Origin of the sequence: Flavobacterium sp. MFBS3-15 (genome assembly GCF_026107645.2) — a bacterium.
In the GTDB taxonomy this organism is placed as follows: domain Bacteria; phylum Bacteroidota; class Bacteroidia; order Flavobacteriales; family Flavobacteriaceae; genus Flavobacterium.
Genome location: NZ_JAPCHV010000006.1, coordinates 1 through 57,671 on the forward strand (window position 1 = coordinate 1; position 57,671 = coordinate 57,671).

A 57,671-nucleotide genomic window follows, 5' to 3' on the forward strand; every position below is an offset into this window, starting at 1 on the left:
AGTACCGGTACCGGCTCTACCCTCACATCAAGGAGCACGATCCTGAAGCAGCCGGTCTCCTCTACGGTTACCCGCACAAAGATGGCTTCCACGGCCGAGGCGTTAAAGTACGATTCAGGTGTAAGTATCTGGCTGGCGCCTGTTCCGGCTACGGCCTCGTCATAGTCCTTAAAGAAGGTCACCAAAAGCCCGTCCTGCGTGCCTATGATCTCGTCTATTTTCGTGTTAAGGTCAAATTCCTCCACCTCGTCGCCCGGGTTGTTCAAATCGCAAAGCGTATACGGCGCCGGAGGGGCAGCCTGCGGAAGCGGGTTCACGATCAGCTCCACATCCACCTCGTCATAACAGCCTGTAGCGGTGTTGGTCACCCTGCCGGTGATCACCTGGCTGGCGCTCGGATAACTTGCAGGGGTGGGTATCAATCCGTCCGCGTCGTAGAACGACACGGCAAACTGTGCCGGGTTCAGCGTACCCAGTATCTCAGCCTCAAGGGTCGTAAGGTCAAATACCGCAATGCCGTCCGTATCGTTGCTGCCGTTGTCGCAAAGCGCATAAGCCTCCGGCTCGGTAGCGATAGGGCGCGGGTTGACGATGAGTTGCAGCTCTACAATGTCAGAGCATTCCGTTTGGTCGCTTTGTACCAGTATGTACAGGGTTTGCACGCCATTGGTGGTAAGCGCATATACATTGCTGTATGCGCCTGTGTTCGCTACGGGGTTAGCGCCGCCATAAAACGCATCATTATATGTTTCGTGTGCTGTGGCCGTAACCGTATTGCCCAGTTCCGCCTCAATCTGGTCGAGTACGGGGTCCAGGTTAAATACGGCAGTGTTGTCCTGGCCGCATTCCTCAATAGGGGCTGGCTGCGTGGCTATCGGTGCCGGCAGCACTTCCAGGGTTACGGGGGTAATTACGCGGCAGTTGGTGCCGGTATCCGTCAGCAGCGCGTATATGGTACCGGATGGAGCAAGATATTCTGCAGGCAGCGTATTGCCACCGGTTTGTGCAGTATCAAAATCGGGGTAGAATGCTACTGCATAGTTTTGCACGCCACCGGTAACGCCCTGGGCAATTTCTGTAAGGTCAAATTCGCCCTGTCCCGGTACTTCTTCACAGGCATAAAAAGTTCCCATGTCGGGGTTTACCACCGGAAGCGGGTTTACGGTAAGGGTAACCGGCATGCTGCTCTCACACCCGTTGGCCGAAGTTGCCTTAGCCCAAATCTGCTGTTCCCATTGCGTCGTGTTCTCAAAGTTCGCAGGATTGGCAATGGCAATATTATTGTCAAGGTCTTCCTGGGAGGCATAGTAGGCCACCGTTGTACCGGCCACGCCTCCTGTTACTTCATTGTCGCGTGTGGTCAGGTCAAATATTTCGACACCGTCGGGCGAGTTATTGTCGTCGCAAAGCGCATACGGGCTAACCTGGGCTACGGCAGGGCGCTCAAGCACCACCAGGGTAACGGTAGTAAGTGCATAGCACTCGGAGTTGGCGGGGTCCACAACGCGTACATGTACGGTTTGCGTACCCGCAACGGTGCTGGTATATGCCGCAGGGTTTTCTATAAAAGGCGTCCCTGTTTCTGCCTGTGTTACAAGTTCATGGAAAGTTACGGACAGGTTAGGGTTATTGCCTGTAATTTCGTCAATCAAAGCAGTCAGGTCAAATGTTGCCAGCCCGTCATAGTCATCATCGCAGGTTTCCAGGGGAGCCGCCGGGGCGTTAACGGACGGGGGAGTGGCTGTAATTAGGTCCAGGGTAGTAAAGGCCACACAGCTGGCGCTTCCCGCCGATTGTACACGCACATACACCGTCTGGTTCATTGATACGGCCTGGTAAGGAGAATCAAGTGGCTCCTCCCCAAGGTTGGCATTTTCCAAAGACAGGTAGTAGGTAACCACATAGTTGGGGTTGCCATCAGTTATAACGTCATTGTAGCTTTCAAGGTCAAACAGGGCAGGGCCGCCATCGCCACACCCGTTCATAGGTGCAGGGGTGTTCAGCTCGGGTGATGAGTTTGTGATTATGGTCCCTGTTATGTTTAGTTGTGTAGTGCAGAAAGGAGCATTGGCACTTGTGACAGAAACGATTTCAAAAGGAGTATTTTCGGTAAGCGCTTCAAGGGTAATAGTGCCCGAGCCTGCACCATTTAATGTGGCCTGTGGCTGCGCGGCGCCGTTTACGGTATAATTGACTGTCGCACCGGACGGGCCTGTAAGGGTTATCACCCCGTCTTCACCTATGCAAACGGGTGAGTTGGTCTGGGCGCTAACCGATTGTGGCGCCACAACGTTTACCGTAACCGAATTGTTAAGCACCTGGCTGCAAACCACCACGTTGTCTGCGCTGGTGACGAATGCACCCGAAACGGCGTAAACGGTATTGGCGGTTATGTTCTGCGTAAGGGTAAAAGTACCCGAAGCATTAAGCTGCTGCTGTTGCGAAGCACCTCCATTTACGGTGTAGTTGAAAAAAGCATTAGGTGTGCCGCTAAAGGTTACCGTAACATTGCTGCCGGAGCACACCGATGTTGCCGATGCCGCTACGGTTACCGTGGGTACGGGATATACCCTAAGTGTCAGGTCGACAATAGAAAAACATCCTGTGGCTGTATTGGTCACCTTTGCGAACAGCTGCTGCGGGTTTGATGTATTGGAATAGCTGTCGCCAAGGGGCATGCTGCCGTCAAAAGCATTGGCGTAGGAAGCATAAAAATTCACCGTGTTGCCCGAAAGGTCAGGATTTACCTGGCTTTTTAGCGACTGCAGGTCAAAAACGGCAACGTTTGGCGTAGTGCTGCAGGTGCGTACCTCGCCAAGGTTGTTGGCCGCCGGTGGTTCAGAGAATGCACCGGAACCCGTTGTGGCCGTTCCTGTCCACTCTATCTGGAAGCCGCCGTCGCCCTCAGGACGGTCAATTACTATATAATATGATTGCCCCGGACTTACCGTAAGCCATTTAACATAACCGTTACCGTCAGGCCCGGGGCCCGATTGTGTAACAATGGAGTTTCCATCCATCCCGGTATGGTTGTCCGGTGAACCCGCTGCCCAGGGGTTGGTCGTGTTGCAGCGTATGGGGTTGCCTAATGCCCCGCACTGTACATTGGGGCCGTATACCCAAAAATCATAATCGACCATGATGTCCTGGTTATCAGGGGTAAGCTCAAACCCCAGGGTGCCCCCCTGCACGATGTTGATCTTTAGCCAGATAGAATTGTTCTCGCTGCTTGAGCACCCAAATACTTCCTGGACATTTCCAATACCATCTGCATTTGAGGCAAAATCGCCGTTTCCGCATACCGTGATTGCATTTACACAATCATTGGGCTCGTTCTGGGCCTGTGCCAATTGGGAGAGCAGGCAAAGCAAGCCAAAAATAAATTTCCTTTTCATTCCGCAAAAATATAATAAACAACAAAAAGCAGGAGTCCTATTTTAAGAACTTGCCCATTTTTCTTAAAAAAAAGATAAAATAGTTTGTAACTAACAGTAAATCAGCAGTAAAATCTTCTTGTTTTCGGCAGTGCAATTGCCGAAAATTGCCGTTTCCGGAATTTTACCGGCAATCACGCCGCCAACCTCTAACGCATTTTTTTTTGTAATATTACTTTTATTAAAATAAAAATTTTATAGTAACAAATCCTTTACCCAAAGGTTTTATTGCGGTGTCGTTGTTATTTTTACAGTTGCAAATCCTTTCCAATGAAATATATATTCTTTCAGGCTGCGCTCCTGTCGCTGTCTTTTTTACAGGCACAAACCACCCTGCCACTCTACGAAAAAAACATTCCTTACAGCAAGCCCGCACCCAACACCGAAAAATCGGAAATTCATGATGGCGGCATACTCATCATCAGTAATGTTTTGGTTCCCGTGGGTTCCCGGCATACAAGGGCCTAAAGGCCGTGTCCTAATCGCAGTTTACCGCACTTAACCTTTTTGTCCCACTTTCATCTTCTACATATTCAAAACCGTTATTCAGCAAATCATTAATATCCTTTCTGCCGTTGAAATGCCATAAAAGATGGCCAAACTTACACCTGTCGATAGTACCTCTTTCCAGTTCCCGTTTCATTAAAACTTTCAATTCTTCCCAGTATTGTTTAGGAGCGTGGACGAGTAAGATGTAGGGGTCGAACTCTTCATCAAATTCTTTTTTGGAATACAGCTGTAACCGCTCTTTGGATGGAAATCCATACTTTTTTGTTAATTGAATGATCCTGTTGGTATGCACATCGTCAAAGTGATTGATATATTTTTTGAAAATATATTTTGATAACGTGTCGGATTTAAATTTATTTTGAGCAATAAATGTTCGCATAAGTTCAGAATCCAGGCTTTCAATGCTGTCTGTCTTTCTCTTGTCAAAAGTTTTAAATATGGTATATTCCCTTAGCGCCTGGTCATAGTCGTACATAAATTTAATTTCCTCTATTACAAGGTCGGCATCAGCCTTTAAAAGGCTGTCAATTTGGAAGCTTTGAGATATTGCCAGGCTATAGCAGAAGGTAAAGGCGAGTATAAAAAGTTTTTTCATTCGATTTTAGGATTGTATTTTTACCACTTAAAAAGTAAAAATACGGTATCTGCCCTAATTTTTTCCCAATATTTCGCATTAAGTGGTTTACTGTTTTATTTCTCCGACTCCCGACTTTACTACATTACATCCATAAAACACCTGCATGAAACTACCCTTCCTCATATCCGCAATTTTCATAAGCATTGCAATGAATGCGCAGCAAGTCCTGCCCCTTTACGAAAAAAACATTCCTAACAGCAAGCCCGCGCCCAACACCGAAAAATCGGAAATGCATGACGGCGGCATACTCATCATCAGTAATGTTTCTGTACCAACACTTACGGTATACAAAGCCGAAAAACCCTGCCCTGCCCGCAGCGCGGTGATCATTTGCCCCGGCGGCGGCTATGGCATACTGGCGTCGGGCCATGAGGGTGCCGATGTGGCGCGGATGTTCAACAATTTGGGTGTTACGGCTTTTGTACTCAAATACCGCCTGCCTAACGATGCCACGATGCAGGATAAATCCATAGGCCCGTTGCAGGATGTGCAAAGGGCCCTGCAAATGGTACGCGAACGTGCTGTGGAGTGGAACATCGCCCCGAATAAGGTAGGCATCATGGGGTTCTCCGCGGGAGGGCACCTCGCAGCCACGGCTTCCACACATTTTGGGAAGGCTGTAATCGATAATCCAGGGAATACCTCGCTGCGCCCTGACTTCTCGGTGCTCATCTACCCGGTTATCAGCTTTTCCAACAGCCTTACGCACATGGGCAGCCGCGAAAACCTGATCGGCAAATCCCCCAAGCCGGGACAGGCAGTTGATTATTCCAATGAATTGCAGGTAACGGCCCAAACGCCTCCCGCATTCCTGGTACATTCCGCCGATGACGACCTGGTGCCGGTAGGCAACAGCATTAAATACTATGAGGCATTGCAAAGCCATGGCATATTCAGCGAAATGATACTTTATCCGCATGGGGGGCACGGCTACGGCATGCACAACAAAACCACCAAAGATAACTGGACGGACCGCCTTAAAGAATGGATGGCAGCGTCAGGATGGCTGTAATTTTAGTACCGCATTTTTATCGGTTAGTATGCGAGGGAATGGCATTTGGTCAGTATTTTTATGATTCAAACCAACAACTATGGCTAAACTGATTAAGACACTTTCGGCATTTGCGATTCTACTGCTTGCAACTTCGTTTTCCGGTAAACCGGAGTGGACACCCCTGCTTGACAAAAACCTCTCGCAATGGGGCATGTACCTTAGTTACCGGCATGTGCCAACGTATAATGGCCAGGTGCCCACAGATGCTGACGGAAAAGAAATTGCACCCATTGGCTACGGCAAAAATGAGGCGAATGTCTTTTCGGTTGCCGAAGAGAATGGTGAACCCGTACTCCGGGTAAGCGGCGAGATATACGGCTGTATCTTTACCAAAGCCGAATACGAAAACTACCACCTGAAGGCGAAAGTGAAGTGGGGCAGCAAAAAATGGCACCCGCGCACGGATAAGTTGAAGGATTCGGGGATACTTTATCATTCTGTAGGCGAAGCAGGCAGGGACTACTGGCGTGCCTGGATGCTCTCCCAGGAATTCCAGGTCATGGAGGGGCACATGGGCGATTACTGGAATATTGCCAACTCGGCTGTCGATATCCGTGCGTTCATGCCCGAAGGTACCATGAACCCTGTTGCCGATGCAGGGCAGCCTTTCCTTCCTGTAGGTGCAGGGTCCCAAAATGATGGCTTCTGCATGCGCAGCGAAAACCGCGAAAGCCCGATAGGGGAGTGGACTCAGCTCGAGCTTATCTGCTTTGGCGATAAAAGCCTGCACATCGTGAATGGCCACGTGGTGATGGTGCTGCAAAATTCACGCTATGTGGAAAACGGAAAATCTTTTCCGTTAAGCAAAGGAAAAATCCAGCTCCAGAGTGAAGCCGCCGAAACTTTTTATAAAGATGTGATGATAAAGCAACTTGAGACGATGCCGAAGGAATACCAAAAGTATTTCAATTAAAGCCTGTACGGAACCAACAGCAACGGATGGGTGCCCTTGCCCTACAGGCCGCATAGTGAATATGCCCTTAATAAATATACGACAGCGGGTCGTAACGGAATATCTTAAAGGCAACAACCACAGCAACGGAAAATATTATATGCGCAAAAAACAGCAGCGTAGCATATTCTTTAGAAGGTACGCGGGGGTTGCCGTCAGGCAGGCGGTAGGTGAGCCGCCAGCAGCAAATGCCCACAAAGCCGCTGATGACGCCAAAGCCGATGCCGGACACGAACCCGAATTCCACTTCGGTGTAATGCCAGATGGATTCGTAGGCAATGACAAATGCCAACCCGATGAGATAATGGGCAAACCAGCCTGCAAACTTTTTTACACGCCCTTTAAGGCTGATACCTGCACCGTCGAGTATAAAGTTCAGCATCACCGGTTCCTTAAACAGCTTTTTGAAGCTAATGGACACCAGGTAGCTGAACGTGGTCATGATGTTTGTTGCCGAAAAAGCCGCTATAAGTATTTTGTAAAAATTCATAGTTAAGAATATTTTCGGAGCTGTAGCCTTTTTATTGTTACTGCCGGCTGTTCACCCCGGCAACAATGCTCATGTTGATCATCGAGTACAGCTTGCCGGATAGCGCGTTGTAGCGATGGTTGTCTTCATCATTATCAAAGCCAAGGTCGTTCCACGAACCCATGCCGCCAAATACCCATGCGCTCCCTGCACCGGATAACAGCTGTTGCGAAAGCAGGTCGTAATGTCCCTCGGGAAAAAGGTCTTTGTGGTAGTAACTTTCCCCCGGCACAGGGCTGTCCAGCGCCGCCGTGGCACGTTCAAAAATGGCGGCCCAGTTGCCCAGTTCCCTGCTTTTGGCAAATGCGGCAATGTCTTCAAGGGTTTCGCCCAGTTTCTCTTTGGTAATTTCGCGGTCAATCAGCAGGTCGTGCGTGGCCTGCTTCCCGGAAACCATGCCGTAGCTTACGCTCCATATCCTGTTGTCTTCGGCACCCTTCCGGGTTACCTCCCAGCGGGAAGCCCAGTAATTAGAATACTTATCATACACTGCCTCAATGTACCACGTACCCCCGCCGCCGATGAAACCTGCAAGCTGGTGGTCTTTGGCGAGGCCTTGGTCCTCCGAGCTTTGGTAATACAGCGCCAGCTTGCGGCACCCCGATTGCTTCATGTAGGCAAACCATTCCTCCGGATTATCGGCCACGACTTCCTCTTTAGGCGTTTTGGATAAAAATCCTTTCGTAAAAGTCCTGAAGTCGACCTTATTGCAAAATGTAAATGTCGAGTTGGTATCGCTGAAGCTTTCCCCGATTTCACCTTTTTCAAGGTAGGCGTTCCCATACGATACCAGCGCTATGATCTGTGCGAGTGTTCCTGTCATTTAATTGTTTTTATTTTCCTGTCTCAGTTGCAACCCGCATCAGCAACTCCTTTGTAGCTTTTATACCCTCTTCCTCTCCAAGCCTGTTTCCTTCATACTCAATCCCGATGTGCCCGGTATACCCGGCATCCTTCACGATCTTCAGCATCCTCCTGTAGTCGATGGTCGTTTCGTTGCCGTTGGCATCAAAGTCGTAGGTTTTGGCGCTTACGCCATGGGCAAAGGGCATCAGCTCAAACACGCCCTTGTATTTGTCATATTCGTCAATGCACGGTGCGCCCCAGCGCTCGCCGCCCTGCCGCTTTACGCAAAAGTTCCCGAAATCGGGCAGCGTACCGCAGTTTTCCAGATTGATGGCTTTTATCACATCGGTCAGTTTCCCGGCATCGGAAGACAGCCCGCCGTGGTTCTCCACGATCACATTGATCCTGCTTTTCTTCGCGTATGCTGCCAGCCTGCCCAGTCCGTCAACCGAAGTTTCCTTCCAGATGCTGAAGTCATTTTCCGCACCTGTTCCAAACAGGTTCACGCGTACCGAATGGCAGCCCAGTTCGGCCGCTGCATCCACCCATTTCGAGTGTTTGGCTATGGCCTCGCTGCGTTCGCTTTTGGAAAGTGCGGCAAGTTCCCCTTCGCCATCGATCATGATGAGCACATTCTTCACGCCATTGTCATTGCTGCGTTGCTTCAGTTGCTTAACCAGGTTGTCAAAGCCCATGCTTTGCAGTTCAGGCCTGTAAAGGTCATTCACATATTCCACGGCTTCAAAGCCAAGTTCACGGGCCTTTTTGGCGAAGTCGAGCGCGGCCAGGGTTTTGGTTTCCAGTATGGCCTTGTGCAGCGACCATTGTGCCAGCGATAGCTTAAAGAATGGATGGGTGTGGGGTAGTAGTGTATTTTCCATAAGCCAGGAGGTTAACGGCCCGGCCATGGTAAGCCCGGCCCCGGCGAATCCGGTGTTTTTCAGGAATGATCTGCGGTTCATTGCGGTTGTTTTTTGGAAGCCCTAAAATAAGGATTTAATTGATAACGTCTCTTAGTTTTCACGCGCCTTTATCTTTTCCTCATGGTTCTCCTGCGCTTCGTCCAGCGAGTGCGATTCGTGCAGGTTTTGCGCCTGCTTGCTAAGATCAGCAAGCTTTGCGTAGTATTTACGCACCACCTCCATCTCTTGTTCGGTCATGTCCTCTATGTCAATAAGGCGGTTGCTGGCTTCAGCATTGCATGCCACAAGCTCATTCAGCTTGAGCTGTATGGCAAGGGAATCCTTGTTCTGCGATTTTTGGATGAGGAATACCATCAGGAAGGTAATGATGGTCGTACCGGTATTGATGACCAGCTGCCAGGTTTCGGAGTAGTCGAATACAGGCCCGCATAACGCCCAGACGATAACGATTAAAAATGCGGTGGCAAACATTCCTGTGCTGCCGGAGGCTTTGGTTACTTTAGCGGCAAAAGTTTCAAATAAGTTACGGGATTTTTTAGGCATGATGATAGGTTTAATGGAGATAAATTTAATCATTTTTATATTCCGTAAAAAAGCCTCGCGGTTTGCGAGGCTTAAATCTATTGTTTTAGTATTTTTTCAGATGTTATCATCTTTCCTTCCGGGTCTGTAAAGCGGAGCAGGTAAAAGCCATCCGGCAAATGAGAAACAGCTATGGTGTTGCCAATAACTTCAACTTTTGATTGCTGCCCCAGGCTGTTGCAAAGCAGAACTTCTGATACATTATCAATCCCCCGGAAGAAAAGAAAATCTTTTGCAGGATTGGGATAAACAACCACTTTTGCGCCAATATTCTCATCAATTCCTAAAGGCAAAGTAAAATAGTGTGTAAACACATCGTATATGAGGCTGAAGCTTTCCGGGTAATTATCAGGTTCATTTTCATCATAGGTTTTTACATTGGCCGACATTTTTATGGTCGTTACGTTGTCGGGGATAGTTTCATTATACACTATTTGATCGATACGGTCGCACCCCTGCAGTTGGAAAGCACCCACAACTTCATAAAATAGTGCCGCGTGCAGCGTATCATTTTCGATTGTTACTTCACTATACGCTACAGCAAAGCAGTTGCCGGGTGACCCTGAATTAAAAAATGTTTGGAAGGAAAATATATATTGCCCATCACTTATTTTTTCATAGTCAAAATAAGAAGCATTTATTACATCGGCGGCACTTTGTGAAAAGGCCGGTAGGTAAAATATAAATAGTGCAAATAAGTGGATTAAGTTTTTCATTTATCGAATAATTACTTCCCATCCATGTTGCAATGTGATGTGTAAAAGATTATAACCTGTGAAAATTACTGAAAATTTTAAACAAAATCAGAACAGTGGAAATATAATGTTCATACTGAGTTCTTTTCATAAAAAGAAACCCTCGCTCCGCGAAGTCTCCTGACTTTGCGGAAGCGTTTAAAGGTCTCCGGCCTTTGTGTATGTCGGAGACATACCAACACGGTCACGAAGTCAGGAGACTTCGTGGAGCGGTTCAATACAATAAAAAGCTTTGCGAAACTTTGCGGTTCTTTGTGTGGCTTCGCGTAATAGCCAAATAAAAATAATAAAAATACCGACACAACATAAAACAAAAGCCCTTCACAAAATAGTGCGAAGGGCTTTCAAAATATAAAGATAATCAGATGCCTACCAGAAATAGGCGTACAGCGCCGCAACAAGTGCAACCAGCACCGCTGTGCCTATCATGAACGAGCGGTCTACGCGGAACATCGAGGTGTCCACCTCCAGGCTGTTCACATCGTCGCCCTTGCCGGTTTCCTTCCTGCTGATGTAGAACATGCCCACGATACACAGCACAAACACGATGCCCATCCTGTCGAGGAACGGTATTTCATACAATCCCGTATCCGGGTTCACAACAGCAAAGCCTATCGAATATAATGGCTCGAGGTTTACGAATCCCGGAAGGAACTTCAGGATCACCGAGAACACGAAACCGCCTATCATGCTGTACATGGCCGCGTTCGCCGTGGTCTTTTTCCAGAAGAAGCCTAACAGGAACATCGCGAACACGCCCGGGCTCAGGAAGCCGGAGAACTCCTGTATGAACTTGAACCCGCCTTTTTCAATGCCCAGGAACGGTGCAATGATAATCGCCGTAAGGATAGACAATACCACTGTTATCTTACCGATGGTGACCTGTTTTTTCTCACTCGCGTCCTTGTCTATCTTCTGCTTGTAGATGTCGAGGGTAAATATCGTCGCGATACTGTTGGCCTTACCTGCCAGTGATGCCACAATGGCAGCAGTAAGCGCCGCAAACGCCAATCCTTTAAGCCCCGATGGCAGCAGGTTAAGCAGCACCGGGTACGCACTGTCATGGTGCAGTTTACCGTCCAGCATCATCTCCGTCTGGAAATGGCCCTGCTGGTACAGGACAAATGCAGCGATGCCGGGGATTACCACGATAAGCGGCATCAGCAGCTTTAAGAAGGCGGCGAATAATATACCGCTACGAGCCGTTTTCAGGTCGGCTCCCAGTGCACGCTGCGTGATGTATTGGTTGCAGCCCCAGTAGTATAAATTGGTAATGAGCATACCGCCAATGAGTACCGATATACCCGGAAGCTCGTCGTAGTTGGGGTTGTCTTTGGTAAATATCATGTCGAAGTGGCTGCCTGCCTTTTCGCCCATGAATGCAAAACCGTCGAACACGCCGCTGCCGCCAAACTCGTCGGCCACAAGGTTCAGCGCGAGGTAGGTGGTCACAAGCCCGCCCAGTATCAGGAAGAACACCTGGATCACATCGGTATACCCAATCACCTTCATCCCGCCAAGGGTAATGAATATGGAGAAAATACCGAGGAATACCATGCAGGCCGTAATGTCGAAGCCCGATATGCTGCTGATCGCCAATGCGCCAAGGTAGAGTATCGAGGTGAGGTTGATGACGATGTACAATGCCAGCCAAAACACCGCCATGATCATGGCAACCGTGCCGTTGTACCGCTGCTTGAGAAACTGAGGCATGGTGAATATCCTGTTCTTCAGGTACACCGGGATAAAGAACACCGCCACAATAATGAGCACGATGGCCGCCATCCATTCGTAGGTGGCAATGGCGAGGCCCAGCTTAAAGCCGCTACCGCTCATGGCAACGAATTGCTCGGCACTGATGTTGCTGGCTATGAGCGATGCCCCAATGGCCCACCAGGTGAGGGAGCCTTCCGCCAGGAAATAATCGTTGCTGGTGGTGGCTTCCTTCTTTTTGCGGTAGTATATCCACAGGCCGTAACTCACAATCAGTACGAAGTAGCACAGAAATACAATATAGTCGGGAGTTGATAATGCTTTCATCAGGGTCGGGTTATTTTTGTTTGTAATGTACTTCAGATAATTCCCTCAACACCGCGGCGCTTTTCTCGGGAGAGATGTCACGCTGTGCCTCGGCCATCATTTCGTAGCCCACCATGAATTTCTTTACCGTAGCCGAACGTAGCAACGGCGGGTAAAAATGCATGTGAAAATGCCATTCGGGGTGGTCCTGCCCATCCGTAGGGGTTTGGTGGATGCCCGAGGAGTAGGGGAACGACGTTTCGAACAGGTTGTCGTATTTTACCGTGATGGTTTTCAGTATCGCGGCAAATGCCGTACGCTCATCGGCGGTCATTTGGGTAATGTTGCCAAAATGCCTCTTGCTGATGATGAGCGTTTCATACGGCCATGTCGCCCAAAACGGCACAAGCACTGCAAAATGTTCGTTTTCGGATATGATGCGTTCCCTGCGGTTGAGTTCTTCGGCAAGGTAGTCGGCCAAAAGGCTGGTGCCGTTCTTGTCGTAGTAGGATTTCAGGTTGGCCTGCGTTTTTTCCACATTCGTGGGAAGCGACGACTGCGCCCATATCTGCCCGTGCGGGTGCGGATTGCTGCAGCCCATCACAGCTCCTTTGTTCTCGAATATCTGCACGTGGTTGATGAAGTCCCTGCTGCCCAACTCGATGTACTGCTCCTTCCAGGCATCCACCACTTTTTCTATGGCTTCCAATTCCATTTCAGGAAGCGTGAGGTCATGGCGTGGCGAAAAGCAGATCACTTTGTTGATGCCGCGCTCGGGCTTGAGTTGAAAGAGCGGGCTGCTGTCTGCCTGCGGGGCAACTTCCTCCTGCAATAATGATGGGAAATCGTTATTGAAAACATATACGTCGGTATAGTTGTCATTGCGCGTTCCGTCAGAGCGTTCGTTGCCGGCACACAGGTAGCAGGCAGGGTCGTATTGAGGAAGGGTTGCGCTGTTGGCGCTTTCCTTTTGTCCCTGCCACGGCCTTTTGGCCCGGTGCGGCGATACCAGTATCCACTCGCCTGTAAGCGGGTTGAACCTCCTGTGCGGGTGTTCGTTATTGTCAAATGGCTGCATGTTATTCGGTATAAAGGGTGGTACCTTTTGCTATTTTTATCTTATACGGTTCCAGCGCAATGTGGAATTTTTCCTTGTACTCACGGCTCACACGTTCTATCAGTCCATCCACAGCGTCTTTCTTTACGAGTGTAATGGAACAGCCGCCAAAGCCGCCTCCCATCATGCGCGATCCCAGCACATTGTCATCATTGCGCACGGCATCCACCAAAAAGTCGATTTCCGCACAGCTCACTTCATAGTCGTCGGACAGGCCGTCGTGCGTTTCCAGCATCAATGCCCCTAATGTAGCAAAATCCTGCTTCTCCAATGCATCTACGGCATCTAAAACACGCTGTATTTCTTTAACTACAAAATGGCAGCGCTTAAAATTGACCTCTCCCAGTTCTTCTCTTACCGCCAAAACCATCTCTTCTGTACAATCGCGGAAGGTATTCACCTGCGGGTAATGCTGTTTCAATACAGCCAGCCCTTCTTCCACTTCGCGCCTGCGGTCGTTGTAGCCCGAGGTAAGGTGGGTATGCTTTACGCGGCTGTCGAGCAGGAGCAGGGCATAGTCCTTAAAATCGGCTTTGTGGTAGTTGTGCTCCAGCGTGTTGCAGTCCAGTTTTATTACCTGGTTCTTTTTCCCGAAAACGCTTGCAAACTGGTCCATAATGCCGCAGTTTACGCCTACGAAAGTGTGCTCCGACTTCTGCCCGATCAATGCGATCTCTTCTTTGGAAAGCCCAAAGCCGAACATCTCGTTCAGCGCAAAAGCAAACCCGCATTCAACAGCGGCCGAGGAAGATAACCCGGCCCCCATCGGCACCGTGCTGCTGAATACTATGTTGAAACCCCTCAGGCCGTCCCTGCCCTGCAATTGATGCAGCACGCCGAGGAAGTAATTGACCCACATTTTGTCTACGGGCTTCAGCTCGTCATTCACATTGAATTCATAATGCCCGTCGATGTCCCTGGCTACAATGGCGCACTTCCCGTCTTCATTAGGCGATACCGCAAAGCAAACGTATTTGTTGATGGCGGCCGGCAGTACATAGCCGTCGTTATAGTCCACGTGCTCGCCAATGATGTTGATGCGGCCAGGGGATAATATGATGTGTTGCGGCTTTTCGCCAAAACATTCCTTATAAAAAGCAGTAACCTGCTTTACTAATTTTTTTTTCATTATTTGATTTTGTGTATGGTCGTTGGCAATCCAGGCGCGCTGGCTTTGATAAGCAATGGTCCTTTTGCCTTTTCTGTCCGTAAAACTATGGTGGCAATGCCTTCCTCTGCTGTTATGGTGTTTCCGCCTATGATCTCTGCATCCTGCCCTTCTATTTCGAAGGTTACCGCAAGAGTAGAACCATTAACGAGTGTATTATTAGCATCCACAATTTTAGCATATACAAACACCACATCCGGCTTATCCGTATTAATGCCTTTGCCGGAGCGGTCAACTTCAATTTTTATCGTCTTTGGCGCTCCCGGTGTCGAAACGTTATGCTCCGAAACTTTTTTGCCGTTTATAAAACCTTCGGCCCTGAGCGTACCCGGTGTGAATTTGCCGAGGCTGAAAATAAACGGTGGGTGCTGCAGCCGGTCGGAATACTGGTTGCGGGTCGGCTTTTGTTGTGCTACCAGAACATCGTTGAGGTATAAAGCCACCTCATCGCAGTTGCTGTATACCGTTACATCGGTAGGCGACTGGGCATCCCAATAAGTAGCGATGTGCACCATCGGGCCGGAAACCAATTCAGGGGCCAGCTTTTCTTTCGGCGAACGCTGGCTTTGGTAAAAGTAGTAGGCGAATTTCGGGATGCGGAAAATATCGCTGATGCCCGAGCTCTCAATGTCGGGGCTGTACCCGCGGTTGTAGTCGAACATCAGCCAGTTGGCATGGCCTATCGTGCTTTTATCCTTCCCTTTCAGGTTGGAATTGAACGCTTCCATGAAATTGAATGCCTGCTGCAGCAAGCGCTTTTCTCCCGCGCTGCGCAACTGTCGGCTGGTGCGTTCCTCTTCTTTCAAATTGCTGAAAGCCGTCTGGTTAAAGCCTGCATTTTGCGCGTAGTATTCCCAGTCGCCATACTCTGCAATGAAAATCTTGCGGTTGCCTTTGTTATAATTGTTCCAGTAATCTGGGGCTTTGCCGTGCTGCCGTGCGGGTATGAACAGGTCGTAATTATCGTTGTCCATCCATCCGGCGGTGTAAATGCCTTTGTACGGAAGCTCGGCACGCAGTATCTCGTTGGCCTCCTTCATGTACTTTTCGCTCATTTCACTTTCGTTGAGCGATACCTCCCACACAAAAACACTGGGGTGGTTACGGTCGCGGCGGGCCAGGTCGCGTATTTCCTGCTGTGAGTTTTTCACGAATTCCTCATTGCCGAAAAACTGCCATCCCGAAATGCAGTTCATCACAAGTATACCCAGTTCGTCACACGCATTGAGAAAGGCTTCCGACTGCGGATAGTGCGAGAGGCGCACCATGTCGAACCCTGCATTTTTTATCTTCACGGCATCGCGGTACTGCGCTTCGTCAGAAATTGCATAGCCTGCGTAGGGGTATTCCTGGTGGCGGTTGGTGCCGTTTACGAATGTTTTTTTCCCGTTGAGGTAAAAGCCATCGTCCTTAATTTCTATCTTACGGATGCCTGTTTTGGTGCTATAGCTGTCAATTACTTTGCCTTCAGATACTACATACACTTCAAGCAAGTAGAGCAAAGGGTCACTTACCGACCAGAGGAAGGGTTTATCCAGTGTAATGTTTAGTAAGGCAGTGCCATGCTTGCCCGCTTGCACTGTAGTTTCCGATTGGCTGAATTGGTACTCCCTGTCATTCACATCGGTCAGTTTTGCCTTAATAGTAACCGGCTTGACTACATCATAATCATTCTGCACATGCACTTTTAATGTGCCGGATGCACTTTCGGCAGATACCTCATCAAAGTGGATGAACACCCCGCCATTGGCTGTCATGTCCGCGGCAACTGCATTGGTTATGTACACTTTATTTGTCGTTATCAGGTACACATTGCGATACATTCCGCCATAGTAGTTAAAGTCAAGCGTCTTTATCGGCTTGCCGGGGGGAATCACAGGATTGTCTTCATTATTGACCCTTACCTCAATAGCGTTGCTTCCCGCTTTGGCATGCTCCGAAATGTCAACGGTAAACGGTGTATAGCCGCCTTTGTGGTGCGCCACTTCTTTTCCGTTCAGGAACACCTTTGCCTCGTGCATTACACCCTCAAAATAGAGGAACAGTTTTTGGCCTGCCAATGGCTCTACGCCAAATGTTTTGGTATATACGCAGTCGCCCTGCCATTGATTTATGGGTACCAGCTTTTCTACCCTTGCGGTATGCGGCAGGTTTACCGTAGCCGCCGTTGCAGGGTCGTTGTCGCGAATGAACTGCCAACCGCTGCCGAAGTCCTGCTTTGTACGGGTAACCGTTACTGGCTTGTGGCACGCGGTAAATTGTGCCGCGATGATGATTGCTAAAAGTGTTTTTTTCATTTTTTTTCTTGATGAGCTTCAGACCTCACCCCCAACCCCCTCTCCTTTGGAGAGGGGGGCAGCTGCACTCGTGTATGTTAGTCCTCTCCTCCGACCCCTCTCCAAAGGAGAGGGGAGCGAGATGTGCCGACAGTACGTGTTTACTCATTATAAATAGTTATGTTTATTTATAAATTTGAGTAAGCCAGCTGAGTGAAGCTTCTCCCTCTCCTTTGGAGAGGGTTGGGGTGAGGCCTATTTGTAATTATCCTTATTGTAAAAATCAAATCCGGGCAGTGCCTCATTGTTGTTGGCGGCATCAAAGAAGGTGGCGTTGTCCCAGTGCGAGCCGTCGCCCCACAGCGTTTTGCAGGAAGACGTTACCCAGGCCGGTTCCCAGTAGATGACGCCGCTGCCGCCACCTTTCAGCGTGAGCTTTACCAGGTCGATCATGTATTTCTTCTGGCCTTCGGGCGATGCGGGATATCCGTCTATCAATGCTTTTTTGTCGAGGATGTTGTTGGCCTTGTCCACGTTGTTCATAGTGTAAGGGTACGATGTTTCCACGATAATGACCTTCTTTTTATATGTATTCTTCAGTGTACTGATGGCTTCCGGAAGGCGGTCAAACTTGTACTCCGACCATAATGGGTAGTACGACAACCCGATGTAGTCGTAATCAGTAAGGCCATTTTCGGTTGCGGGTTTAAACCATTTCAGTGCATTTTCCGGTTGGGCAATGTGCAGCATCGATTCGATCTTTTTATTCGTTTTGTTGGCCACGTCGCGTACGGCTTTCAATCCGCGGTTTAGTAGATGGCTGTTGCGCTTCCAGTCGATGGTGTCCTTAATGGTGCCTTTCGGCTGAAGTATCTCGTTATTGGTTTCATTGCCCACCTGTACCATTTCGGGCAGCAGGTTTCCTTTGTCAAGCATCATCAGGGTGTTGTAGGTGTAGTTGTACACGCTGTCGCCCAAGACCTTTACATCGGTTATGTGCGCCCACGCTTTTGGGATGTCCTGCCTGCCGGGATCGGCCCAGGTATCGGAATAATGAAAATCCAGCAGCACCTTCATGTCATTGTCTTTAGCCCGCTTAATGCTCTTTTTTACATCGGCGAAGTTAGAGTAGGGCGATGCCTCGGGTGCGTTCCAAAGGCGTATACGCACGAGATTGCAGCCTTTTTCCTCAAATAGCTTATATGGATCCACCTTTTTGCCGCCGTTCTGGTAATAGGCACCGCAGTCCTCAATTTCGTTGACATACGAGAGGTCGGCACCCAGATAGATTTTTTCTTTGGTGCTGCAGCCTACGGCGAGTACGGAGATGGCGATGATGGAGAGATGTTTTAGAGTCATGCTTAGTAATTTATATTTATATGAATCAATCGTTTTTGTAAAACCACCCCGGCGTTCAGCCACCCCTCCAAAGGAGGGAAACCCAAGACTTCCGCTCCTTTGGAGGGGTGCCCGTTGGGCGGGGTGGTTTACTTCACCAATTAAAACCAAACTTATTTCTTTTTTTCAGACCTCAACCCAACCCCTCTCCAAAGGAGAGGGGCAGCTACACTCAGATGTGCTTACTCAGTTCTGCTTGCATATATAGTTATGTCGGCAAGAGTTCCCCTCTCCTTTGGAGAGGGATTAGGTGTGAGGTCATCTATACTTATTCTTTATAAAATGCCTCCATCGCCGGCAGCGCTTTGCCATCAAAATCCCACAGCGCCTGGTTTTCCCAGGTAGAGCCGTTAGGAGCCTCCGGGCCACGGAAGGCTGTCCATTCCGCACCCCAGTAGCAAAATCCGATGCCGCCATTTTTCCCCACACTGCGAATCGCCATCATGTAGCTTTTCTGCCCTTCGGCCGATGCGGGGTAGGCAGGTATCAGCTGGTCGTCCTGTCCTACTACGTTGTTGGTCCAGTCGCTCCAATCCAGGGTAAACGGATAGGCCGTTTCTGCAATTACTACCTTTTTGTTGTGCGCTGCTCCCAGTTGCTGCATTTTTATCTGCAGGTTGGCAATGCTCTTACCATGCCATATCGGGTAGTAGGAGAGCCCTATGTAGTCGTAATCCACATCGGCAACTTTATTAAAGAACCAGTCGGCACTGTCAGCAATGCCCGCATAATGGATCATGATTTTCGTATCCGGCGCATTCTGGCGGATGGTTGCGCTGATGCCATTGACCAATTGCAGGTAACCGGCCTCATTTGAGGCGACATTTCCCAGCGGGTACATGAAACCGGTGTTGGTTTCATTGCCTATCTGGAAGATGTCGGGATCGATTTCAGCCAGTATATTGGCTGTATACAGCATGGCCTGGTCGGTCAGCTGCTGCAGGTTCAGCCCTGCCCATTCAGCCGGGGTTTCCTGGTGGCCGGGGTCTGCCCAGGTATCGGAATAATGTACGGTAAGCCATACTTTCATGCCTGCAGCCTTTACCCTTTGGGCGAGCGTTTTCACCTCTGCCATACCCGAGTGCCCGTTTGCCGGATTTTTCCACAAGCGTATCCGGATGGTATTCACCCCCGCATTTTTCAGTGTTGCCAAAGCGTCTTCCGTTTGCCCGGCGGCATTTTTATAAGCATAGCCTTCTGCTTCAATTTCGGGAAGGGATGACATGTCGACCCCACGGATGAAACTGTCTTCCTCCGTAATTGGCCCGTCGTCACTGTTGCCGCTGTTGTCATCACTGCCGCAGGAAATCGTCAGTGAGAGCAGGCTTCCGAAAAGGACTATCCAAAATTTTTTCATAACTGTATAATTATAGTTGTTCGAATTTAAAGCTTGTCTTTTGGTGGTATTCATCGCCCTTTTTCAGCAGGGTAGAGGGGAAGTGCGGATGGTTGGGCGCATCAGGATAATGCTGCGCCTCAAAGCAGATGCCGCTCAGCGGGTGGTAGTCAGCGCCCTCTTTGCCCTCAATCTGCCCGAAGCAGTTTCCTCCCACGTATATATGGACCGAAGGCTGGTTGGTGCAAACGGTCATTTTTAGTCCCGTCTTTTCGCTTGTAAGCGATGCAACAGGAACTGTGTTGTCTTGTATAATAAATGTTGTGTCTATGCTGGTTGGACAACTTTTAGGTGATGTAAAATCAAACGGGCAGTTGTCTACCTTTAATATCAACCCAGTAGGGATGCTGTCGGGCTTGGTTTCGAGCACTTTATTAGAGTTTATGAACAATTGTTGTTTTTCAATCGTTTGCGTGTGCCCATCCAAATTAAAATAGCTGTGCTGGGTTAGATTAAGCACGGTGTCTTTAGTCGACGTTGCCCAGTACTGAACCACAAGTCTGTTGTCTTCGGTGATCGTATAGCTTATGTGTACGTTAAGCTCGCCGGGAAAGCCCTCTTCGCCGTCATGAGAAGTATGGCTGAGGGTAATGGCATTTGCAGATACACTCTCCACCTGCCATACCTTCTGACCGAAACCTTCAAAGCCGCCGTGAAGCGTATGCTCACCATGGTTGGACGATGTATGGTATTTTTGGCCATCAATGGTAAATTTCCCCTTCCTTATCCGTCCCGAATACCTCCCAATGATGGCGCCAAAATAGGGCGCGCTCGGCAGTTGATAGGAGTCGATATAGTCTTGTAATGCATCAAAGCCCAATACCACATCCACCTTACCGCCTTTTGCAGGTATGCGGAGCGAGGTTATTGTTGCCCCGTAGCTGATGACCGTTGCTTCCATGCCGCGCTGATTGGCTATCGTATGGCAGGAAACTTCCGTGTCATCAGGCATTATACCAAATAACTTTGCATTTTCGGACACAACAAAATGAGAAATCTGATTTTTTTCCATGATTTTATTATCATATCATTACCAAAAGTAGAAGTTATAATGAAATGAACATACCAGTACCTACCAGTTTTTGTATATTAGCTACCAGTTATAAATACAGATAGGTATGAAGATAATTAACCTCAATCCCCGCAGCAGCCTGCCCAAGTACAAGCAGATCATTCTGTCTGTTGAAACTGCCATTGCCGAAAAAAGGATTAGCCGCGGCGACAGGCTGCCATCAGTAAATAAAGTGGCACTGGAGTTTTCCCTTTCGCGCGACACAGTGCTGCAGGCTTACGATGAGCTAAAGAAACGCGGCATCATCTACTCAAGGTTGGGCAAAGGCTACTATATAAAGAGTGTGGAGTTCAGCTTTGAGCAGCGCATTTTCCTGCTTTTCGATGAGTTCAATACCTTTAAAGAAGACCTGTACAACTCGTTTATGGAAACTATGGCCAATAACGCCCAGATTGACATATTTTTCCATTACTTCAGCATCGAGGTTTTTAAAAAGCTGATTAACGAGAACAATGGCGATTATTCCAGGTATATCATTATGCCTACCACCTTAAAAGGTGCGGCAGCCATAATAAAATCGTTGCCGGTGAACGATGTGTACATCCTGGACCAGGCCAATGCCGAACTTCCCGACTACCCGTCTGTACACCAGAATTTTGTGAAGGACATGTATAACGGGCTAATGTCTGCGAAAGACAGGCTGGCCGCCTATAAGCGGCTTATCCTCATCTTTCCGGCCTTCAAACAGCCCCCCGATATGGCCCGGGGGTTTGCTGATTTTTGCAGGGACCATGCTTTTGACCATGAGATCATACCTGATTTTGAAGAAAGGACTATTGTTGAAGGCGATGTGTTTGTAATCCCTAACGACCGCCACCTGGTTGACGTTATCGAGCAGGCCAACCGCCAGGGGCTTGCAATGGGCAGTGATATTGGCATTATTTCCTACAATGATACGCCGCTGAAAAAAGTAGTTGGCAATGGCATTACGACCATCTCAACCGACTTCAGGGCGATGGGGCGCATATTGGCCGAAATGGTGTTGCAGCAGCAAAAAATACAGGTGGAGAACAAAAGCCGCCTGATTTTAAGGGGGTCGCTGTAGGATTTTTGGGAATAAAAAAGGGAACTTTACAGTTCCCTCAAGGCTATTTTACAGTAATTACATAGTACTTTTTCTTCCCGTGCTGTACCAGGATGTATTTTCCCAGGATGATGTCCTTTTCGGTCAGCAGGTAGCCTTCGTTAACTTTCTCCCTGTTAACCGAAATGGCATTGGCAGTAACCGCTTCCCTTGCCTTTCCGCGCGATGGGAATATGTTGGTAACATCGGCAAGTGCCAAAACGATATCAGTGCCTTCCTGCAATGCTGCGCTTGAAATCTCAGCGCCCATGAATTCCCCGAAGATATCGGTAAAAAATTCCTCGCTTTCGTTCTCCAGGTCTTCACGGATGAAGTTCGAGAATGCAAAGACTGATTTCTTGGCCGCCTCCTCAAAGTCTTCCCTGGAGTGTACGAAGGCCGTAACTTCTTCGGCCAGTTTCTTTTGGAGCACTCTCAGGTGTGGCGCTGCTGAATGTTCGGCAATTAACGCCTCAATGCCTTCTTTAGAAAGGAAAGTGAATATCTTAATATATTTCTCTGCATCGGCATCGCTGGTGTTAAGCCAAAACTGGTAGAACTTATATACCGATGTCTTGTCGGCATCCAGCCATACGTTGCCCCCTTCGGACTTCCCGAATTTTGAGCCGTCAGCTTTAGTAATAAGTGGGCAGGTCATGGCGTAGGCTTTGGCACCCTCGTCGTTCATGCGGCGTACCAGCTCGGTACCCGTAGTGATGTTGCCCCATTGGTCGCTTCCGCCCAGTTGCAGCAGGCAGTTGTATTCTTTATGCAGGTGGTAAAAATCGTAGCCCTGTATCAATTGGTAGGTAAACTCGGTAAACGACATGCCTGAACCGGCCTCGCCCGTAAGGCGCTTTTTTACCGAATCCTTCGCCATCATGTAGTTTACGGTAATGCGTTTGCCCACATCGCGTACAAACCCTATGAACGAGAATTCTTTCATCCAGTCGTAGTTGTTTACAAGCACCGGAGCATTGGCGTCTGCCGAATTGAAATCCAGGAAACGTGACAGCACGCGCTTGATGCCAGCAACATTCTTTTCCAATGCCGCTTCGTCAAGCAGGTTGCGCTCGTCCGACTTGCCCGACGGGTCGCCGATCATGCCGGTAGCCCCTCCCACAAGGGCAATGGGCTTATGCCCGCATTTTTGCAGGTGTACCAAAATGATTATAGGCACGAGGCTGCCGATGTGCAATGAATCGGAAGTGGGGTCAAAGCCGATATAGGCCGTTGTCATTTCCTTGTTCAGTTGCTCTTCGGTTCCCGGCATGATGTCGTGTACCATGCCCCTCCATCTCAGTTCTTCTACAAAATTTTTCATGTCTGCGTTTTAATAAGGTGCAAAAATACAAACCTGTGTGAAAAAACAGGAAGAAATACCTATAAATGCGCTGTAAAAAGTAAATTTGCACTTATGATATTAGTAACCGGCGGTACAGGATTGGTTGGCGCGCATTTGCTCCTGAAACTTACAGGCAATGGCATGCAGGTACGTGCATTGTACCGCAGTACTGCCTCTGTCACAAAAACCAAAAACCTTTTTACCCATTATGGGAAGCAGGAACAGTTTGAGGCCATCGAATGGGTTACCGGTGATGTGCTTGACATCCCCTCGCTTGAAGATGCCTTTCCAGGCATTGACTATGTATACCATTGTGCCGCGTATATTTCTTTCGACCCGCGCGATGAGGAACAAATACGCAAGACCAATATTGAGGGCACAGCCAACATGGTGAACCTTTCACTGGCGTATGGCGTTAAAAAATTCTGCCATGTCAGCTCAATAGCCGCTTTAGGCGATACCAAAGAGGATGGCGACACGATTACCGAGGAAACCGAGTGGAACCCGGAAGTGCGGCACGGCGATTATGCCCTGGCCAAGTATGGCGCCGAAATGGAAGTGTGGCGCGCCTGGCAGGAAGGGCTTAAAGTGGTAATAGTAAATCCGGGGCTTATATTTGGCTATGGGTTTTGGGAGCAGGGCAGCGGCGCTATTTTTCGTGCGGTGGCAAGAGGGCAGTATTTTTACACCCATGGCACCTGCGGTATGATTGCCGTAGAAGATGTGGTAACGATCATGATTGCCCTGATGGCTTCCGATATATCAGGAGAGCGCTATACTTTGGTTGGTGAAAACCTGCCGTACAGGCAATTGCTGAATGCCATCGCTGACGGCATGCATAAAAAACGCCCATCGATCGAAGCTACTAAATTGATGGCATCCATAGGATGGCGGATGGACTGGCTGCTGTCAAAACTGCTGATGCGCAAGCGGATGCTGACGCGTGGCATGGTGCGGTCTTCGTACGCGACGGATAAGTATTCCAATGAAAAGATTTTGGCGCAAACAGGCTATGCGTTTACTCCGCTGCTACCTTACGTGGCCGAACTTTCCCGGAACTATCCGAAGCTTTAACCGTTCTGGTACGCGGCCTGATCTTTGGGCCGGATGAAGTATCCCCGCCGGATGGCTTTACATCTTCTTTTTTAGTGAGGCCGTATTTAACCTTATCCTTAGCAATCTTTGCAGCTACTTTTTTTTGCATGTCTTCGTATTTCTCCATGTCTGAAGCATAGTACTCATGGCTCTGCGCAAAGGTCAGGCTGTCGGTTTTGTATTTTGTAAAGATATAGTGCTTCGCCTCCACTTTATTAGTGTCCAGCGCCTGCGGCATGAAAGAATTGATAGCCTGCAATACCGAGATGTCATACAGCATGTCTACCATTTTATCTTCGGATAAAAGGTTTTTAGGTTTCTCCACAGTCTCTTCGCCGCAGGAAAACAGCAGTAGTGATACCAGTATGAAGGCCAGTTTTTTCATGTTATCTGTCAAACAAAAGCCTTTCGCCGCAGCGCAGGTCTTTTACCTTAAAGTTAGTGTATACAAGGTTACCGTTTACAAAGGTATGGGTTATCCTGGATTTAAAGTTAACCCCTTCAAACGGCGACCATCCGCATTTGTACAAAATGTTCTCCTTTTTTACATTCCAGGGCAAGCCCGGGTTTACGATAACCAGGTCGGCATAATAGCCTTCTTTAATGAAGCCGCGCTTTTCGATGCGGAAAAGCTTTGCGGGATTGTGGGCCATCTTTTCCACGATCTTCTCTACCGAGATTTTTTTCTGGTGGTAGGCCTCAAACATCGCCACAACGGCGTGCTGCACCAGCGGCCCTCCCGAAGGCGAGCTTGTATAAGGGTTTTTCTTTTCTTCCAGTGTATGCGGTGCGTGGTCGGTGGCCACAACGTCTATCCTGTCATCCAGCAGGGCATCCCAAAGCGCCTGGCGGTCTTCGGCGGTCTTCACGGCCGGGTTCCATTTTATCAATGCGCCTTTAGTGTCATAATCGGCATCGCTGAACCATAGGTGATGGATGCATACTTCAGCCGTTATTTTTTTCTCCTCAAGGGGAATCTTATTGGTAAACAGTTCTGTTTCCTTTGCTGTGGAAACATGGAACACATGCAGCCTTGCGCCTGTTTTTTTAGCCAGCTCTATTGCCCTTGACGAGGAGATGTAGCAAGCCCCGGCACTGCGTATAAGAGGGTGGAACTTTACAGGGATGTCATCGCCGTATTCTTCTTTATATTTGGCAAGGTTCTCACGGATAGTGGCCTCGTCCTCGCAATGCGCCGCGATAAGCATCTTTGTGCTGCTGAATATCTTTTCCAGCACCGCCTCATCATCTACAAGCATATTGCCTGTAGAGGAACCCAGGAATAATTTGATGCCCGGTACATTTTTAGGATTGGTCTTCAGGATCTCCTCCAGGTTGTCGTTGGTACCGCCCATCATGAAGCCATAGTTGGCGTACGACGTTTCGGCAGCAATCCTGTACTTGTCTTCCAGCAGCTCCTGCGTTACGGCATTGGGCACTGTGTTGGGCTGTTCGATGAACGAGGTAATCCCGCCCGCCACGGCAGCGCGCGATTCGCTTTCAATATTGCCTTTGTGTGTAAGGCCGGGCTCACGGAAGTGCACCTGGTCGTCAATGGCACCCGGTATAAGGAAGTTCCCTTCGGCGTCAATCACCTTCACATCCGGCTTCGCACTGATGCTTTCGGCAATTTCTTTTATAAAGCTGTCTTCAATCAAAAGGTCACCTTCAAAAATGGTCCCTTCATTTACAATTTTGGCATTCTTTATTAAAATCCTGTTCATTTATCTCTTATAGTCGATTAAGCATTTTTTTCATTCGCAGCGTTATCACCCCAAAAATCGCCTCTTTAAAGATGGCCCCACTCATTTTGGATTCGCCTTTGGTACGGTCGGTAAATATGATCGGCACCTCCACGATGTTGAAGCCGTTGGCATACGCGCGATACTTCATCTCGATCTGGAATGCATAGCCCACAAATTTGATCCTGTCGAGGTTTACGCTTTCCAGCACCTTGCGTTTGTAGCATACAAAGCCCGCTGTAGTGTCGCGTATCGTCATGCCGGTAATGGCACGCACATACGATGAAGCATAATAAGACATCAGTACACGGCTCAACGGCCAGTTTACCACATTAACGCCTGTTACATAACGCGACCCGATGGACATGTCGGCACCTTTTTTGCAGGCTGCATACAGCTTCTCCAGGTCGTTCGGGTTATGGGAAAAATCGGCATCCATTTCAAAAATGTACTCGTATTTCCGGGCGATCGACCACTTAAACCCATGCACGTAGGCAGTGCCAAGCCCTGATTTTATGGCCCTTACCTCCAAAAAGAGCTTTCCGTCGTATTCCTGTTGCAGTTCTCTCACCTTTTGGGCGGTTCCGTCAGGCGAATTATCATCTACGATCAGTACATCAAAAGGGGTATCAAGTGAGAATACCGCCCTGATAATGGCCTCAATATTTTCAATCTCGTTATAAGTTGGGATTATAACAATGCCGTCGTTCATGTGACCCGCTGAATTTTTGTGCAAAAATAACGTATTTCTAACGCCGAAAAGCATAATTAAAGTATAATTAAATAAGCGATTGCAAAAAATAGTAATTTTGCACCCATGGACGATTTGGTTTTACATATGCGGGATGCAGGCGGCAAGGATTGGGCAACCATCCTGTTCGTGTTGTGCTTTGGCCTTATCGCCATCAACAGGGCAGTATTCGAAACACGGTTTGCCGAATTCATAAAGCTTGCCGTGTCCGATAAATATACCAAGATATACAAGGACAGCGGCAACTTGCTGAGCTGGTTTACCATCTCGTTCTTTTTTATCCAGGTAATCTCATTTACCTTCCTGCTGCAATTCCTGCTGAGCTATTTCCACCTGGCCGAAAAAACAAGCTGGGTGTCGTTCATACAGCTGTTCACTTTCATCGCTGTTTTTATACTGGCGAAATTCCTGATTGAGAAGATTATCGCCACTTCCTTCAACATAGAGGAGTTCAATGAGCAGTTCAACCTGCAAAAAGTAAATTACCGCACCTATATCGGGCTCTTGCTGCTTCCTGTGAATGTGATTCTGTTTTACAATGATGCCATACCGCCCATTGTATTATATGTAATTATTGCCGCAATATTAGGTGCAAGCGTGTTTTCTTACCTTATTTCATTAAGGATATATCAAAATTTGATACTGGGCAAATTATTTTATTTTATTTTGTATCTTTGCGCACTTGAAATAGCACCCTATTATTTCATGTATTATTGGTTTACAAAAAGCTAGAAAAGAATTGCTATTAATATGAAAGTGAAAACTATACTGGTTTCGCAGCCTGAACCTAAAGTAGACAACTCGCCGTACTTCGAGATACAGCAAAAACTAAAGGTTAAAGTCGACTTCAGGCCATTTATCCACGTGGAGGGTGTTACAGCTAAAGACGTCAGAGCGCAAAAGATTGACCTGAACAATTACACAGCGATAATCCTTACAAGCAAAAACTCAATAGACCACTTTTTCCGTGTGGCAGAGGAAATGCGCTTCAAGGTGCCTGAAAACCTGAAGTACTTTTGCCAGAGCGAGGCCATTGCCTTTTACCTGCAGAAATATGTAGTGTACAGAAAAAGGAAAATTTATGTCGGCCAGAAGGATTTTGCAGATTTGTCGCCGCTTATCAAAAAATACAAGGATGAGAAGTTCCTGCTTCCTGCATCCGACCAGCTTAACTTTGACATACCCCAAACGTTAAACAACCTTAAGGTAGACTGGACTCCCGGTACTTTCTATAAAACCGTGATGAGCGACCTGAGCGACCTCAAGGATGTGTATTATGATGTGCTTGCTTTTTTCAGCCCTACAGGTATTAAGTCACTGTTCAAAAATTTTCCCGACTTCCAGCAGAACAATACTCGCATAGCGGTTTTTGGGAGCACTACACAGAAGGAAGCCCTGGATCACGGACTTCGCGTAGATATCATGGCCCCGACACCGGATACCCCATCCATGACCATGGCGCTTGAGAAGTACATCGTAAAAGCGAATAAAGAGAAATAGATTCACTTTAATAAAATAATAATAGCCGCTTTTTGAGCGGCTATATTTTTATATCAGAGTTTGAGTTTGGATTGCTTTCTTCCAAATAATGAACGGCAGCCAAAAAAAAACCGCCCCTTTTACAGGGCGGCCTTCTTTCCAAAAAACATCTATTCTAAAATTCACATTATGCCAACGGTCCGCCGGCCATAATTTCGTCATTGGCAAACTCTTCAAACTTGGCAAAGTTCTTCCTGAAAGCATCTGCAAGCTCAAGCGCCTGGGCATCATAAGCCTCCTTGTCAGACCATGTATCCCTTGGGTTCAGCACATCATTCGGAACATTAGGGCAGGTTTGCGGTATGGCAAGGCCAAATACTTTGTGGTTTTCAAAAGCCACGTTTTCAAGTTCACCATTCAGGGCGGCAGTAATCATTGCCCTGGTATATTTTAGTTTCATCCTGTGGCCGGTGCCATAAGCGCCTCCGGTCCATCCGGTATTGATAAGCCAAACGTTTACGCCGGCATCTGTCATCTTTTTTATAAGCATTTCAGCATATTTTGCAGGGTGCAACGGCATGAAAGGTGCGCCAAAGCATGCTGAAAATGTGGTTTGCGGCTCATTGACACCCGCCTCTGTACCTGCAACTTTTGCCGTATAGCCGGAAATGAAGTAGTAAGCCGCCTGTCCCGGTGTCAGTTTAGAGATTGGGGGCAGTATACCGAATGAGTCGGCGCTAAGGAAGAATATGTTCTTCGGGTTATCGCCGACAGAGCCTGGCTGTATGTTGTCTATATGGTAAATCGGGTAGCTCACACGTGTGTTTTGCGTAATGGAGCTGTCGGTATAATCTACCTCATTTGTACCCGGTTTGAAAATAACATTCTCAAGGATGGCGCCGCGCTTTATGGCCCTGAAGATATCCGGTTCAGTCTCTTCCGTAAGGTTGATCACTTTTGCGTAGCAACCACCCTCAAAGTTGAATACGGTATTTTCATTGGTCCATCCGTGCTCGTCGTCGCCTATCAGCTTGCGCTTAGGGTCTGCAGACAAAGTAGTCTTGCCCGTACCCGAAAGCCCAAAGAATATGGCAGTATCACCCTGTTCGCCTACATTGGCGCTGCAGTGCATCGGGAAGGTATCTTTAAACACAGGAAGGATAAAGTTAAGCGCAGAGAAAATGCCTTTCTTCATTTCGCCGGTATATCCTGTACCGCCAATAAGGGCGATTTTCCTTGTAAAATCAAGTATTGCAAAATTGTGCGATCGGGTTCCGTCCACAGCAGGATCTGCCATGAAGCCGGGAGCGCACACTACATGCCATTCCGGTGTAAATTCATCAAGCTCATGCTCTTCAGGGCGAAGGAACATGTTGTAGCAAAAAAGGTTAGACCATGCTGTTTCGGTAACTACCCTTACATCCATACGGTAATTGGCATCCGAACATACATAGCTGTCGCGCACGAACACCTCTTTCCCCGAAAGATAAGCGGCTACTTTTTTGTGAAGCGCATCAAATTTGTCACTATCAAAAGGAATGTTTACGTTGCCCCACCAAACTTTGTCAGCGGTAATGTTATCTTTTACGATAAAACGGTCCTGTGGCGACCTTCCGGTAAACTCACCTGTATTGATGGCAAGTGCGCCTGTTGAGCTTTCTACACCCTGCCCGTTTTCAATAGTAATGTTGTGCAGTTCGTCCGGAGACAACTGGTATCTTATATGAGCATCTTTAATTCCTATATTCTCCAGCGAAATCGTTTTCGTGAAAAGGCCGTAATTGTCCATACTTTTTACAATGTGTTGAGTTGTTTCAAAGGGCAAATGTAAAAAATAATTTGTTACAAAATAAGGATTTGGAAAAAAATTATCCTTTTCGTTTCATTATGTTTAAAAATAACACCACCCATGCCAGTATTAGTAATAATCCTCCAATTGGCGTAATAAAGCCAATTTTGCCGAAATCAAAGGAAAAGAGCGCATTACAGGCTAAAAAATAGATTGAAAACGAAAAAAACAAAACCCCTGAAACAGTAAGCCATAAAACTGCTTTTTTCGCCTTTTCGGATACGAGTGAAGTGGTCCCTACAAAAAGCAAAAACAGCGCATGGTACATTTGGTAGCGAACACCTGTTTCGAAAACAATTATCTTATCCGGCTCGATGAGCTCTTTAAGGCCATGTGCCCCAAATGCGCCTAAAATAATTCCTATTGCTCCCAAAACTGCTGCTACGGCTATAATTTTTCTGTCCATGGTATTTATTTTGAAGGTAAAGTTAAAAAGTTTTTGAGCAAATACTTCTGAAAAAGTTTTCGGGAATATAACATTTGATTAATTTCGTGTTAGAATTTACGAAAAACACAAATAATGAGGAATATTTTAATTATTGGCGCAGGCCGTTCGGCTTCGTCACTAATAGAATACCTGTTGAATAAAGCGGAGGCCGAAAACCTCCATATTACGATAGGCGACCTTTCGGTAGAGCTGGCAGAGCGCAAAACCAAAGGGCACCCAAGGGCTTCGGCCATTACCTTTGATATTTTTGATGAAGACCAGCGCAGGGAAGAAATAAGCAAGGCCGATGTGGTAATTTCCATGCTGCCGGCCCACCTGCACTACGAGGTGGCTAAAGATTGCATTACCCATAAAAAACACATGGTTACGGCATCCTACATCAGCCCGGCCATGCAGGAGCTTGACAGCCAGGTTGTGGCCAATAACCTCATTTTCATGAACGAGATTGGGCTCGACCCGGGTATCGACCACATGAGCGCAATGAAGATCATCGAGGAGATTCGTGACAAAGGAGGCAAAGTGCTGTTGTTTGAGTCATTCTGTGGCGGCCTTGTGGCACCGGAGAGTGACAATAACCTGTGGAATTATAAGTTTACCTGGAACCCGCGCAACGTGGTGCTTGCCGGGCAGGGTGGTGCCGCCAAGTTCATACAGGAAGGCACTTACAAGTATATCCCCTATAATAAATTGTTTCGCCGCACGGAGTTCATGGATGTAGAAGGCTATGGGCGCTTTGAAGGCTATGCCAACCGCGACTCCCTCAAATACCGCAGCGTTTACGGCCTCGATGATGCACTCACGCTATACCGGGGCACGCTCAGGAGGGTAGGCTTTTCTAAGTCGTGGAATATGTTCATACAATTGGGAATGACTGAAGACACCTATGTGATGGAGAATTCAGAAACCATGAGCTACCGTGAGTTTACCAATTCATTCCTGCCGTACCATCCTACCGATTCGGTAGAGCTAAAATTAAGGCATATCCTTAAGATAGACCAGGACGACATCCAGTGGGACAAGCTTGTAGAGCTCGACCTGTTTAATGATGATAAGATTGTCGGCCTCCGCAATGCTACTCCTGCGCAGATATTGGAGAAGATACTGTCTGACAAATGGACCCTGAACGCTGCCGACAAGGATATGATCGTGATGTACCACAAAATCGGATATGAGATAAACGGCCATCAACAACAAGTTGATGCAACCATGGTGTGCATAGGCGACGACCAAACCTATACCGCTATGGCCAAAACGGTTGGCCTGCCTGTAGCAATGGCTGCACTCCAGATACTCAACGGAAATATAACAACACCGGGCGTACAGCTTCCGATAAACAGGGAAGTTTATCTTCCGATACTAAAAGAACTTGAAGAATTTGGGGTTGTCTTTAATGAAAAGCATGTTCCGTACCAGGGCTACAACCCGGACAATGTAGCAAGCTAATCCCACTTAACTAACCCAAACTCCGAAACCTCCCGCTAACTACGGGAGGTTTCATTTTTTAGACGCTTTCAATTTCACCTACATTAGAAATCTTAAATGCAAATTACCTGATATCTTCTATAATCGAAATGACACGGACTACCTCTCATTTCATATCAAAATCGCTATATTTGATTTAAAATCATAACCCATGAAGATCAATTCGCTTCAAATAGAAATCGACGGTATTGATAAGGAAATATTGCGGGACCTTATGGAAGATGCCCGCAAGCCCATTTTGCAGATCGCTTCGAAAATAGGCATATCGGGCGCAGCCATCCACCAACGGCTACGGAAACTGGAGCAGGCCGGGGTAATATCAGGTTCGCGGTTTATTGTCGACACGAGAGTGCTGGGGTACAGTACAATGGCATTTGTAGGCATCTATCTTGAAAAAGCCTCCAGCAATTCCGAAGCGGTAAAAGACCTCCGCAAGATTCCCGAAGTTTTGGAATGCCATTATACTACGGGAAACTGGTCCATCCTCATAAAGATCATCTGCCGTGATAATGAACACCTCATGCAGCTCCTCAACAACAAGATACAGCCCATACCGGGAGTGTCGCGTACCGAAACATTCATTTCACTGGACCAGCAAATAGACAGGCAGATACAGGTATAATTTCAGATTTCAGAAGGTAGATTTCAGATTGGGCTGCACTCAGCCGGATGAGTATTTCTTGTAGGGATTAAACCAAAAAAAACCGCCGGATATCCTGGCGGTTTTTGGGAATAAATATATAGAAAGGGAAATTAATCCCTTGAACCTCCGAATATCCTGAGGCCGAAATACACCAGCATCGCCAGCGATCCCAACGCAGCAACCACATAGGTGCGTGCCGCCCATTTCAATGAATCTTCGGCTCCGGCATATTCCTGTTGGGTCAGCATGTTTTTGTTTTTCAACCAAGCCAGGGCACGGTTGCTCGCATCATACTCTACCGGAAGGGTAATGAAGGTGAACAGCGTTGTGATGGCATACAGAATGAAGCCTGCAACAGCCATATAATAGCCAAGACCCATTTGCGCTCCTAACGCAAGGCTGATACCAATGAATATCAATATCTGCGAAAGGTTGGAAGATACATTCACCAGAGGTACCATCTTAGAGCGGAACGCCAGCATACTATAGGCTGTGGCGTGCTGTACGGCGTGGCCAACCTCGTGTGCCGCTACCGCCGCCGCTGCCGCATTGCGCTGGTTGTATACGGCCTCGCTAAGGTTTACTGTTTTTTTTAACGGATTGTAATGGTCGGTCAGATGCCCCCGTTCTGAAACAACCCTTACATCATATATTCCATTATCATTTAGCATTTTTTGAGCTATCTCGGCACCGCTCATGCCGTTGCGAAGGTGCACTTTTGAATAATATTCAAACTTGCTTTTCAGCCTAGCGCTTACAGCGAAACTTACGAGTGCTATCGCGCCAATGATTATCCAATAATAAATATCTCCGTACAACATATTCAATTCGTTTTTATTGATTTACATAAAGCTAATCAAATTACGAACCAATCTGTACTAACGAAAGGTTAATGCCGTTTTGGCGGATTGCCTGACGAAATTTCAGGCTATTTAACCGAAATTATAAATGCTTTTTTGAGCTTATCGGATCTGGACATACCGCCCGGATTGCATCCGGGAAGCCCTTCGGGGATGGGTTTGCCCATAGCATTATAGTATTCTGTCCAGGCAGTGAAAAACTCATCCTTCCCCGGCTGTTTGTAGGTCATTGGCGAAAGTTCGAAAAATGGCTTGCCGCCATTGGCAAACAGGAATGCGTCATATATAAGTTCCGAGCAGTAGTAGGCACCGTTGTTGTACACATATTCATCGTCATAGGGCACACCAAGCTGTTTCAGTGAAAAATCAATGGCTGTTGGGATAAGGTGGCGGTATTTTTCTTTCAGTCGCAGTACGGGCATGTCCTTTTTGGTGTTTTTCGAAAATTTCTCCAGTGTGGTAAGGCGTACGGCACTGCCTGCCGCTTCAATGACGTACAGGGTATCATTACGATGGTATACCATGCCCATGTGGCTAAAGTCCTTTCCGTCATATCCTTCGGTCACGGCTTCAATGGCATCGCACAGCGGTCCGCAATCCATGTCCTGGAAAATGAGGTCGCCGTCATTCAACAGGTTTACTGAATCTCCTTCAACGATTTGTGAAGATGCAGGCAGGGTAAAAATAAGGAAAAGCAACATCAGGTATCTCATAGCCCAAAGTTAGTGATTGCAACGCCAAGGCTGATGCTCCCGGCATATTTATATTCATAAATAGGAAAATCGCTCGCACTGAAGTCAAGGAAGATGGAGCCCGTGTTGTCAAATATCAGCCCGAGCCTGTACTTTTGGTACGCTCCTGAAAGATCGCCCCGCCCCAATGCATAACTCCAGCCATAGCCCGCCTGCATATAAATATTGGTTTCTTCCCAAATCTGCGGGGTAAACAGTATACTGCCGTACACCGGCGCATATACCAGTTTTTCGGTCGCAAGCCAGTCGATGCCGGTATTCGCACTGATGCCTACCCACGATTTGTAATGCACGCCAAATCCAATGTTGGCACTAAGGCCGTTTGGTATGATATAATCCAATACATTTGGTTTGTAGTCTTCACCCGTTTCCGCATAGTACTCCTGTATCTCGTCGGTATACGGATTTGCACGGATAGGGACCGAAACCGACAGCTGCCCAAATATGAATTCGGCCGCAGGCTTGTCGCCCGGATCGGAATGGGTAATGAATACGGTTTCTTTCTTTTCGTCATCGTCCTGGCTGAAGCAGGAGAGTGATATGATGAGTAAAAAAGAGCTAAGGGTAGATTTGAAGGTTGGCATCGTCAGTTGGGTTAGAAAGTAAAAAGACTGAAACCTATGGTAAAGGTTCCTGTTTCGCGGATGTCTTTCAGGGGATAGCCAAACAGGCTACCGTCGATGAATAGGCACATTTCATTATCAAACAGGATGCCCAAACGGTATTTCTGGTAGGTGCCGTTTAGGTCACCGCGGCCTAATGCATAGGCTTGCCCAAGTCCTGCCTGCAACAACACGCTGGTATCTTTGTTGAAGTGTGGGTTTAGGGTAAGTATGCCATATATAGGCACCGATACCAGCTTTTGCATGATGCGCCAGTCAATGCCCGTGTTTACGCTGAGGCCAACCCATTTTTTCAGGTGGATGCCCGCCCCGCCATGCAGGCTGATGCCATCGGGGATGAACCATGGCTCACTTTCTTCGGTTACGGGGTCGTAATTGCCACGGTTGGGGTTAAGGTTAAACGGAACACCCAGGGCAACCTGCGTAAAAAGCATCCCATTCTCTTTTTCTTCGGGGGAGGAATAGGTCTGGTAAACGGTATCCTGCGCAAACAGGCTTACGGATGCCAGCAGTACAAAACTAAGCAGTGCGGTCTTCAAGTCCATTTTCAAAAGCTTCAGGTGATATACCATCTTCAACGGAAAATGCACCAATTTTCGTACGCCGCAATGCCGTTAAATGTGCGCCTGAATGGAGTGCGATGCCAAAGTCATGTGCCAGCGAGCGAATGTAGGTGCCTTTGCTGCACACCACCCTGAAATCCACTTCGGGCAGGGCAATGCGGGTAATCTCAAATTCGTGTATGGTCGTTTTGCGGGCAGCGATCTCTACTTCCTCGCCTTTCCGGGCGTGTTCGTACAAGCGCTTGCCGTCTTTTTTTATGGCCGAAAATACAGGTGGTTTTTGGTCGATTTCCCCTAAAAATTGCGGGAGCGTATCGTGAATAAGAGCTTCATCAATATGCTCTGTGGGAAAGGTAGCGTTCACTTCGGTTTCCAGGTCATAGGAGGGTGTGGTTGCGCCAAGGTAAAACGTACCAGTATATTCCTTTTCCATGCCCTGCAATTCAGAGATGCGCTTTGTGAATTTTCCGGTGCATACAATCAGCAGGCCTGTAGCCAGTGGATCGAGCGTTCCTGCATGGCCCACTTTTATCTTTTTGAGGCCAAGGTGCTTTTTGAGGCTCCACTTTACTTTATTCACTGCCTGGAACGAGCTCCATTGCAACGGCTTGTCTATAAGTACAACTTTTCCTTCGAGGAATTCTTCGGGTGTGGCCAAGGCTGATAATTTAATTTGAATTCAGTTTTAACACGCCGCTTGTCACTTCGAGCGCAGTCGGGAAGCAAAAAAGATAAGAATATCTCATTCCGACTGCGCTCAATGTGACATTCTTATCTTTTTTGTTATGGCGAGTAATAAACAGCATTGTTATTTATACATTGTAAAATATGCCAGAAGCGCTGCACCGGCTATGATGCGGTACCAGCCCCAGGGCTTGAACCCATATTTTTTGATAACGCCGATAAAGCCTTTAATGGCAATGATGGCCACTACAAACGCAATGATGCTGCCAATCGCGAAAAGCTTCAGGTTGTCGCCTTCCATCATCAGTTCGTAGCCTTTCGTTTCGGCAGAACCGTATTCTTTTATCAGGATAGAATAGGTAGTTACGGCCAGCATGGTAGGCACGGCAAGGAAGAATGAGAACTCCGCTGCAGCCTGGCGCGTAAGCCCCTGCTGCATCCCGCCGATAATGGAAGCTGCCGCACGGCTTGTGCCGGGCATCATGGCCAGGCATTGCCAAACCCCTATGGTTATTGCTTTCTTCACAGTAATGTCTTCTTCCTTGAATACGGTGGGGTTTTTAAAGTAATTATCTACAAACAGCAGTACAACACCACCCACAATAAGGACAATGGCGATGGGAACAGGATTACCCAGGACCTCTTCTATCATTTCATCGAACAGCTTGCCAAGCAATAGTGCGGGTATTACCGCAAGGGCAAGCTTCATGTAAAAATCGATTTTAGTGAAATCGAAGAACTTTTTCCAGTACAATGCCACTACCGCAAGTATAGCTCCCAATTGGATGGATACCTGGAAGAGCTTTACGAAATCGTCCTCCTGGATGCCATAATACGAACTGGCAAAAACCATGTGCGCGGTGGAGGAAATGGGCAAATACTCGGTAAGGCCTTCAATGATGGCAATGATGATGGCTTGGATAAAATCCATTTATTTCTTCTTTTTGTTGGTGAAGTTCTTGATTGGCTGCTCTTCCACAAGCCTGTCGGATGCCGGTGCAGGGGTTCCCGCCTTGCTGTCTTCACGAAGTTCGGCTACGGGTGTGCCCGGGTTTTTCAGGATGGCATAAATGGTAACGCCAAAGCCTATCAGGACCATTGTTGGCGCAAGCCTTATCCTTCTCCAGCTGAAAATATCCTCGCTGAAAACATTCGGGTCATCGCTGCCGCCCCCGGCCATGAGGATGAAGCCCAATGCAATCACGCCAAGGCCAATGAGCAATATCGTATAATTTACCTTTTCAAAAAGGAAGGTGGTCTTTATTTCGTTGTTCATTTTTTTTGTTTCAGGTTTAAAGTTTCAGGTTTTTTGCCTGTTCTGTGTGTTTCATCCGTCTAACAGTTTGTTATTTGGAATTTGTCATTTGGAATTTTAATAAAGGTCATCTGTCCTCAGGTTCAGGAATCGCTGCGTGGCAAAGAACGTACTTATCGCTGCAATGATGATACCGAACACCAGCACGCCGCCCAGCACGATGGCTGTCGGCATCCAGTCTTCCCAAATGTTCAATACAGGGAACTCGCCGTCGAGCCAGTAGACAATGTACACCAGTGCAAGTATGGCCAGGAATGCCCCAATGAAGCCAAGCCTCATGCCTTTCCATACATAAGGCCTGCGGATGAACGCCTTGGTCGCGCCCACCATCTGCATGGTCTTGATGGTAAAGCGATGGGAGTAGATGGAAAGCCTCAGCGCGCTGTTGATGAGGAGCATAGCAATGGCTACCAGCACCCCGCTGAGGATGAGTATCCAGAATGTAATCTTTTCTATGTTCTCATTCGCAAGGCCTACCAAAGCCGAATCGTAGCTCACATCTCCCACTATTGGGTTTGCCCGCAACTGCACCTCGATTTCCTTGATGCTGTCGGGTTGTACGAAGCCGCCTTTCAGGTGTACGTCATACGAATCCAACAAAGGGTTATTGTCGAGGAGTGTTTCGTAATCACCTACGATGTCCGGGTTGTTCTTGGCTGCATCTTCCTTGGAAACATATACATAGTCTTTAATATAAGCGGAGTTTTTCAGCTCGTTGCCAAACGCCTGCTTGAGGCTGTCGGGCGAATCGCGCTTAAAATAAACCGTCATGGGGATGTTCTCCTTCACGTGGCTTGAAATCTTCTCGGTATTGATTACGAAAAGCCCCAGTGCACCCAACAGGGTAAGCACGATGAAAATGCAGAGTATAACCGAAAAATAGGAGGTGATAACGCGCCTTTTCTGGAATTTTTCGAAAGATGATGCCATAGGTTCTGTTTTAGCGGTAAAAATAAATAAAGAATTTGTAACTGTCTACATTTTTAAAGAATAACTGCGAAAGTCTGAAACCGCATCACTCCTTTGCAAAGCTGTTATCGTTACATTGTTTGTAACGCGTAAAGTTTTGATTTTCGTACAATAAGCTTACTTTTGGCGCATACTTTGATAGGTAATTCCCAAATCATTTTTCATGCACAAATTTTTACTCTTTTTTTTATTGGCAATTTCCTTCCACTCGTTTGGACAGCAAATAGCCATTCCCTATCGCGATGGTACAAAATGGGGTGTTTCCGACCGCGAGGGCAAACTCATCATTGCGCCAAAATTCGACAGTATTACGTTCGGGAATAAATACATGACCAAGCCGGGCGACATGATTTCATGGTCAAAGGGCAAACAGGGGCTCATTATTGGAGGAAAGGAAATGCTGCCTCCTGAGTATAGCTTTATAGCGAATACGAAGGACTTCATCAAGGCAGAGAAAACTACGCCTGAAAATGTCCTGACCTACCTTTTCGATCCGGAAGGAACGCCCATATATCCTGGTGGCATTATAAATATCGGACTTCTGGTAGATGAAAGGGTTTATGACAAGCAGGGTTCATATAAAATTTTGCTGTTGCAGGTTACCGGCGCGAACAATCTGGAAAGCATTTTTTTATGGAACTGCCGGGATAAGGCCGTTTCGCAATGGCTCGCTAAGGACGCATATTCCGCAGTGCTGGAGGATGTAAAAGGGCAACCATACGCCATGGTGCGCATCCGCGAAAAGGAAAGCAGTCCTGTAAAGCTATCCCGTGTTTGGTTTGGTGAAGACGGCAGGCTGACCATTGCCGATGAAAAACGCGACATACCGGTTGACAAACACCGTGGTTCAGAATCGGAGGTTTGGCCTTATGAACGGGGACTTGATGGCGACCTGAGCATTGATGGCCCCATAGGCGATATCGACATGGGTGTTGCAGCACCGGAAGTATCAGGTAGCTATGGCGGGACTGGGACCGGAACAGGGAGCAGCCCGTACAATCCTGCGGCACCTAAAAAAGGGGTATCAAATGTGTATAAAAACTACAAGAAAGAACCGGATGGGACTTTAATACTCGAGCAAAGGGATGGCTACGGAAAAACGTCGAAGTCTAAAATGAAATTCGTGCCCGACAGCTTTTCAGTAAAAAGCTTCGCCAATAGCAAGCGTGTGGGCGATACGATGTATTATTACAATACGTATGTTGTGTACACGTACAAAGGACGCTCCGGAGTACTCAAGGAAGGGCAAACCGGCAGGGGTGCAGAATATAATGATCTTACCGATGTGCAGTACAGCCTGTATAAGTCCAACAAGCGAGCGGTGGCTTTCATTGCGGGAAATTGGGATAAAAAAGCGAACAGCCTGAAATATGGGCTTATCGATTTTGAGGGTAAGGAAATCATTCCGTTTGTATATGATGAACTGAAAGTGGGCGGCACCTCTACTTCGCAGGGCTATGACCTTGTAGCAAAACGCAACGGGAAGTATGAGGTCATTACCGCTGAAGGTGAAATAATCGTTTCCGGAATTGACGAAATTAAATACCGGGTGCAGGAGGGCAGGCCGTACCTCGAGATGCGCCGTGGCGAAAAGTACGGTGTGTTTTTAAGGACGAATGGCGAGAATCCGTTTAAGATCGAGCCCGCATATCCTTTTCCTATAAAACAGCTGCTGCTGGTTTACCCTGCTGAGAATGCGTGGGTATCCCGCCCCGGCAATAGCGACAGGAACATGGTATTGGTGGAATTGATGGATGCCAACGGCAACACCAAGGGCTTCGCACGTGAGGACGGTTTCTTATATTTTAAAGATTAAATTGTTCAACCACATAGATACATAGTTGGCATAGCTTTTAAAGGAAGCCATATCCCCACATAGATGAAGCGTCGCTTCATACTGCTGTGGACTATGCCGGCTGCTGAATTTTAGTTTTGAAAAACTATGTGCCTATGTGGTTAAAATAGTAAAACAGCAATGAAAAACACAATTATAGCGCTGCTTTTCTCAATACAGCTTTTCGCACAGGACTACGATCACGTGCGCGTAGACCTGCCGAGGCTGGACCGCATGGATAATTTTTATGAATTCCGCGATGAGGTATTCCCTACAGATGTAATGGCAAAACTGGACGACGTTCGCCGAAAGTCAGGCGCCAGCGATGTGAAGCTTGTAGAAACCGTACAGGGCAATCATATTATTGTGAAGCATATTTCGGGAAATATGCTCATTATGAGCCAATCATTTGACAAAAAAGGCTTAACCGACGGCATGACCACTTTGTATTACTCCAATGGGCAAATCCGCCAGGAGATACCCTTTGTAAAAGGTGTGGCCGACGGTTTGGGAAAAGCCTACGACAGGGATGGTACATTAATGGTTGAGACCAATTATAAGAACAATAAGCGCCACGGCCTGCGCAAGATGCACTCGCGCCGGGGAGAGGAATCTATCGAGGGGACTTTTGATAATGACAATGTAGTTGGCAAAATCAGTGTTGCCGATCGATACGGAAAAACGTATATGTACCCTCCTGATATGAAAAAAGGTGTTGTAGAGGTATTTGTCCAAAATTTGAAAGTGGCCGAAATTCCCATTATAGGCGAAGACAAGGTGCACGGCGAGATGAAGGAATTCTGGAACAATGGCAAATTGAAAAGCATCATCCGATATTACGGAGGGGAACGCCATGGCCTTTCGGAATATTTCAAGCCTGATGGCACGCTGCTGTTCAGCAACACCTACAGCAACGGGAAGAATATTGGAGCCTACAGCTTCCTGGCCCTTGACGGCACCATCATGCAGAAAGGGCAGTATGACGATAACGGTAAAAAGACAGGGCTTTGGGTGAATTACGACAAAGCAGGCAAGCCCGAACGCGAAATAGAGTATAAAGCCGACAAGATAAATGGACTGTACAAAAGTTACTATAACGGTATGCTGCATGAAGAGACGAGTTATGTGATGGGTAAAAAGGAAGGCTTGTCGAATATCTATGACGGAAAAACCGGTGCACTCTCGGGCAGAAAGCGGTTTAAAGATGACCAAATGCAGAGTTACCATGGCTATTATGCTAACGGAAACGTGTTTTCGATATATGAATATGCGGGAAAGGAAAAACCAACTTCGGTGAAGTATTATGACCATAACCTGAAGATGATGCATGAAGCGAAATATAATGAAAACGGCTATCCCATTGGCGAGCACAAGCTCATTATGATGGAGGGCAACAACTATAGGATAGCGAGCGCCACGACATACGACGATACCGGCAAGCGCGTAAAGCTGGTGATGTATGGCAATGACGGGAAAAGCTATACGGAAACCTATTTTGACGGAGAAGTGATGCATGGCCCGCGGACTATGTACAATGCCGTTACCGGGGAAAAATCAACTAAGTGGTATTTCAAAAAGAAAGAGGTGACGGAAAAAGAGTTTAAGGAACTGAGCAAGAAAAGTAAATGATGAAACAGTGTATCGCCATCGCGTTTTTCCTGCTTACGCTGCACCTGTCGGCGCAGAGTTACGACTATTCAATCGTGACGCTTCCCACCCCCGCAAAAATTGAAGGCGATTTTGTAAAGGATAATGTCACCGGAAAAATGAAGGCCACCACCCGCTTTGGGGATACGTTTTATTATCCGGCCGACATGAAGAACGGCATTGTTGATGCATACCGCGAGAACAGGAAAGTTGCAGAAATCCCAATCATCAACGGCCTGCCGCATGGGGAGCAAAAGGAATTCCGCGAAGACGGCACACTCGAAAACCTGGTGCGCTTTAAAGACGGTAAGCGCGAAGGGCTTTCGGAACACTACAAGGCCGATGGGACTTTGCTTGTGGCCAACAATTACAAAGATGGCCATCGCGTGGGCGATTATAAATTTGTAAAGCGTAACGGCATAGTGCTTGAAGAAGGGCATTACGACGACTTGGGTAGAAAGGACGGTTACTGGAAGCGCTATTATGAAGATGGGAAACTGATGGAAGAAGGCGCTTTTAATGAAGGCATGGAAGAGGGAATGCATAAACAGTATTATAATGATATCCTTACCGAAGAAACACTTTACATTAAAGGAAAAAAGAACGGCATCAGCAAAACCTACGATGGCAGGACCGGCATCATCATAAAAGAGTTGGATTACAGGGACGATAAAATGGTAAGCTACAAGCTTTATTATGACAATGGCAGCCTGTTTGCATCCGCCAACGAGGCAGTTGGCACTAAGACGGAGAATACCAGTTATTTTGAACCTGGCGGAAAACGCATCAATGAGAGAAAATTCAGTAATGGCAAGCCTGTCGGAGAACATTATGAGGTATCGTGGAAAGACAGGAATTCGTTTTACATTACCGGTATAAGAACCTATGATAACGCCGGAGAGCTCATAAAAAATATAACCTATAGCGGCCCTGACTATAAAAGCTATTCGGAAACGTTTTATCTGGATGGTGAAAGACATGGCAGGCAGGCAAACCATAGCGTTGTTACAGGAAAAACCGTTGTAACCTATTATTTCAAAGGTAAAATCGTTACCGAAGCTGAATTCAAAACCCTTTCCAAAAAGAAACCCTGATACCCGCTTTTGACTTTCGTTTAAATAAGCGTAAATTTGCTTTCTTTAAGGTGCTGAGGCGCTGAGGTTCTTAGTTGCTTAGGTTGGGGACGCTGAATTTGCGGGCCTTAACCATTCCGGCAATGATCAAAAAACCTTAGCCCCTCAGCCTCTAAGTACCTAAGACACTTTCAAACAAAATGAGATACAATCCCAACGAAATTGAAGCCCGCTGGCAGAAGTACTGGGCGGAAGAAGGCACTTTCCGTGCCGAAGACATAAGCGACAAACCCAAGTACTATGTGCTGGACATGTTTCCGTACCCATCGGGGGCAGGACTGCACGTAGGCCACCCGCTGGGCTACATTGCCAGCGACATCTATGCCCGCTACAAGCGCCACAAAGGCTTCAATGTGCTGCACCCGCAGGGCTACGACAGCTTTGGCCTTCCGGCGGAACAATATGCCATACAGACCGGGCAGCACCCGGCCATTACGACCGAAACCAACATCAACCGCTACCGCGAGCAGCTTGACAAGATAGGATTCTCATTTGACTGGGACCGGGAGGTTCGTACTTCCAACCCTGAATACTACAAGTGGACGCAGTGGATCTTCATCCAGCTGTTCAACTCGTGGTACAATAACGATACTGATAAGGCCGAGAGCATCTGTACGCTTATCCAGAAGTTTGATGAGAATGGCAACGCCGGCATCAACGCCGTGAGCGACGACAACATCCCTGCCTTTTCTGCTGCCGACTGGAAAGGCTACAGCAAAGAGGAACAGGAGCGCATCCTGTTAAAGTACCGCCTTACCTACCTTGCCGAAACCGAGGTGAACTGGTGCCCGGCACTGGGAACGGTTCTCGCCAACGACGAGATCGTGAATGGCGTATCGGAGCGGGGCGGATACCCAGTGATCCGCAAGAAAATGACCCAGTGGAGCATGAGGATCTCGGCCTATGCCGAAAGGCTCTTACAGGGACTCGAAACCATTGACTGGACCGATTCGCTAAAGGAAAGCCAAAGGAACTGGATAGGGAAATCGGTTGGGGCTTCCGTTGTTTTTAACGTAATCCCATCAGACCTCACCCCCGGCCCCTCTCCAAAGGATATCCTCCCCCCAACCCCCTCCGAAGGAGGGGGAGACGGACGTGCTCACTCGGATTTGAAGAGCAGTCCGAAGTATTTGACAGGAAATAGCGCTAAAGCTGTGGACCTACTGCACAATGCTAAAGTTATGCGCAAAGAACATACGGTTGCGGAAGCGGCTTTGTGGGAAGAACTGCGCAGGAATAACTTAGGTGTACGATTCAGAAGGCAGCACCCCATAGGAAATTTCATCCCGGACTTTGTAGCTCTTGAAAAGAGACTTATTGTTGAGGTTGACGGAGGATATCACTATGAAGCTGAACAAGCCGAACTTGATGAAGCAAGGACACTTGAGCTAGAGCAAAAACATTTATTTAAAGTATTGCGATTCTCAAATGAGGATGTAATGTATCATATTAGCGATGTCATATCGCAAATACGGATTGCCCTTGCAAATCGCAAATCATATAAGGACACTGAAGATACAGAAGATATTTCAGGCAACGATTTGCCATCCCAGTCTCCCCCTCCTTCGGAGGGGGCCGGGGGGAGGACACAACCAGGTGTGAGGTCTGAAGACGGCCTCGGCATCCGCTCCTTCTTCTCCGACATCTTCTCAGAGATAGGCGATGACGAAAACCAATACAAGATAGAGGTATTCACTACGCGTCCTGATACCATATTTGGGGTGTCGTTTATGACGCTGGCGCCGGAACATGAGCTGGTGGCAAAGATCACTACGCCGGAGCAGAAGGCTGCTGTGGATGCCTACGTGGAAGCTACAGCAAAACGCAGTGAGCGCGACCGCATGGCCGATGTGAAGACCATTTCGGGTGTGTTTACAGGCGCGTATGCGGAACATCCGTTTACGAAGGAGCCGATCCCGGTGTGGATAGGCGACTACGTGCTTGCCGGTTACGGTACGGGTGCGGTAATGGCCGTTCCTGCGGGTGACCAGAGGGATTACGACTTCGCGAAGCATTTTGGCATAGAGATAAAGAACATATTCGACGATGTGGATATTTCTGCGGAGGCGTATGGATCGAAAGACAATGTGAAGCTGATGAATTCCGACTTCCTTGACGGGATGAACTACAAGCAGGCTACCAAGGCTGTGATCGAGGCACTGGAAGGCATTGAACAAGGCCGTGGCAAGACCAACTACCGCCTGCGCGATGCCGTATTCAGCCGCCAGAGGTACTGGGGCGAACCGTTCCCGGTATATTACGTGAACGGCATACCGCAGATGATAGACAAGGCGCACCTGCCGGTACGCCTGCCGGAGGTTGAGAAATATTTGCCGACGGAAGACGGGCAGCCGCCATTGGGCAACTCGCGCGAATGGGCATGGGACACCGCGAACAACAAAGTGGTAGCCAACGACCTGATAGACGATGTGACTGTGTTCCCATTAGAACTAAACACCATGCCGGGATGGGCAGGCAGCTCATGGTACTGGCTGCGCTACATGGACCCGCACAATGATGAGGAGTTCATCTCAGATAAAGCGGAAGCCTACTGGCAGGACGTTGACCTGTACATTGGCGGAAGCGAACATGCTACGGGCCACTTGTTATACAGCCGTTTCTGGAACAAATTTTTAAAGGACAGGGGATTCATAACGAAGGAAGAGCCGTTTAAAAAGCTGATCAACCAAGGGATGATATTGGGGATGAGTGCGTTTGTTTATAGGGTTTTACCTTCAGTTACAATTAAAAAGATTTCTCCTAATTCGGATTTGGATGGTGTAAAATATCCTAAGTTTTTGATTTCTAAATCTATCTATTCAGATGTAATTGCAGGTAAAAAAAATGATAAACTTGACAAAGTTATAACACAGATTCTTGAAACTTATGAAAAAGAAGGTGTTATAGTTGAATGGAATACAGAAAAAATAAAGTATAATCCAATACACGCGGATGTTTCTTTAGTAAACGCTTCTGACGAATTGGATATTGAAGGTTTCAAAAACCACCCTCTAAATCAGGATTATAAAGATGCTGTTTTCATAACCGAAGACAATGGCAAATATATAGTCGGCCGCGAAGTCGAGAAAATGTCCAAATCCAAATATAATGTAGTTACACCGGACGACATCTGCGAGCAATACGGCGCCGATACCCTACGCCTGTACGAAATGTTCCTTGGTCCGCTTGAGCAGGCCAAGCCATGGAACACTGCAGGTATTACCGGAGTTTCGGGCTTCCTGAAAAAGCTGTGGAAATTGTACTTTGACGACAACGGGCTTATTGTAACCGCTAACCCGGGCAGTAAGGAAGCGTACAAGACGTTGCACAAAACGATTAAGAAAACGCAGGACGATATCGAGAATTTCTCGTTCAACACTTCGGTGAGTTCCTTTATGATCGCTGTGAATGAATTGACGGCCATGAACTGCCATGAGCGTGTTATCCTCGAGCCGCTTGCCATACTGATATCGCCATACGCGCCGCACATTGCCGAGGAGCTTTGGTATCGATTGGGCCATCAGGGCAGCATCTCGCAGGTGCCGTTCCCAATCTTCAATCCGGAATATTTGGTGGAAAGCAGCAAGGAATATCCGGTGTCGTTCAATGGGAAGACCCGCTTTACCATCGAATTGCCGATGGACATGAGCGTGGCCGACATTGAGAAAACCATCCTCGCCGACGAGCGCACACAACAGCAGCTGGGCGGCCAGCCACCTAAAAAGGTGATCGTGGTGCCGGGCAGGATCATTAATATAGTGGGGTAAAGTTTAGCCCCGTGTCATTTTGAGCGAAACGCAGTGGAGTCGAAAAATCTCACGGTCAATTTTAGAGATTTCTCCACTCCGCTGCGCTGCGGTCGAAATGACAAAAACGAAAAAACTCCGGAGAGAAACATCTTTCCGTAGTTTTTGTTTTTTACGATTTTGTAGAGATGCAATGCCTTGCATCTCACACAATTTTCAATTACTATCGGTATGTCAGACGCAGGCACTGCGTCTCTACCATGCGTTCATAATCTTATTCGGCATTCTCGAGAAGGAGCACAATCTCCTCCATCGTACTTAACCCCTTATCCTGTAAATACCATTTCTGCAGGTCTGCTTTGGCTTCGGCAGGGATATGCCCGAATTTTTCTTTGGCATCAAGGATCAGTTTGGCGGCATCATGCGGACGTGGGCCCCAGCTGCCACGAACGGTCAATGTGTCGGGTTCAACCAATACCAGTTTCGGTATGGAGCGCGCGCCATTGGTCAGGTAGGCGTCCATCAGCTGTGGGTTTTGGTCGCGGAGTACAATACGCAGGTCGAGTTTATCGGAGGCTTCCGCCAGTTTTTCAATCACCGGCACAATCTGCGCTGCATCCCCGCACCACCCTTCGGAAATGACCAAAAGAGTGTGCTTAGACTTCAGCTTGTCCAGCCTGTCCTGTATTTCCTGCGGGATGTGTATGGTCTTGTCGAGGCGGTTCATGCGCACCTCGTTCAGCGTGCTGTAATGGGTCAGGTCTTCGCTTTGGCTATCGCCCGTAGAGAGCCCTTCTTTAAGCAGTTGCGACATATGGTCGCGGTATTCGGTATAGCTGTGGCTGTTGGCCAGGCTTTGTTCGATGATTACTGTCATGATTTTTTATTCTGTATGTTCTGCATTTTTAATCAATCAAAAAGGAAGCCATGCCGCAAAAAACTGTAATTTAGTCAGGTTAATACTTACAAAAATGAAATTTGACGGAAGCACTATAGGCCTCATACTTTCGGGAGGCGGGTCTAAAGGCATTGCACATGCGGGGGTTCTTAAGTTTTTTACAGAGCAGGGCATTGTACCACAGGACATTGCAGGTACAAGTTCGGGTGCCATTGTGTCGGCTCTCTATGCCGGGGGGAAGAAACCGGAGGAGATACTGGAGTTTTTCAAATCCATTTACTTTTTCCATTGGAAGCACTTTACCTTCCGCAAGGCCGGGTTCATCGACTCGGATGCTTTCCGTGAATACTTCCACCATATCTTTGGCGATGCCACCCTGGGCGACCTTCCGTACAAAATGCACCTAACCGCGACCGACCTCGTTTCGGGCAAGCTGAAGATATTTGGCCCTGAGACGAAAGTTGCCGATGCGGTACTGGCTTCGTCGGCATTTCCCGGTATTATTTCTCCTTATGAAATTGACGGGAGGCTGTACAGCGATGGCGGCATCATTAACCATTTCCCAACCGACATTTTGCAGGGGCGCTGCGAAACGCTCATCGGGGTATATGTGAGTCCGATACAGAAGATCGAAGCCGCGGACATGAAGTCGATAAAAGCAGTAGCCACACGGGCATACGACCTGCTTTCGGCCAACAGCAACATGCAGAAATTTACGCTGTGCGACTGGGTGATCAGCCCGGATGAGCTGGCGCTGTACCGCACTTTTGAAACGAATAAAAGCAAAATGGATGAAATTTTCCATATTGGGTATGAAGCGGCGAAGAAGTCGTATGGGGAACTCATAGTGTAATAATGCCGGATAGGGACCTCACCCCTAACCCCTCTCCAAAGGAGAGGGGGAACTCAGACGTTCTATTAGGGAATGAGTGAAGCTGCTCCCTCTCCTTTGGAGAGGGCTGGGGTGAGGTCAAACTTTTCATATTGTTAAAATTCTATTTTACGAAAAAGTTTAATTGCTATATTTGCACCATTCAAATTCGTACCCTATGAAATATAAAAGAATCCTGTTGAAACTAAGTGGCGAAGCCCTTATGGGAGACAGGCAATATGGCATTGACCCAAAAAGGCTTGCCGAATATGCCCAGGAGATAAAGCTGATACACGACATGGGTGTACAGATAGCCATTGTAATTGGTGGGGGTAACATCTTCCGTGGCGTGGCCGGGGCCAGCAACGGCATGGACAGGGTACAGGGCGACTATATGGGCATGCTTGCTACCGTAATCAACGGGATGGCGCTCCAGGGCGCTCTTGAGGATGCCGGTATGCCGACACGCCTGCAGACTGCTCTTAAGATTGAAGCCATTGCAGAACCTTATATAAAAAGGAGGGCTGTGCGCCACCTTGAAAAAGGCCGTATCGTAATTTTTGGAGCCGGTACGGGCAACCCATATTTCACTACCGATACAGCTGCCGTACTTAGGGGCGTGGAAGTAAATGCCGACGTGATACTGAAAGGGACCCGTGTAGACGGTATTTATACTGCCGACCCTGAAAAAGATGCCAGTGCAACAAAATACGACACCCTTACGTTTGAGGATGTATTGCGCAAAGGCCTTAACGTAATGGATACTACGGCCTTTACACTTAGCCAGGAGAACGAGCTGCCTATCATTGTGTTCGACATGAACAAGGAGGGCAACCTGGTAAAAGTATGCGAAGGCGAGTTGGTTGGAACTACGGTAAATGTTTAATTTTTAAACTTAAGAATTATCATGGAAGAAATTGATTTTATATTAGATAGCACCAAAGAGTCGATGGATGGTTCTTTGTCGCATCTTGAAAAAGAATTCCTTAACATCCGTGCCGGTAAGGCAAGCCCGGCGATGCTTGGGGGCGTAAAGGTAGATTACTACGGAGCGGCAACCCCGCTTTCGCAGGTAGCCAACGTGAATACGCCCGATGCGAGGACGATAACCATCACTCCCTGGGAAAAGAGCATGCTGCAGCCGATTGAAAAGGCCATCATGATTGCCAACCTGGGCTTTAACCCGATGAACAACGGTGATAACATCATCATCAACGTTCCGGCGCTTACTGAAGAAAGAAGGCGCGACCTGGTAAAGCAGGCCAAAGGCGAGGCGGAAGATGCCAAGATTGGTGTGCGCAATGCCCGTAAGGATGCGAATACCGACATCAAGAAGCTGGAGAAGGACGGCATGAGCGAGGACGTTTGCAAAAGCGCCGAAGAAGACGTGCAGAAGCTTACCGACAGCTATATCAAAAAAATCGATGAGCTGCTCGCCCACAAAGAAGCAGAGATCATGAAAGTATAATGAAAGCCCCCGCAGCCGGGGGCTTTTTTGTGCATCATAAATTTGCAGAAAATCCGTTATCTTTACATATCAATCAAAATTGCCATCTATATCGCTAAAGGTCATTTCTTTAGTATGCATCAATGAGAATCCTTACCCTTTTGCTTTTCTTTTTTACGCTTACGTCACAAGCGCAAACCGCCATTACCATAAAAGTAAAAGATGCCGGAAGCAATGCACCACTCCCTTTTGCCACCATCGAATCGAACGGAAAGAGCTTCATAACCGACGTGGATGGCAAACTGGCGCTTGACAAACCCGGAAAAACCATTACCATAAGCTACACAGGGTACGGTGAGCAAAAATTCAGCCCGGAAAAGGGCAAAAGGTTTTATACCATAAAACTACAGCCATATACCGAAGAGCTGAAAGAAGTAGTCGTCAATGCATCCAATCCCGCAAACGAGATCATAGGGCGTGCCATCAGGCGGAAGCCGATGAACGACCCGCAGCAAAAGCTGGAAAGCTTCAGGTACAAAACCTACGACAGGCTCATAGTTACCGCCAATCCTGATTCCATAAGCGGTAAGATTGATTCGGTGTTTACGTATGAACGTGCCGGCCGCGTATTTCAAAAGATCGATTCGTCCGGATTTAAGTTCAAAAAGATCATTGACAAGCAACACCTGTATCAAACGGAAAAGGTCTCTGAGTTTAAATTCAACAAAGAGCAGGGATTGAAAGAAGATGTGCTGGCTACGCGTATGGCGGGTTTCAAAAAGCCATTGTATGAGTTCATTGGACTGAAGCTGCAATCCTATTCGGTTTACTCTAATAAAATCGACCTCTTTGAGACCAAGTATGCCGGGCCGCTGGCGTATGACGCGCTGCAGTACTATAACTATTCGATACTTGACACGGTTTTGGTAGATAACCGGAGCACCTATATGGTTTATTTTGTCCCTAAGCGGAACAGCAAGAAAAAGCTAAAGGGGCTGCTGTACATTGACCGCAATAACTATGGTGTCGCAAAAGCTGTATTACGTGTAAAGAACATGCTCGACATTACCTCTACACATTATTTTACCTTCGAAGAAGGGCAGCAGTTGTGGTTTCCGGATAAAAAAACTTTACAGATTGTAAAGGGCAATAATAAGGAAGATATCAAAATACTTGGTGAGACCATAAAATTTGATGCCGTAACCAACGACAAGCGAAAGAAAGAATCATCGGACTATGTATACCTGCTTTCGGAATCATCAAATTTTGAGAAGGAATTCAATATACCGCTTACCATACGGCGTACGGCAGTTGCCATAGAGATACGTGATGAGGCTACCAACCGCCCTGAAGAGTACTGGAACAAGTTCCGGACCGACACCCTGGATGCCCGCAGCCATAAAACTTACATTGCCCTTGACAGCATTGTGGCAAAAGATAATTGGGAGCAACGCATCATTTTGGGACGGAAAATCGTAAACGGCTACCTGCCGGTAGGCGCTTTTGACATCGATTTGAGGCAAATTGCCAAATATAATAACTACGAAGGTTTTCGACTGGGTATCGGCGGTATAACCAATGACCGCTTCCTCGAGATATTCAGGCTGAGCGGGTATGGTGCCTACGGAACCAAAGACGGGCAGTTCAAGTACAGCTTTGGCGGGGCGCTAAGGCTGGGGAATTTTTCCAACTCGTGGGTCGGTGTCTCCTATACCGATGATGTAAAAGAGATCGGTAGTACCTCATTCGCCACCGACAAAAGGGTTTTCAAAATCTATGACCCACGTCCGATTAACATCTCGACTTTTTACAATCACCAGACCTGGATGGGGTATATCGAAACAAAGATCATCCCTAAAACAGAGAGCATGTGGCAGGTGACCCGCAGCCGCATTGATCCTAAATTTGACTATACCTATGCGCCGAATGGTGATCCGTTTACCGTTTTTCACCTTACTACTGCATCGGTCGCTTTGCAGTGGAACCCGTTCAGCGATTTCATGCAAACCCCTATAGGAAGGCTCGAAACGGAGAAGCGCTTTCCTAAATTTGCCATCCAGTATACACAATCCGTCGCAGGGTTGTTAGACAGTGATTTTACATTTGGCAAACTCGACTTCAGGGCAGAATTTGAGCAGAAGTACCTTAACGGTCAAAAGACGGCTGCCCTCATACAAACCGGGATCGCGGTTGGCAACACACCTCTTACCCACCTGTATTCAACCTCGCCAAACAACCTTGATAAAGACGGTGTGCTGGAACGCATTACCTTAGCCGGCAAGAACAGTTTTGAAACGATGTATTTCAACGAGTTCTTCTCAAGCCAGTACATGATGGTGCAGCTGAAGCACGGACTTACACGGTTTACCATCTTCCGGGCGCTTAAGCTCTCGCCTATGCTGGTAACCCGGTTTGCCTGGGGTAACATGGAGAAAAAAGAGGAACACATTGGCCTGCAATACAACACGCTCGAAAAAGGCTACTACGAAAGCGGCCTGGAATTTAATGAAATTTTTAAAGGATTGGGATTGTCTGCGTTTTATCGTTACGGCCCATACCATTTACCCTATTTCGACAGGAATATTTCGGTAAAAGTGTCGTTTGTGCTGAATTTGTTTTAGGGGGTGTACACAGATTTCGCAACAGAAATAAAAAATGAATACCGTATTAAAAATAGAAAAGATTTTTAATCCAGCCTTTGGAGGCACTTTACTTATTGGTACTCTGGAAGGGGAGAAAGATTTCTTTAGAAAAAGTAAATGGCTGTTACGCGGCAGTAAGGGATATAATGAAATAATCGCCGTAAAGTCTGAGCAAATTCCTGAAGGAGCTGCAGCTGGAAAAAGGATTTTTGTATCTGATTTCTTCCTTGATAAAAGTCATTTAAATGATGAAGAGCTTGAATTGGAGTTTATAGGCTATGCAGAATAATAGCGATTCTTCGGCCATCCAATCCTAATGCGTCACAAACTTCAGCCCAACAATTGAAGCAATTAAAGTTGTAAGGAAAAACAGCCTCCAGAAATCGGACGGCTCTTTAAATACAAAAATACCTACCAGCACCGTGCCTACCGCGCCTACGCCTGTCCATACTGCATAGGCGGTACCTATAGGCAGCGTTTGTGTCGCCTTGTACAGCAATACCATACTAACGGTGAGGCAAAACAGGAATCCGCCCATCCACCAATAGTAAGCGTTGCCTGCGGCCTCTTTGGCTTTGCCAAGGCAGGACGCAAATCCTACTTCAAATAATCCGGCGATAATGAGTAATGTCCAGTTCATGATAATGCGATTTTTACAAAGATACCGCCATTAAAAAAATGGCAACTCATTATTTGCGAAAATTCGTTGAATTCGTTGCAAAACATCTTTACAATTTTCCTGTTTTTACTACATTTGCAGGCATTTGCGCTTTGCAGCGCATCTATCCCAAAAACAGACTAATTTTTTTAAAATGAAGCACACAAAAGTAAAAGACCTGCTGGAGAGCGCAAAGCCGCTGGATGACGTATTAGTAAAAGGATGGGTAAGGACTTTCAGGAATAACCAGTTCGTAGCCCTAAACGACGGCTCGACAATAAATAATATACAGTGCGTAATCAATTTTGAAAATACGCCTGCCGAACAGCTAAAAAGGATAACTACCGGGGCTGCCATAGCCATAAAAGGAAACCTTGCGCCAAGCCAGGGTGCCGGACAGAAGTATGAGATACAGGCTAAAAGCTTTGAGATACTGGGTGACAGCGATCCGGAGAAATTCCCGATGCAGCCTAAGAAGCATTCGCTGGAATTCCTTCGTGAGAATGCCCACCTGCGCGTGCGCACCAATGTATTCGGTGCGATCATGAGGGTACGTTCGGTACTGTCATTTGCCATCCACCAGTACTTCCAGGAGAAGGGTTTCGTATATGTGAACACACCCATCATCACAGGATCTGACGCTGAGGGTGCGGGCGAAATGTTCCGCGTAACGGCATTGCCTGCAACCGGGGCGCCGCTGAACGAAGAAGGCAAAATCGACTACAAACAGGATTTCTTCGGAAAAGAAACCAACCTTACCGTATCGGGCCAGCTTGAAGGCGAGACCTATGCGATGGCGCTTGGGCAGATCTACACATTCGGGCCAACATTCCGCGCCGAGAACAGCAACACCAGCCGCCACCTTGCGGAGTTTTGGATGATAGAGCCGGAAGTGGCATTCAACGACCTGGATGCCAACATGGACCTTGCTGAGGATTTCATTCAGTATGTTGTCAAATACGCAATGGACCGCTGCCAGGATGACCTTGCGTTCCTGAACCAGCGCCTTGCCGACGAAGAGAAGCAAAAGCCGCAGGCCGAACGCAGCGAAATGGGACTTTTGGATAAATTACAGTTTGTACTGGACAATAACTTCAAGCGCGTGAGCTATACGGAGGCGATAGATATCCTGAAGAACAGCAAGCCGAACAAGAACAAGAAGTTCAACTATATCATTGAAGAATGGGGCGCCGACCTGCAAAGCGAGCACGAGCGTTTCCTTGTTGAAAAACACTTCAAGTGCCCGGTGATCCTGTACGATTACCCGGCCAAGATCAAGGCTTTCTACATGAGGCTGAACGACGATAACAAAACCGTTCGTGCCATGGACATCCTGTTTCCGGGCATTGGTGAGATCGTGGGCGGCTCGCAAAGGGAAGAGCGCCTTGACGTGCTGCAGCAAAAGATTGCCGAGCTTGGCATCGACGAAAAAGAACTGTGGTGGTACCTCGATACGCGCCGTTTCGGTACGGCGGTACACAGCGGCTTCGGGCTTGGCTTTGAGCGCCTGGTGCTGTTTGTGACGGGAATGACCAACATACGCGACGTAATACCGTTCCCAAGGACACCGCAGAACGCGGAGTTTTAATAGAAAGTGTCCAATATTACAGAGGGCATTACAGTTTTTAATTGTAATGCCTTTTTTATTACCTTTGATTAAAAATTACTGCTATGGATTTACAAGCCAGGAAATTAAGTTTAATAGAATATCTTATTAATCTAAAGGATGAACAAGTATTTAATAAGATTGAGGCAATAGCAAAAAATAACTCTTTTGAAAAAGAGGATTATTTATCGGGATCTTTTTCAGAAGATGAAATGATTGCACGTGCAGAAATAGCTAATGAAGACTATGCTGCGGGTCGCATAATGACTCTTGAGCAATTAGAAGCGGAAGTAAAAAACTGGTAGTCAATGAAGGTTACCTGGACTAAATTTGCAATAGAAAATTTAAAAGCCATTTTTGAATATTATAGCGAAGTGGCTAATAAAAGAGTGGCTTCAAAGATTCGTGATGGTTTGATTTTAGAAAGCCGTCGATTACTCAAAAATTATCATTCTTACCAAAAAGAAGAATTATTAATCCGAAAAGAAGAAGAACATCGGTATCTTGTGAAAGACAACTATAAACTTATTTATAAGGTAGTTGACAACGAGATTATAATTACAGATGTGTTTGATACGAGACAACATCCAAAGAAAATCAATAATGAAAATCGTAAAAGATAACTTGCTAAGGACACCGCAAAATGCAAAATTTTAAAAGACATGAAGCCTTCAGGATTGGGAGGCTTTTTTGTTATGGAAGGCGGATCAGAAAGACAGGTGCATTGTCGCAGTTATTCGTTAAGAACATCACTGATATGCACGGAAGGCATCTTTTATAATTTTATCCAAAAACGCATCAATTATTATGCCTGATTTTTGTAATTTTATCCTGTATAAATTACAGCCCTTATTATGCTCAAGCAGAACTTACAGCTAAAACTTTCGCAAAAACTCTCCCCGCAGCAAATTCAGCTCATGAAGCTGATCCAACTGCCCACCCAGGCCTTTGAACAGCGCCTGAAGGAGGAAATGGTGGAAAACCCCGCGCTCGAGGAAAGCAGTAAAGAAGATGAGTTTGAGTATGAAAAGGATGAGTTCGACAACAATGAGGATTACGACGACTATGATGATTATGAAGGCGAAAGGATTGATGCCGACGAGATTAACATAGACGAATACCTGAGCAACGACGAAACCCCTGACTACAAACTGCAGGCCAACAATTACAGCGATGACGATGAGGATCGTAGTATGCCGTTTGCCGCCTCGGTAAGCTTTCACCAAAGCCTTATCGACCAGTTGAACACGTTTATATTGAGTGATAGCGAGCGCGATATTGCCGAATTCCTTGTAGGCAGCATTGACGACATGGGGTACATCCGCCGCAGCATACCGGATATAGTGGACGACATGGCTTTTACCCAGGGCATTTATACTGATGAGAAAACGGTAGAGCACATCCTGCACATCATCCACCAGTTGGAGCCTGCAGGCGTAGGTGCCCGCGATTTGCAGGAATGTCTTTTGTTACAGCTAAAAAGCAAAACGCCCACAAGTTCAGTGGAGCTTGCCATAGATATTCTTGAAAACCAGTTTGACGCCTTTACCAAAAAGCACTACGACAAGCTGTTACAAAAATATGACATCACTCAGGACCAGCTGCGTAAGGCCATCGACGAGATTGAACACCTGAACCCCAAACCGGGCGGGGCATACGAAAGCAGCTCGCGCACGGTAGAGCATGTGGTGCCGGATTTTGCCATCAAGATTGTTGACGGTGAGCTGGAACTGACCCTTAACGGGCGTAATGCACCTGAACTGCATGTTTCTAAAGATTACCAGGAAATGCTGCAAAGCTACAAGGACAGCCGCGACAAGTCTTCGCAGCAAAAAGATGCGGTGCAGTTCATCAAGCAAAAGCTGGATTCGGCAAAATGGTTTATAGATGCGATTCGCCAACGCCAGGAGACGCTGTTTGTGACCATGAATGCCATCATGCATTACCAGCAGGAATATTTCCTAGACGGCGATGAGGCAAAGCTGAAGCCGATGATACTTAAAGACATTGCGGATATGGTGGGGCTGGATATTTCCACCGTATCCCGTGTAGCTAACAGCAAATATGTGGAAACGCCTTATGGCACCAAACTAATTAAGGACTTTTTCTCGGAAGCGATGAAGAATGACCAGGGCGAGGACGTTTCGACCATAGAGATCAAGAAGATACTAAAGACGGTTATCGAAGATGAGGACAAGCGTAAGCCACTGCCTGACGATAAGCTGGCCGACATCCTGAAAGACAAAGGATACCCGATAGCGCGCCGTACCATTGCCAAGTACCGCGAGCAGCTGGACATTCCGGTGGCGCGGATGCGGAAAAAAATATAAAGCAGCATGAAAAAGCTGCTGCCGATTTTTTCCTACCTGTTCCACCCGCTTTTTGTACCGGCGTACGCCACGCTTTTTTACTTTTTCATTACCAGGAACTTCTTTTACCAGCATGAGATTTACCTTGTATTCCTACAGGTGCTCATACTTACCCTTTTGTTGCCTATGTCGGCGTTTTATCTTCTCAAATCACTCGGGAAGGTAAAGACCCGTATCCTGAATGATAATAAGGAACGTCGGCTGCCGCTTGCCTTTTACTGCATATTGTTGCTGATACTTATACGGAACAGCTTTTCCACTATAGTTGTGCCCGAACTGTATTACTATTTTCTGGGGATGCTGCTTAGTGCGATGTTAGCGCTGATTTTCCTGCTTTTTGGGTTCAGGGCCAGCCTCCACATGATTGCAATGTCATCGCTCACACTGTTCATCATCAGCATATCGGCCTATTACCACATAACCTTCCTTTATATTATTATCTTTTTGGTGCTTTGTTCCGGTTTTGTCGCTTCATCAAGGCTGCAGTCG

52 protein-coding genes and 1 pseudogene (1 of these 53 running past the window's edge) are annotated in these 57,671 nt (G+C 47.4%); 23 read left to right on the forward strand and 30 right to left on the reverse strand.

Features of this window, described 5'->3' with window-relative positions; all coding sequences use genetic code 11:
• Nucleotides 1–3,395: hypothetical protein (locus OGH69_RS06225; protein WP_265173589.1), on the reverse strand; the 3,395-nt coding region annotated here is incomplete at its 3' end.
• 309 nt (nt 3,396–3,704) lie between these two features.
• On the opposite strand from OGH69_RS06225, the gene OGH69_RS06230 reads away from it, so the two are divergent.
• Nucleotides 3,705–3,902, forward strand: coding sequence for a hypothetical protein (locus tag OGH69_RS06230; RefSeq protein ID WP_265173590.1), 198 nt, complete (start codon nt 3,705–3,707; stop codon nt 3,900–3,902).
• Nucleotides 3,903–3,912: 10 nt separating this feature from the next.
• Here the strand turns inward: OGH69_RS06230 and OGH69_RS06235 are convergent, their stop codons facing one another.
• Nucleotides 3,913–4,539 (reverse strand): hypothetical protein, encoded by a 627-nt coding sequence (locus OGH69_RS06235; RefSeq protein ID WP_265173591.1) that lies wholly within the window; start codon nt 4,537–4,539, stop codon nt 3,913–3,915.
• Between the two features lie 145 nt (nt 4,540–4,684).
• Between OGH69_RS06235 and OGH69_RS06240 the strand changes: the two genes are divergently transcribed.
• Both OGH69_RS06240 and OGH69_RS06245 read left to right on the forward strand, forming a co-directional pair.
• Nucleotides 4,685–5,593 (forward strand): alpha/beta hydrolase, encoded by a 909-nt coding sequence (locus OGH69_RS06240; protein ID WP_265173592.1) that lies wholly within the window; start codon nt 4,685–4,687, stop codon nt 5,591–5,593.
• A gap of 79 nt (nt 5,594–5,672) precedes the next feature.
• Entirely contained in the window at nt 5,673–6,548 is an 876-nt protein-coding gene (locus OGH69_RS06245; RefSeq protein ID WP_265173593.1) for a 3-keto-disaccharide hydrolase, read from the forward strand.
• Nucleotides 6,549–6,615: 67 nt separating this feature from the next.
• On the opposite strand, the gene OGH69_RS06250 is transcribed toward OGH69_RS06245, so the two are convergent.
• From OGH69_RS06250 to OGH69_RS06305, 12 genes are all read right to left on the reverse strand, one after another.
• A complete protein-coding gene (locus OGH69_RS06250) occupies nt 6,616–7,077 on the reverse strand; it encodes a hypothetical protein (RefSeq protein WP_265173594.1) in 462 nt (153 codons plus the stop codon).
• A gap of 37 nt (nt 7,078–7,114) precedes the next feature.
• The gene (locus OGH69_RS06255) at nt 7,115–7,939 is read right to left on the reverse strand and encodes a hypothetical protein (RefSeq protein ID WP_265173595.1); all 825 of its coding nucleotides are present in this window, start codon (nt 7,937–7,939) and stop codon (nt 7,115–7,117) included.
• A 10-nt stretch (nt 7,940–7,949) separates the two neighbouring features.
• Entirely contained in the window at nt 7,950–8,924 is a 975-nt protein-coding gene (locus OGH69_RS06260; RefSeq protein WP_265173596.1) for a sugar phosphate isomerase/epimerase family protein, read from the reverse strand.
• A 51-nt stretch (nt 8,925–8,975) separates the two neighbouring features.
• Nucleotides 8,976–9,428 (reverse strand): low affinity iron permease family protein, encoded by a 453-nt coding sequence (locus tag OGH69_RS06265; protein WP_265173597.1) that lies wholly within the window; start codon nt 9,426–9,428, stop codon nt 8,976–8,978.
• 77 nt (nt 9,429–9,505) lie between these two features.
• Nucleotides 9,506–10,183, reverse strand: coding sequence for a T9SS type A sorting domain-containing protein (locus OGH69_RS06270; RefSeq protein ID WP_265173598.1), 678 nt, complete (start codon nt 10,181–10,183; stop codon nt 9,506–9,508).
• 408 nt (nt 10,184–10,591) lie between these two features.
• A complete protein-coding gene (locus OGH69_RS06275; RefSeq protein ID WP_265173599.1) occupies nt 10,592–12,262 on the reverse strand; it encodes a sodium:solute symporter family transporter in 1,671 nt (556 codons plus the stop codon).
• A 10-nt stretch (nt 12,263–12,272) separates the two neighbouring features.
• Complete coding sequence (locus tag OGH69_RS06280; protein ID WP_265173600.1) at nt 12,273–13,319, reverse strand: UDP-glucose--hexose-1-phosphate uridylyltransferase; 1,047 nt, start codon at nt 13,317–13,319, stop codon at nt 12,273–12,275.
• 1 nt (nt 13,320) lies between these two features.
• Nucleotides 13,321–14,487, reverse strand: a complete 1,167-nt coding sequence (gene galK, locus OGH69_RS06285) for a galactokinase (RefSeq protein WP_265173601.1) — start codon at nt 14,485–14,487, stop codon at nt 13,321–13,323.
• Nucleotides 14,487–16,823 carry a glycoside hydrolase family 2 protein gene (locus OGH69_RS06290; RefSeq protein WP_265173602.1) on the reverse strand — a complete coding sequence of 779 codons (2,337 nt, stop codon included), beginning with the start codon at nt 16,821–16,823 and terminating at the stop codon, nt 14,487–14,489. The genes galK and OGH69_RS06290 overlap by 1 nt, the downstream gene beginning before the upstream one ends.
• Before the next feature lie 234 nt (nt 16,824–17,057).
• On the reverse strand, nt 17,058–18,161 hold the full coding sequence (locus OGH69_RS06295; RefSeq protein WP_265173603.1) for a glycoside hydrolase family 53 protein: 1,104 nt from the start codon (nt 18,159–18,161) through the stop codon (nt 17,058–17,060).
• 307 nt (nt 18,162–18,468) lie between these two features.
• Entirely contained in the window at nt 18,469–19,557 is a 1,089-nt protein-coding gene (locus tag OGH69_RS06300) for a glycoside hydrolase family 53 protein (RefSeq protein ID WP_265173604.1), read from the reverse strand.
• Between the two features lie 10 nt (nt 19,558–19,567).
• Nucleotides 19,568–20,608 carry an aldose epimerase family protein gene (locus OGH69_RS06305; RefSeq protein WP_265173605.1) on the reverse strand — a complete coding sequence of 347 codons (1,041 nt, stop codon included), beginning with the start codon at nt 20,606–20,608 and terminating at the stop codon, nt 19,568–19,570.
• Nucleotides 20,609–20,714: 106 nt separating this feature from the next.
• On the opposite strand from OGH69_RS06305, the gene OGH69_RS06310 reads away from it, so the two are divergent.
• Complete coding sequence (locus OGH69_RS06310; protein ID WP_265173606.1) at nt 20,715–21,713, forward strand: GntR family transcriptional regulator; 999 nt, start codon at nt 20,715–20,717, stop codon at nt 21,711–21,713.
• Between the two features lie 43 nt (nt 21,714–21,756).
• Here the strand turns inward: OGH69_RS06310 and tyrS are convergent, their stop codons facing one another.
• Nucleotides 21,757–23,055, reverse strand: a complete 1,299-nt coding sequence (tyrS, locus tag OGH69_RS06315) for a tyrosine--tRNA ligase (RefSeq protein WP_265173607.1) — start codon at nt 23,053–23,055, stop codon at nt 21,757–21,759.
• A 93-nt stretch (nt 23,056–23,148) separates the two neighbouring features.
• Between tyrS and OGH69_RS06320 the strand changes: the two genes are divergently transcribed.
• Nucleotides 23,149–24,150 (forward strand): NAD-dependent epimerase/dehydratase family protein, encoded by a 1,002-nt coding sequence (locus OGH69_RS06320; RefSeq protein ID WP_265173608.1) that lies wholly within the window; start codon nt 23,149–23,151, stop codon nt 24,148–24,150.
• Here OGH69_RS06320 and OGH69_RS06325 read toward each other — a convergent pair.
• Genes OGH69_RS06325 through OGH69_RS06335 form a run of 3 tightly spaced genes read right to left on the reverse strand, consistent with a single transcriptional unit; the run spans nt 24,095 to nt 26,625 of the window.
• Entirely contained in the window at nt 24,095–24,556 is a 462-nt protein-coding gene (locus tag OGH69_RS06325; protein WP_265173609.1) for a DUF4296 domain-containing protein, read from the reverse strand. The two genes, OGH69_RS06320 and OGH69_RS06325, sit on opposite strands and share 56 nt — an antisense overlap.
• 1 nt (nt 24,557) lies before the next feature.
• Nucleotides 24,558–25,895 (reverse strand): dihydroorotase, encoded by a 1,338-nt coding sequence (locus OGH69_RS06330; protein WP_265173610.1) that lies wholly within the window; start codon nt 25,893–25,895, stop codon nt 24,558–24,560.
• A 7-nt stretch (nt 25,896–25,902) separates the two neighbouring features.
• A complete protein-coding gene (locus OGH69_RS06335; protein ID WP_265173611.1) occupies nt 25,903–26,625 on the reverse strand; it encodes a polyprenol monophosphomannose synthase in 723 nt (240 codons plus the stop codon).
• Between the two features lie 105 nt (nt 26,626–26,730).
• Here OGH69_RS06335 and OGH69_RS06340 point away from each other — a divergent pair, with 105 nt between their 5' ends.
• On the forward strand, nt 26,731–27,396 hold the full coding sequence (locus OGH69_RS06340; RefSeq protein ID WP_265173612.1) for a DUF4271 domain-containing protein: 666 nt from the start codon (nt 26,731–26,733) through the stop codon (nt 27,394–27,396).
• Between the two features lie 18 nt (nt 27,397–27,414).
• Nucleotides 27,415–28,164 carry a uroporphyrinogen-III synthase gene (locus OGH69_RS06345; RefSeq protein WP_265173613.1) on the forward strand — a complete coding sequence of 250 codons (750 nt, stop codon included), beginning with the start codon at nt 27,415–27,417 and terminating at the stop codon, nt 28,162–28,164.
• 166 nt (nt 28,165–28,330) lie between these two features.
• Here the strand turns inward: OGH69_RS06345 and pckA are convergent, their stop codons facing one another.
• Together pckA and OGH69_RS06355 are read right to left on the reverse strand one after the other, a co-directional pair.
• On the reverse strand, nt 28,331–29,932 hold the full coding sequence (gene pckA, locus OGH69_RS06350) for a phosphoenolpyruvate carboxykinase (ATP) (RefSeq protein ID WP_265173614.1): 1,602 nt from the start codon (nt 29,930–29,932) through the stop codon (nt 28,331–28,333).
• Between the two features lie 79 nt (nt 29,933–30,011).
• Entirely contained in the window at nt 30,012–30,398 is a 387-nt protein-coding gene (locus tag OGH69_RS06355) for a DUF423 domain-containing protein (protein WP_265173615.1), read from the reverse strand.
• 114 nt (nt 30,399–30,512) lie between these two features.
• Between OGH69_RS06355 and OGH69_RS06360 the strand changes: the two genes are divergently transcribed.
• Both OGH69_RS06360 and OGH69_RS06365 read left to right on the forward strand, forming a co-directional pair.
• Nucleotides 30,513–31,883, forward strand: a complete 1,371-nt coding sequence (locus OGH69_RS06360; protein ID WP_265173616.1) for a saccharopine dehydrogenase family protein — start codon at nt 30,513–30,515, stop codon at nt 31,881–31,883.
• A gap of 190 nt (nt 31,884–32,073) precedes the next feature.
• Nucleotides 32,074–32,544 (forward strand): Lrp/AsnC family transcriptional regulator, encoded by a 471-nt coding sequence (locus OGH69_RS06365; protein ID WP_265173617.1) that lies wholly within the window; start codon nt 32,074–32,076, stop codon nt 32,542–32,544.
• A gap of 131 nt (nt 32,545–32,675) precedes the next feature.
• Here the strand turns inward: OGH69_RS06365 and OGH69_RS06370 are convergent, their stop codons facing one another.
• The 8 genes and pseudogenes from OGH69_RS06370 to OGH69_RS06405 form a co-directional block, all read right to left on the reverse strand.
• On the reverse strand, nt 32,676–33,386 hold the full coding sequence (locus OGH69_RS06370) for a zinc metallopeptidase (RefSeq protein WP_265173618.1): 711 nt from the start codon (nt 33,384–33,386) through the stop codon (nt 32,676–32,678).
• Nucleotides 33,387–33,493: 107 nt separating this feature from the next.
• Nucleotides 33,494–34,138 (reverse strand): YiiX/YebB-like N1pC/P60 family cysteine hydrolase, encoded by a 645-nt coding sequence (locus OGH69_RS06375; protein WP_265173619.1) that lies wholly within the window; start codon nt 34,136–34,138, stop codon nt 33,494–33,496.
• A complete protein-coding gene (locus OGH69_RS06380) occupies nt 34,135–34,761 on the reverse strand; it encodes a hypothetical protein (protein ID WP_265173620.1) in 627 nt (208 codons plus the stop codon). The genes OGH69_RS06375 and OGH69_RS06380 overlap by 4 nt, the downstream gene beginning before the upstream one ends.
• 11 nt (nt 34,762–34,772) lie before the next feature.
• Nucleotides 34,773–35,345: a hypothetical protein gene (locus tag OGH69_RS06385; protein WP_265173621.1), complete on the reverse strand. Its 573-nt coding sequence runs from the start codon at nt 35,343–35,345 to the stop codon at nt 34,773–34,775.
• Entirely contained in the window at nt 35,320–36,021 is a 702-nt protein-coding gene (gene truB / locus OGH69_RS06390; protein WP_265173622.1) for a tRNA pseudouridine(55) synthase TruB, read from the reverse strand. Before truB ends, OGH69_RS06385 begins: the two co-directional genes overlap by 26 nt.
• Before the next feature lie 150 nt (nt 36,022–36,171).
• A complete protein-coding gene (locus OGH69_RS06395) occupies nt 36,172–36,978 on the reverse strand; it encodes an undecaprenyl-diphosphate phosphatase (protein WP_265173623.1) in 807 nt (268 codons plus the stop codon).
• Between the two features lie 117 nt (nt 36,979–37,095).
• Nucleotides 37,096–37,323: pseudogene (locus OGH69_RS06400) on the reverse strand (DUF3098 domain-containing protein); the annotation flags it as partial.
• A gap of 96 nt (nt 37,324–37,419) precedes the next feature.
• Entirely contained in the window at nt 37,420–38,292 is an 873-nt protein-coding gene (locus tag OGH69_RS06405) for a cell division protein FtsX (RefSeq protein WP_265173624.1), read from the reverse strand.
• Between the two features lie 202 nt (nt 38,293–38,494).
• On the opposite strand from OGH69_RS06405, the gene OGH69_RS06410 reads away from it, so the two are divergent.
• The 4 genes from OGH69_RS06410 to OGH69_RS06425 all read left to right on the forward strand — a co-directional run bounded on the left by OGH69_RS06410 (nt 38,495) and on the right by OGH69_RS06425 (nt 46,712).
• A complete protein-coding gene (locus OGH69_RS06410; protein WP_265173625.1) occupies nt 38,495–40,147 on the forward strand; it encodes a WG repeat-containing protein in 1,653 nt (550 codons plus the stop codon).
• Nucleotides 40,148–40,306: 159 nt separating this feature from the next.
• A complete protein-coding gene (locus OGH69_RS06415) occupies nt 40,307–41,794 on the forward strand; it encodes a toxin-antitoxin system YwqK family antitoxin (RefSeq protein ID WP_265173626.1) in 1,488 nt (495 codons plus the stop codon).
• A complete protein-coding gene (locus OGH69_RS06420) occupies nt 41,791–42,906 on the forward strand; it encodes a toxin-antitoxin system YwqK family antitoxin (RefSeq protein ID WP_265173627.1) in 1,116 nt (371 codons plus the stop codon). Before OGH69_RS06415 ends, OGH69_RS06420 begins: the two co-directional genes overlap by 4 nt.
• Nucleotides 42,907–43,085: 179 nt before the next feature.
• Nucleotides 43,086–46,712 carry a leucine--tRNA ligase gene (locus tag OGH69_RS06425; protein ID WP_265173628.1) on the forward strand — a complete coding sequence of 1,209 codons (3,627 nt, stop codon included), beginning with the start codon at nt 43,086–43,088 and terminating at the stop codon, nt 46,710–46,712.
• 253 nt (nt 46,713–46,965) lie between these two features.
• Here the strand turns inward: OGH69_RS06425 and OGH69_RS06430 are convergent, their stop codons facing one another.
• Nucleotides 46,966–47,568 (reverse strand): thioredoxin family protein, encoded by a 603-nt coding sequence (locus tag OGH69_RS06430; RefSeq protein ID WP_265173629.1) that lies wholly within the window; start codon nt 47,566–47,568, stop codon nt 46,966–46,968.
• A 94-nt stretch (nt 47,569–47,662) separates the two neighbouring features.
• Between OGH69_RS06430 and OGH69_RS06435 the strand changes: the two genes are divergently transcribed.
• From OGH69_RS06435 to OGH69_RS06455, 5 genes are all read left to right on the forward strand, one after another.
• Nucleotides 47,663–48,442 carry a patatin-like phospholipase family protein gene (locus OGH69_RS06435; RefSeq protein ID WP_265173630.1) on the forward strand — a complete coding sequence of 260 codons (780 nt, stop codon included), beginning with the start codon at nt 47,663–47,665 and terminating at the stop codon, nt 48,440–48,442.
• 196 nt (nt 48,443–48,638) lie between these two features.
• The gene (pyrH, locus tag OGH69_RS06440) at nt 48,639–49,346 is read left to right on the forward strand and encodes a UMP kinase (RefSeq protein WP_265173631.1); all 708 of its coding nucleotides are present in this window, start codon (nt 48,639–48,641) and stop codon (nt 49,344–49,346) included.
• 18 nt (nt 49,347–49,364) lie between these two features.
• Nucleotides 49,365–49,928 carry a ribosome recycling factor gene (gene frr, locus OGH69_RS06445; protein ID WP_265173785.1) on the forward strand — a complete coding sequence of 188 codons (564 nt, stop codon included), beginning with the start codon at nt 49,365–49,367 and terminating at the stop codon, nt 49,926–49,928.
• A 122-nt stretch (nt 49,929–50,050) separates the two neighbouring features.
• Nucleotides 50,051–52,528, forward strand: coding sequence for a DUF5686 and carboxypeptidase regulatory-like domain-containing protein (locus OGH69_RS06450; protein WP_265173632.1), 2,478 nt, complete (start codon nt 50,051–50,053; stop codon nt 52,526–52,528).
• A 34-nt stretch (nt 52,529–52,562) separates the two neighbouring features.
• Entirely contained in the window at nt 52,563–52,838 is a 276-nt protein-coding gene (locus OGH69_RS06455; RefSeq protein ID WP_265173633.1) for a hypothetical protein, read from the forward strand.
• Between the two features lie 24 nt (nt 52,839–52,862).
• Here OGH69_RS06455 and OGH69_RS06460 read toward each other — a convergent pair whose 3' ends face one another.
• On the reverse strand, nt 52,863–53,189 hold the full coding sequence (locus tag OGH69_RS06460) for a DMT family transporter (RefSeq protein ID WP_265173634.1): 327 nt from the start codon (nt 53,187–53,189) through the stop codon (nt 52,863–52,865).
• Nucleotides 53,190–53,361: 172 nt separating this feature from the next.
• Here OGH69_RS06460 and asnS point away from each other — a divergent pair, with 172 nt between their 5' ends.
• The 5 genes from asnS to OGH69_RS06485 all read left to right on the forward strand — a co-directional run.
• The gene (asnS, locus tag OGH69_RS06465) at nt 53,362–54,795 is read left to right on the forward strand and encodes an asparagine--tRNA ligase (RefSeq protein ID WP_265173635.1); all 1,434 of its coding nucleotides are present in this window, start codon (nt 53,362–53,364) and stop codon (nt 54,793–54,795) included.
• Nucleotides 54,796–54,878: 83 nt separating this feature from the next.
• Nucleotides 54,879–55,118, forward strand: coding sequence for a hypothetical protein (locus OGH69_RS06470; protein ID WP_265173636.1), 240 nt, complete (start codon nt 54,879–54,881; stop codon nt 55,116–55,118).
• Nucleotides 55,119–55,121: 3 nt separating this feature from the next.
• Entirely contained in the window at nt 55,122–55,436 is a 315-nt protein-coding gene (locus OGH69_RS06475; RefSeq protein WP_265173637.1) for a type II toxin-antitoxin system RelE/ParE family toxin, read from the forward strand.
• 231 nt (nt 55,437–55,667) lie between these two features.
• A complete protein-coding gene (rpoN, locus tag OGH69_RS06480) occupies nt 55,668–57,143 on the forward strand; it encodes an RNA polymerase factor sigma-54 (protein ID WP_265173638.1) in 1,476 nt (491 codons plus the stop codon).
• 6 nt (nt 57,144–57,149) lie between these two features.
• Nucleotides 57,150–57,671, forward strand: the 5' portion of a protein-coding gene (locus tag OGH69_RS06485; protein ID WP_265173639.1) for a hypothetical protein. 96 nt of this gene lie beyond the right edge of the window; the window shows 522 of its 618 coding nt (coding positions 1–522); its start codon is at nt 57,150–57,152; the stop codon falls past the right edge of the window.

Bases quoted from the DNA above. Each gene is read 5' to 3' on its own strand.
- OGH69_RS06230 (WP_265173590.1), top strand. From the start codon at position 3,705: ATGAAATATATATTCTTTCAGGCTGCGCTCCTGTCGCTGTCTTTTTTA.
- OGH69_RS06235 (WP_265173591.1), bottom strand. From the start codon at position 4,539: ATGAAAAAACTTTTTATACTCGCCTTTACCTTCTGCTATAGCCTGGCA.
- OGH69_RS06240 (WP_265173592.1), top strand. From the start codon at position 4,685: ATGAAACTACCCTTCCTCATATCCGCAATTTTCATAAGCATTGCAATG.
- OGH69_RS06245 (WP_265173593.1), top strand. From the start codon at position 5,673: ATGGCTAAACTGATTAAGACACTTTCGGCATTTGCGATTCTACTGCTT.
- OGH69_RS06250 (WP_265173594.1), bottom strand. From the start codon at position 7,077: ATGAATTTTTACAAAATACTTATAGCGGCTTTTTCGGCAACAAACATC.
- OGH69_RS06255 (WP_265173595.1), bottom strand. From the start codon at position 7,939: ATGACAGGAACACTCGCACAGATCATAGCGCTGGTATCGTATGGGAAC.
- OGH69_RS06260 (WP_265173596.1), bottom strand. From the start codon at position 8,924: ATGAACCGCAGATCATTCCTGAAAAACACCGGATTCGCCGGGGCCGGG.
- OGH69_RS06265 (WP_265173597.1), bottom strand. From the start codon at position 9,428: ATGCCTAAAAAATCCCGTAACTTATTTGAAACTTTTGCCGCTAAAGTA.
- OGH69_RS06270 (WP_265173598.1), bottom strand. From the start codon at position 10,183: ATGAAAAACTTAATCCACTTATTTGCACTATTTATATTTTACCTACCG.
- OGH69_RS06275 (WP_265173599.1), bottom strand. From the start codon at position 12,262: ATGAAAGCATTATCAACTCCCGACTATATTGTATTTCTGTGCTACTTC.
- OGH69_RS06280 (WP_265173600.1), bottom strand. From the start codon at position 13,319: ATGCAGCCATTTGACAATAACGAACACCCGCACAGGAGGTTCAACCCG.
- galK (WP_265173601.1), bottom strand. From the start codon at position 14,487: ATGAAAAAAAAATTAGTAAAGCAGGTTACTGCTTTTTATAAGGAATGT.
- OGH69_RS06290 (WP_265173602.1), bottom strand. From the start codon at position 16,823: ATGAAAAAAACACTTTTAGCAATCATCATCGCGGCACAATTTACCGCG.
- OGH69_RS06295 (WP_265173603.1), bottom strand. From the start codon at position 18,161: ATGACTCTAAAACATCTCTCCATCATCGCCATCTCCGTACTCGCCGTA.
- OGH69_RS06300 (WP_265173604.1), bottom strand. From the start codon at position 19,557: ATGAAAAAATTTTGGATAGTCCTTTTCGGAAGCCTGCTCTCACTGACG.
- OGH69_RS06305 (WP_265173605.1), bottom strand. From the start codon at position 20,608: ATGGAAAAAAATCAGATTTCTCATTTTGTTGTGTCCGAAAATGCAAAG.
- OGH69_RS06310 (WP_265173606.1), top strand. From the start codon at position 20,715: ATGAAGATAATTAACCTCAATCCCCGCAGCAGCCTGCCCAAGTACAAG.
- tyrS (WP_265173607.1), bottom strand. From the start codon at position 23,055: ATGAAAAATTTTGTAGAAGAACTGAGATGGAGGGGCATGGTACACGAC.
- OGH69_RS06320 (WP_265173608.1), top strand. From the start codon at position 23,149: ATGATATTAGTAACCGGCGGTACAGGATTGGTTGGCGCGCATTTGCTC.
- OGH69_RS06325 (WP_265173609.1), bottom strand. From the start codon at position 24,556: ATGAAAAAACTGGCCTTCATACTGGTATCACTACTGCTGTTTTCCTGC.
- OGH69_RS06330 (WP_265173610.1), bottom strand. From the start codon at position 25,895: ATGAACAGGATTTTAATAAAGAATGCCAAAATTGTAAATGAAGGGACC.
- OGH69_RS06335 (WP_265173611.1), bottom strand. From the start codon at position 26,625: ATGAACGACGGCATTGTTATAATCCCAACTTATAACGAGATTGAAAAT.
- OGH69_RS06340 (WP_265173612.1), top strand. From the start codon at position 26,731: ATGGACGATTTGGTTTTACATATGCGGGATGCAGGCGGCAAGGATTGG.
- OGH69_RS06345 (WP_265173613.1), top strand. From the start codon at position 27,415: ATGAAAGTGAAAACTATACTGGTTTCGCAGCCTGAACCTAAAGTAGAC.
- pckA (WP_265173614.1), bottom strand. From the start codon at position 29,932: ATGGACAATTACGGCCTTTTCACGAAAACGATTTCGCTGGAGAATATA.
- OGH69_RS06355 (WP_265173615.1), bottom strand. From the start codon at position 30,398: ATGGACAGAAAAATTATAGCCGTAGCAGCAGTTTTGGGAGCAATAGGA.
- OGH69_RS06360 (WP_265173616.1), top strand. From the start codon at position 30,513: ATGAGGAATATTTTAATTATTGGCGCAGGCCGTTCGGCTTCGTCACTA.
- OGH69_RS06365 (WP_265173617.1), top strand. From the start codon at position 32,074: ATGAAGATCAATTCGCTTCAAATAGAAATCGACGGTATTGATAAGGAA.
- OGH69_RS06370 (WP_265173618.1), bottom strand. From the start codon at position 33,386: ATGTTGTACGGAGATATTTATTATTGGATAATCATTGGCGCGATAGCA.
- OGH69_RS06375 (WP_265173619.1), bottom strand. From the start codon at position 34,138: ATGAGATACCTGATGTTGCTTTTCCTTATTTTTACCCTGCCTGCATCT.
- OGH69_RS06380 (WP_265173620.1), bottom strand. From the start codon at position 34,761: ATGCCAACCTTCAAATCTACCCTTAGCTCTTTTTTACTCATCATATCA.
- OGH69_RS06385 (WP_265173621.1), bottom strand. From the start codon at position 35,345: ATGGACTTGAAGACCGCACTGCTTAGTTTTGTACTGCTGGCATCCGTA.
- OGH69_RS06395 (WP_265173623.1), bottom strand. From the start codon at position 36,978: ATGGATTTTATCCAAGCCATCATCATTGCCATCATTGAAGGCCTTACC.
- OGH69_RS06405 (WP_265173624.1), bottom strand. From the start codon at position 38,292: ATGGCATCATCTTTCGAAAAATTCCAGAAAAGGCGCGTTATCACCTCC.
- OGH69_RS06410 (WP_265173625.1), top strand. From the start codon at position 38,495: ATGCACAAATTTTTACTCTTTTTTTTATTGGCAATTTCCTTCCACTCG.
- OGH69_RS06415 (WP_265173626.1), top strand. From the start codon at position 40,307: ATGAAAAACACAATTATAGCGCTGCTTTTCTCAATACAGCTTTTCGCA.
- OGH69_RS06420 (WP_265173627.1), top strand. From the start codon at position 41,791: ATGATGAAACAGTGTATCGCCATCGCGTTTTTCCTGCTTACGCTGCAC.
- OGH69_RS06425 (WP_265173628.1), top strand. From the start codon at position 43,086: ATGAGATACAATCCCAACGAAATTGAAGCCCGCTGGCAGAAGTACTGG.
- OGH69_RS06430 (WP_265173629.1), bottom strand. From the start codon at position 47,568: ATGACAGTAATCATCGAACAAAGCCTGGCCAACAGCCACAGCTATACC.
- OGH69_RS06435 (WP_265173630.1), top strand. From the start codon at position 47,663: ATGAAATTTGACGGAAGCACTATAGGCCTCATACTTTCGGGAGGCGGG.
- pyrH (WP_265173631.1), top strand. From the start codon at position 48,639: ATGAAATATAAAAGAATCCTGTTGAAACTAAGTGGCGAAGCCCTTATG.
- OGH69_RS06450 (WP_265173632.1), top strand. From the start codon at position 50,051: ATGAGAATCCTTACCCTTTTGCTTTTCTTTTTTACGCTTACGTCACAA.
- OGH69_RS06455 (WP_265173633.1), top strand. From the start codon at position 52,563: ATGAATACCGTATTAAAAATAGAAAAGATTTTTAATCCAGCCTTTGGA.
- OGH69_RS06460 (WP_265173634.1), bottom strand. From the start codon at position 53,189: ATGAACTGGACATTACTCATTATCGCCGGATTATTTGAAGTAGGATTT.
- asnS (WP_265173635.1), top strand. From the start codon at position 53,362: ATGAAGCACACAAAAGTAAAAGACCTGCTGGAGAGCGCAAAGCCGCTG.
- OGH69_RS06470 (WP_265173636.1), top strand. From the start codon at position 54,879: ATGGATTTACAAGCCAGGAAATTAAGTTTAATAGAATATCTTATTAAT.
- OGH69_RS06475 (WP_265173637.1), top strand. From the start codon at position 55,122: ATGAAGGTTACCTGGACTAAATTTGCAATAGAAAATTTAAAAGCCATT.
- rpoN (WP_265173638.1), top strand. From the start codon at position 55,668: ATGCTCAAGCAGAACTTACAGCTAAAACTTTCGCAAAAACTCTCCCCG.